Raw genomic sequence first — 53,285 nt, 5'->3', positions numbered from 1 at the left:
ACGAGATCAGATCTGGTGACTGGAGTTCAGACGTGTGCTCTTCCGATCTTGGAATGACCACAGCTTCGCCCACCTGCCCAAGCACCCCGGCAGCCTGAAGACCCTTGAGGAGGCCAGGCGTTTCCTGAATTCCTACGACGACGGCATCCGGTACACCGACGACAATATCGGGAAGATCATGGACTGGATGAAGGAGAACGGACTGTACGACGACGACCTGGCAATCATCATCACCGCGGATCACGGGGAAGATCTGGGGGAATTCGGCGTGTATGCCGAGCATGGCATGGCGGACGATCCCGTGTGCCGCATCCCTCTGATCGTGCGCTGGCCGGGGATGCGCAAGGGAGCGGTGGTGAAGGGCTTCCATGACAATACGGACCTGGCCCCTACCGTGCAGGAGCTCCTGGGCACCTCCATGGCTACCTGGGACGGCTTCCGCTATGACGGTGTCTCCTTTGCGAAAGCCTTAAAGGACGGCACGGACTGCTCCAAGCCCTATGCGGTGCTGACTCAGTGTGCCCATGTGTGCCAGAGGAGCGTGCGCTTTGACGATTACATCTATATCCGCACCATCCATGGCGGCTACCACCTGCTGCCGGAGGAGATGCTGTTCCATGTGAAGGACGATCCCCATGAGCTCCACAATCTGGCGCCGGAAAGGCCCGACCTTTGCGCCAGGGGGGCGAAGATGATCCTGGACTGGACGGAGCAGATGATGAAATCTTCCAGGTCGGATACGGATCCCATGTGGACGGTGATGCGGGAAGGCGGGCCGGAGCACTGCAGGGGAGAGCTGCGCAGGTACATGGAACGCATCGACGGCACGCCCCGGGCCTACGGCATCCCGCTCCTGGAGGAGCAGTACGGGACTCCCGGCCCTAAGAATGGCTTTCAATCGTATCTTTGATATCCTGCATATGGGTGTCCAGGACGGAGCTCAGCTTTGCGCATTCGTAGAGCTGGGCTTCTGTCTTTGCGATGACTTCCGGCGGCAGGTCCTTTTTATAGCGCAGCTGGTGTTCCAGGTTCGCCCAGAATTCCATGGCGATGGTGCGCAGCTGCACCTCCACCTTCATGAGCCGCTTTTCGTCCTGCAGGAAGATGGGGACCTCCACGATGAGATGGAGGCTGCGGTAGCCGTTGGGCTTGGGATTCTCGATATAATCCTTGCGCCGGATCAGCCGGATGTCGTCCTGCTGCAGGAGACAGTCCGCCAGCATATAGATGTCGTCTATGAAGGAACAGATCACCCGGACGCCGGCGATGTCGAAGATATTCTCCGCGATGGCTTCCAGCGTAAAGGGCAGGTTCTTCCGCACCATCTTGTCCAGGATGCTCTCGGGGGACTTCAGGCGGTTCTGGATGGCATCGATGGGGTTGCGGTCATGGTGCAGGGAGAAGCGCTCGTTCAGGACGCGGAACTTCGTCTCGATCTCCATGATGGCGCAGCGGTAGCAGGACATCAGGTCCCTGGAGCTGGCGTTGAGTCGCTGGAAGGCCTGGATAGTCTCCTGGTCCAGGGCTTCTATCAGCTTTTCTGGGAAGAGCTGCCTTGGTTCTTTTGTATCCATAAGAGTTCATTCCTTTCTGAGTCGATTTTACGCCGCTTAATTGCGCCCTGCCCTAAGCCTTTTTATCTGTTCTTCCGCATCTGTCCTTGGCGTATTATAATAAAGCAATTTCTCCTCCATTGTCATGTACTTTGTAACTTCGTAATTATGCTCACGGATCTTGTGTATATCCTCAATCGTAAAATCCGGGCTGATTTCCAATGTATACGCCATTATTCGCCACCTCCCAACAGTACAGACGGGTTCATGATATCAATGTCTTTATAGCTTTCAAGATGCGTAATTGCCCTGACACCCTTGATAGTCTTTATATTTACAATATGCTTAAAATTCCACGATATTATACAATCACACCCATGCACTACAGCAGTTGCTATATGCTGACAATCGTCGAAGCTTTTCGGCGTCAGTATGCTCATGGCTATAATCTGGTTTGCGACTTTGAGAACTTCGTCTGTAATTTCCAGTTTCGTATAAGAAATCTTGCTCAAATATTCATACAGCACCGTTCTTTTTGGCTCACGGCATTCACCTACCTCGTCAAGTGTTACCTGCGACAGGCATATATCATACTTTTCAGCTTCAAATTGCTTCCAAAGCGCCAATGTGTCTTTCATCCGCTCTGGAGTGTCTTCCTGCTGCAGATAACTTATGACCGATGTATCCAGATACACTTTTAATTTTCTGCCCATAGCACATCACCTCCCTTTCCAGATATTTTAGCATAGTTTCCCCGCCTTAACAATCCGTGGCCGCACATTTTATGGAGGAGAGGCCAGCCACCTCTTTTTTTGGAAAAAAGGTTGAGGTGGATGCGGCGGGGATTTTCTGGTATGGTAGAAAGGAAGTGCGCGGGAAGGCAGCGCATGGAAGAGAGGATGCACGGAAGGAGGGAACCTTATGACCACACCCAAGCGTTTTGCGTAGCAGAGGCTATTGCAAATATAAGAGAATGAGGTAATAGCCTTTGCAGATCCGGAGGAACAGGATGCGCGGCAAAACTGCGCGCCTGTCTGTAAGAGGAGACGCAAAATGTGCTATTTGAATACAACTGAATATAGAATCATCCCCACATCAGGCTATCAGGTTCTGCGGAACTGCTCAGGCTGCGGCTGTAGGGCGGCCTATGAGAGCACCGGGAGCTTCCGCGTCAATGCAAACGGGAAGCGTATCGATGTCTGGCTGATCTACCGGTGCGGGAGCTGCGGACACACCTACAACCTGGCCATCTACGACAGGGTGAAGCCGGAGGACATCCCCAGGGAGGAGTACCGCCGCTTCCTGGAAAACGATGGGGAGACGGCTCTGCGGTACGGCATGGACAAAGGGATTTTCACGAAGAACAGGGCCGAGATAGATTGGGAGCATGTGGCCTATGGAATCCTGCCGATGGAGGTGCGGGAGAACCCGGAGAGCCGGGAACGCCCACAGAGCCAGGAAAATTCAGAGGGCCGGATAGGCCAAGGGCGGCAGGACGCTCTCCGGCAGGACCGGACGGGAAGCAGCCTGCTGACAATCCATAACCCCTGGGGCCTGAAAATCAGGACGGACAAGGCGGTGGCGGAAATCTGCCAGGTCTCCCGGAGCAAGGTCAGACAGCTTATAAAGGAAGGAAAGCTGGAGCTGCCGCAGGATTACGTGGGTAGTCGGATTGTGCTGGAGCTGGGCGGATGCACCATCCCGCAAACAGGGATTCCGAAAGCCACGGCATCCATGGACAGACTTTTGAAAGAGGAAGATGAGGAAAAATGAGCGAATTTGAAGACATTAAAAAATGGCTGGCCGACACCGCAGAGGAGCCTCTGGAGGAGATGGGGAGCTTCTTTGCGAAGCGCGTCAGCGGATACGAGGAGCACATGGCTGTCTGGCGGGACAGCTATCAGTGGATGGCCCGGCTGATTCCCGGGGAGGCGCGAAACCTCCTGGACATAGGCTGCGGCACCGGGCTGGAGCTGGACGCGATATTCCGGCTCCGCCCGGACATCAGTGTCACGGGCATCGACCTGGAGCCCGCTATGCTGGAGCGTCTGAAAGCCAAGCACAGGGACAGGGACATCCGATTGATTCAGGGGGACTATTTTCAGGTGCCCTTCGGGGAAAGCTGCTTCGACGCGGCGGTATCCTTTGAGACCCTGCACCACTTCAAGATGGAAGACAAAATAATCTTATTCCGGAAGCTGTATCAGGCCCTGAGGCCCGGCGGCTGTTACCTGGAGGCGGATTACATAGCGGAGTCGGAGGAGATGGAGACATGCCTTTTCGCGGAATACGCCCGCAGGCGGGAGAAGAGCGGAATCGGGGCGGATGTGTTCGTCCATTTCGACACGCCCCTGACATTAGAGCATGAGATGGGCCTTCTGCAGGAGGCAGGCTTCGCCGGCGTGGAATGCCTGGGGTATTCCAGCGACAGCCATACGCCCATGATCCGGGCGGTGAAATGAGCCGGGAGAGGAAAGGGACCGCGCGATTTGCGGAGAAAGGAAAAGTGCAGTTATGATAGAATATCGCAGACTGGAAGAAAAGGAAATCTGCCGGGAACTGTTCGGGCAGTTCATCCGCCGCCAGGAGGTAGGAAAATGCTGGCGGCGGGTAGACGGGGAGTGGGTCATAAGGGACGATCCCTTCGTGGACGACTGGACGGAGGAGGATTACCGGAAGCTGGTGGCATGCCTGCAAAATACTCTGGCCACTGGCGGCTTCGTGTACGCTGCTTTCCGGGACGGCGCCTTGAAGGGCTTTGCCTCCGTGGAGGCGGCGCTGTTCGGGGGAGAGCAGGGCTATCTGGATCTGTCCAGCATCCATGTGTCCCAGGACATGCGGGGCCAGGGAGTGGGCCGGGCGCTGTTCCTGGCGGCGAAGGGCTGGGCCAGGGAGAGGGGCGGGCGCAAGCTCTACATCTCCGCCCACTCCGCCGTGGAGAGCCAGGCCTTCTACAAGGCCATGGGCTGCGTGGAGGCGGAAGTGTACCACCAGGGGCATGTGGAAGAGGAGCCTTACGACTGCCAGTTGGAGTGCGGGCTGTAGTTATGGCTGGAAACTCCATCACCCCGATACGGAGGGCAGGCTCCCCAGATTGTTGCCCTCGGAGCTGTCGGGAACCGATTTCAGGTATTCCGTGTCGCCCCTGTGGGCCACGCCCACGCCCTTGATATGGCCGGATTTCGCCATCTGCACGCCTTCCTCCTTGCTGACGGTAGAGCCGTCGGAGAGCTGATAGCCGTCGATCCTGCCGCTGTGCTTTACGAGGCCCACGATTTCCTTGGCATCGGATTTGGGCTGAGGAATCTCGTCCAGGGTGTTCTTCGCCAGAGCGGCGGTGAATTTCGTATCGTTTGCTCTATCTTCCATAAATATATGACCATTCCTTTCTGTTCTGTGGCCTGCGAATCTGAGTCGCAGATTCTATGGCTTCAGGAATAGTATTGCCCGCCTGGCGGGGAAAATCCCTGCCAGCTTTCGCCAGATAATATTACAATGATATAGTCATCCTTTTACGGAGCCAAGTGTCATCCCGGTGACGAAATATTTCTGCAGGAAAGGGTAGAGGGCAAGGATCGGCAGCATGGCGATGACTACCTTGGCGGAATTCAGAGTCAGGTCCGACAGCTTCGATGCCTCCCGGAGCTGCTCCGGCGTCATGGTCTGGGGATCCAGCACTGCAGAAATCTGATAAATATAAGTCTGAAGCGGCTGCCTGTTCAGATCGTTGATATACAACAGGCCGTCGAAGTAGGCGTTCCAGTGCCCCACGAAAGCGAAGAGCAGCAGACAGGCCAGGGAGGGCATGCTCACCGGGATATAGACCCGGAACAGAATCTGCAGGGGATTCGCTCCGTCGATGGTGGCCGCCTCATTCAGCTCATAAGGCACATTGCGGAAGAAATTGATCAGGAGTACCATATTATAAATCGGAAGCGCACCCGGGAGGATCAGCGCCCAGATGGAATTCAGCAGCTTGAGGTTGCGGATCACCACGTACATCGGTATCATGCCGCCGGAAAAGAGCATGTTGGCCACGAAGAACCAGATGTAGGCCTTGCCCCGGCGGAACCGGTTCTCCGGCAGGCACAGCGGGTAGGCGGTAAGAACCAGCAGAAGCATGTTCAGGCTGCAGCCCAGCGCTGTCCTGATGACGGAGACGCCGAACGAAGTGAAAAAGCGGGTGTCGGCCAACAGCTTTTTGTAGGACTCCGTATTCAGGCCCGAGGGCAGCAGCCAGACTTTTCCTGCGGAGACAGCGGCATTGTTGCTGAAAGAAACGATTAGGGTATACCAAAGGGGATAAAAGCAGAACAGTGCGAAAAGAACCAAAATAAAAATGATAATAATACGTGATATAGTCAATCTGCTTCGCATGGCGGAGTTTCCTTTCTTTGTCCTTCTCTAAAAAATACGATAATCTGCAAATTTGGAGGCCAGCCAATAGGCGATTGCCATCAGAGTGATTCCGATGACGGACTTGAACAGTCCCACTGCCGAGCCGAGGCCGTAGTTGAAGCTGACCAGGCCTACCCGATAGACATAGGTATCGATGATGTCGCCTGTAGAATATACGAGTGCATTGTACATATTGAAGATCTGGTCGAAGCCGGCATCCAGCACACTGCCCAGGCTCAGGGTGGCCATCAGGACGATGATGGTGCGCAGACCCGGAAGGGTGACATGTATGGCCTGCTTCCAGCGTCCGGCACCGTCAATCGCGGCAGCCTCGTACAAGGCGGGGTCGATGGCCGTGATGGCTGACAGATATACGATGGCTCCGAAGCCGAACTCCTTGAGGGTCTCCGTGGCGATCATGACGATTGGGAACAGGGAGGGCGTGCCCAGGAACATGACGGATTCCTGCGCTCCGGACAGACGGAGGATTTGGTTGATCAGTCCGTCGGTGCCGAGCATGGAGCGCATGATCGTGGCGAAGATGACCCAGGAGATGAAATGGGGAAGATAGACTGCCGTCTGGATACATTTCTTCAGGCGTCTGCCTTTCAGCTCATTGAGGAGCAGGGCGAAAAGGATGGAGACCAAAGTACCGGCTGTTATCTTTCCCGCTGCGATCACCACTGTGTTGCGCAGGATGGCGAAGCTGTCCGGCAGGCTGAAGAACAGTTCAAAGTTTTCAAATCCCACCCAGGGGGAACCGAACCACCCTCTGCTGGGAATGAAATCCTGAAAGGCCAGGGCGATTCCCAGCCAGGTGCTGGTATTGAACAACAGGACAAATACGACTCCCGGCAGCAGCATCAGATGATAGGGAAGCTGGGAAAAACGGGTTTTCTTTTTCATAGACGGACTCCTTTCCAAAGAAGAAAAGGGATGACGCAAGCCGTATCCCTTTTCTGTGGTCTTTGCCGCGTCAGACGGCATGAAACGCATCTTTTATGAGGCATCGACAGCCTGCTGTACTTCTTCCGTGATATCCTGGCCGCCCTGTTCCAGATATTGGGTGACGAATTCATCAAAGTATTCGGAGATGCTCTTTCCGTCGGTGTCGCCCATCACCATTTTGGTATATGCCTCCAGTTCCAGCTTGTCCAGGAAGGTCTTGCGCTTTTCCATGGTGGAGGTGGTGCCGGAGTAGACGGAACGGACATACTCTACATTGGCATTATAGAGCGCCATCATGCCTACCGTATATCCCACGGAATTGGACCAGTCGGCCATGCTGTCGTAGGGATCTGCACTGTCGGCCACTACCTTGGCGGCCTGGGCCATGGCCTGGTTATAGACGGCTTCGGAGGGACAGCTCAGCTCCCCTACTTCTTCCAGAGTGATCTCCCCGGCTGCGTATCGGGTCGCCAGGAGGCCTGTCATGATGATAGCGTCTGCCGGAAGAGGATAGACAGACATGGGGATATAGATATTTTCGATAGGTGCGGTTTCCAGCTCTGTCTTGTAAGAGTCCAGGGTCATGCCGTGAATCAAATTGTTGAGCGCATAGAAGAAAATGGAAGGATCTTCGCAATTCTTGCTGACCACACCGATGCTGTAGCCCGCCGCATTGGGGGCGCCGCCGATGTAATTCTTGCCGCTTTCCCTGGGCAGGCGTAGGCGGCCCATTCCGCGGCGGGGTCATTGAGCACCGTATCTGTCAGGTAGGACCAGCTCAGCCACCAGGGGCCGAAGAACATGCCCGCCTTGCTGCCTGTCACGGCCTGCTTGTACATATCACCCGTCCAACTGCCGAAATCCTTGGGGATGATGCCTTCCTGATACCAGGCGTTGAGCAGCTCCAGGGTCTCTTCGGCTTCGGGCATGAGGGATCCATAGACTATGCTCCCGTCCTGCTCCACCCATTGTCCCGGGGCAGCGCCATAATTGGTGAAGATATCGCCCACGCTGCCTGTGCCCCCGTAAGCGGCATTGAAGGAAGTGAGGATGGGTAGGCCGTAAGTGTCGTCCTGGCCGTTGGCATCGGGGTCCTGTGTCATGAAGGCTTTGGCTATCTCCGCGATGTCGCCGATGCAGGCGGGTTCTTCCAGATTGAGCTTATCCAGCCAGTCTTTCCGCACCCAGAGCAGAGGATTGGAGTCTCCCAGGCCGTTTGCCTTAGGGATGCCATAGATCCTCCCGTTTTTGGTGACGGCCTTTAAGTCTGCGTCATCGGCGCTGGCCCACAGCTCTCTCCACCGGGGATCCAGCACGGTGTCGTAATATTCCGTCAGGTCAGCCAGCAGGTCTGCCTTGACCAACGCTTCATATTGGGAGTAGGATACCTCAAAGTAATCGGGGATGTCTCCCGAGGCGATCATCATATTCATTTTCTGCCCATAGGCGCTGCCTGAGGCGGACCATATCACTTCGGGCACCAGGCCGGTCAGGTTCGTGAACCATCTGGTCCAGTAATTGTCTTCCACAGTCTGGCCTTCCGGCATCACGTCTCCGGAGGACGTACCGACTATGGTAGTATAAGTGATTCCGTCGAATACCTTGAGATAGCCGCCGTCCTCTGCGGCAGGGCTGGCTGTGGCGTCGCTCTGGGAATCCGCAGCGCTGCCGCCGGATTCCGGGGCGGCATCAGGCGTTCCGGAAGAGGGGCCGGACTCTTTGGAACCCGGATTGGAAGTATCGGCATTGCCGCAGGCAGACGTGGTGAGGACCAGGGCTGCGGCCAATAACAGAGCAAGTGTCTTTCGCTTCATAGAGTGGAACCTCCTTTTTATGATGTCGTTATTATTGCACAATAACTTTCCCGTTTCCATAGATTTTTATATTCAGAATATTGAAAAAATCTCACACAGGCATAACAGATGGGAATAAAATAAGACAAAAAAGGCGATAGTTTTTTCCATAACAGTTTTTCGGAATCCAATGAAATGTTCCGGAGAATGCGATATAATGAAAGCGGACAGCACAGGGACGGCTCGCGTGGAAGGAGGGGGACTGTGAAGCCTTTTCGATTCAGATCCATAAAAGGAAAGATCATCGTGATGGTGATCCTCAGTGCATGCACCTCCATTCTGCTCTTCTCCGTATTCACGTTCCGCAATATCGCCAGGCGCTTCGACAGCACCATTGAGGAGAGCTATCAGATGGGCCTGAACGGGGTGGGAGAGAAGTTCGGCCAGGCCCTGGAGGAAATGCACAGGGTGGCTTCCGGGCTGACCTATAAGGGAGGCATCATCGTGCAGGTGGAGGATTATCTTATGACATCGGAGGTGCTGCGGCGGAGAGAACTGGCGAACCGGATTATGGAGCAGCTATGCCTGTATGATTTCCAGAGCCAGGTGGTGGGGAATATCTGTTTCTGCTTTCCGGGAGAGGGGAAGGGCGTCATTCTCTCCAATGCCAGCTTCATGCTGCCTGCACCGGACAGGCCGATTTTTTTCAGGAGACAGCCCTACACGGAGTTCCTGATTCCGGCAGACGCTTCAGGGAAAGGGGATTTCGTGCTGTCCCTTGCGCGCTGGGCGGGAAATGTGGATGGCCGCGATTTCTATGTCTATATGGAGAGCGATTCCGATTTCCTGAAGGACCTGTTTTCCCAGCTACAGGATAGCAACGGGGAACAGCTTCCTGTCTGCCTGGTGGATGCTGCGGGGAAGGTGCTCTACGCTGCCGGGGAATCTCCGGCGGTTGTGGGGGAGGGCTTTCCGGAGGAGGAAATGCAGAAGTCCTTTGTGCCTTTTCTATATTCCGGTGAGGAGTGGGGGCTGTACCTGTGCGTGCCCAGAGGGGATTATCAGAGACTCTACGCTTCCGTCTTTCTGGAAGTGGTCATGATCATTCTGGTCTACGCCTTTTTCTCCGCTCTGATGGCATTTGCCATCTACCGCGCCGCATACAGGCCCCTGGATGCCTTCACGAAGGAGCTGTCTAAGGGGGAGAGGGCGGGGCTTCATGGACACGGCGCGTCCCAGAGCAGGGAATTCGGGGAATACTGGGACAAGATAGAGGAGATGAGGATAGAAATCTGCCGTCTGGTCTCCCGGGTGGAGCAGGAGGGCAGGCAGAAAACATATCTGGAGAACCAGTTGCTTCTGAGCAGGATCAATCCTCATTTCATCCACAATACGCTGAACAGCATCGGGCTGCAGGCAGCCGGGCAGGGCGAAGAGGATTTGGCGGAGACGCTGCGTGCGTTGAACAATCTTCTGTACCATAATCTCGGAAAGAACAGGGTGACTCTGCTGCGGGATGAGCTTCGGGCCGCGGAGGATTATGTTTACCTGCAGCACAGGATACAGAAATTTGTATTTGAAAAGGAAATCGATCTGCCGGAGCGCCTGATGGACATGCAGATGCCCGGATTCGTGCTGCAGCCTGTCATCGAGAACTGCTTTCAACATGGAGGGACGCTGGACCTGAAGATAAGCCTGGAGGCTTTTTGGCGCAGGAATCAGCTTTGGCTGGTGGTCGAAGACAATGGACAGGGCATCAGCAAAGAAAAGGAGGAACAGTTGAACCGGCAGTTCCTGGCAGTGTCGGCAGGCGGCGGAATAGGGCTTGGCTATGTCAGCCTGGCGCTGAAGATGTTCTTCGGGGACAGCGTCACCCTGACTGCGGGTACAGGAAGGGAGGGCTGCGGCACCAGGATTGCTATCTGTATCCAGACAGGACAGGCGCAGGAGAAAAAGGAGGGTGGGCATGCTGAGGGTTTTGATTGTGGACGATGAGCCGTTGGTGCGCACGGGGATCCGATACCGCATTCCCTGGGGGGAATACCGGATGCAGGTGGTGGCCGAGGCTGGCAGCGTGCAGGAGGCGATTGCCGTGCTGCAGGGGCAGGAGATAGATGTAGTCTTCACAGACATTGTGATGCCTGGGGGGAACGGCCTGGAACTGCTGCAGTGGCTGCGGGAGAACCATCCCTTCATCACCTCTGTGGTGCTCAGCTATTATGATGAGTTCAGCTATATCCAGGATGCGCTGCGGCTTGGCACGGCGGACTATATCGTGAAGACGGAGCTGGATTCCCCCTATTCCATTCAATTCATGAAGGGGATTGAGGAGAAGGCCCTGCGCAATCGGCAGAACCACCAAAAGCTCCAGGAGCCTCAGAGCAGCAGGGAGGCGCTCAGCGCCGTGGCGGTGGTGGGACTGGAGCAGAAGACGCTTGCCCTGCGCCAGGAGGATATGCTGGCGGCGAAGGCCCATTACCCTGTCAGCCGCAATTCCTGGCTGCTGCTGTATGAGGGCGAACTGGGGGAGGACAGGCTTCTGGATATGGAACAGCAATATGGAAGGGAGGGGATACTGCTGACCTTCGACAGGACGGATATCTCCACAGTGGATTTGATACTGGCGGTGAATCTGTTCCTCTCCCGGGACTTCTTCTATGAAAGGCTGCCCAATTTGAGCGTCTATTCGGCGGACGCCTACAGCATTTTAGGGCATTCGGAGAGTCTCAGCGGCCCCAGATACGTCAGGGTGGAGGAAGAGCTTTCTTCCATGCAGTGGATCTGGGATGCCGGGCGCATGGAGGAGATGCTGGAAACAATCCGCCGCTCCAGGCTGCTGCCTCCGGTTATCTACAATCTGTTTTACTGCGTACAGATTCAGTGGAACCATTTCTTTCCGCAGAAGGATATCCCGGCCATGTTCCCGCTGACGGGGATCCACTGGTGGTATCAGTGGGTGGAATGGCTGAACAATTTCCGGGTATTTGCCACCACTCAGAGCAGGCTGAGCTCCTATTCCCCGGAGGTGGTTTCCGCCATACAGAACCTGATGCTGTGGATAGACCAGCATTTTACGGAAGAAATCACGCTGACTGATGCTTCGAAGCAGGTCAGCGTCAGCCCGAATTATCTGAGCCGCTGCTTTAAGGATATCACTGGCAAGCGCTTTAACCAGTATGTGCGGGACCAGAGGATTGCCTGTTCCAAGAAGATGCTCTTACAGAGCAGGCTGCCCATCCGGAAGATTGCGGAATTGTGCGGATTCCAGGACCAGTTTTATTTCAATAAGGTGTTCAAGAAGGCGGTGGGGGAGACTCCCACAAGCTTCCGGCAGAGCCACCGGAGAGATATGCAATAGCACTGCTTTTCCGCTGTTCTGGGCGCATATGCCCGTTATTGAGGGAAAGGCATCTCTTCGGAGGCGCTTTTTACGGAGTCGGTTAAATTAGTTAATTTCGTAAAAGCTATGGAAAATTTGCTGGAAAACAGTTATAATTTAAGGACAAGCAAATATGACTATGAAAAGGAGGATCATTCCCATGAACAATTTGCCTGAAGTAAAAATCGGCATCGTGGCCGTGAGCCGCGACTGCTTCCCCGAGAGCCTGTCCGTGAACAGGAGGAAAGCCCTGATAGAGGCCTACACCGCCAAGTACGGCACAGACGCCATCTACGAGTGCCCCGTGTGCATCGTGGAGAGCGAGATCCACATGGTGCAGGCCCTGGAGGACATCCAGAAGAACGGCTGCAACGCCCTGTGCGTGTACCTGGGCAACTTTGGCCCTGAAATCTCCGAGACCCTTCTGGCCAAGCATTTCGACGGCCCCGCCATGTACATCGCGGCTGCCGAGGAGAGCCAGAACAACCTGGTGGGCGGCAGGGGCGATGCCTACTGCGGCATGCTCAACGCCAGCTATAACCTGAAGCTGCGCAACGTGAAGGCATACATACCCGAGAACCCCGTGGGCACCGCGGCGGAGTGCGCCGACAGGATCCACGAGTTCATCCCCATCGCAAGGGCCATCGTGGGACTGAGCAGCCTGAAGATCATCTCCTTCGGCCCCAGGCCCCTGAACTTCCTGGCCTGCAACGCGCCCATCAAGCAGCTCTACAACCTGGGCGTGGAAATCGAGGAGAATTCCGAGCTGGATCTCTTCGAGGCCTTCAAGAAGCATGAGGGAGACGAGAGGATTCCCGCCAAGGTGAAGGAGATGGAGGAGGAGCTGGGCGCGGGCAACAAGAAGCCCGAAATCCTGCCCAAGCTGGCCCAGTACGAGCTGACGCTGCTTGACTGGATCGAGGCCCACAAGGGCTATCGCAAGTATGTGGCCATCGCCGGAAAATGCTGGCCAGCTTTCCAGACCCAGTTCGGTTTCGTGCCCTGCTATGTCAACAGCCGTCTCACTGGCATGGGTATTCCGGTATCCTGTGAAGTGGATATCTACGGGTGTCTGAGCGAGTTCATCGGCACCTGCGTCAGCGAGGACGCGGTCACGCTGCTGGATATCAACAATACCGTGCCCGACGACATGTACGAGGATGCCATTAACGGTAAATTCAGCTACACCCACAACGACACCTTCATGGGCTTCCACTGCGGCAACACCAATACCAAGAAGCTGTCCTCCTGCAGCATGAAGTACCAGATGATCATGGCCAGGACCCTTCCCGAGGAAGTGACGCAGGGGACCCTGGAGGGAGACATCATCCCCGGCGACATCACCTTCTACCGCCTGCAGTCCACCGCGGACAACAAGCTGCGCGCGTACATCGCCCAGGGCGAGGTGCTGCCCGTGGCCACCAAGTCCTTCGGCGGCATCGGCGTGTTCGCTATCCCTGAGATGGGGCGCTTCTACCGCCATGTATTGATTGAAAAGAACTACCCTCATCACGGCGCGGTGGCCTTCGGCCATTTCGGAAAGGCCCTGTACGAGGTGTTCAAGTACATCGGCGTGCCGGTGGAGGATCTGAACTACAACCAGCCCAAGGGCGTGCTGTATCCCACGGAGAATCCCTTCGCGTAAAATGCCGCTAAGGCGGGACAGCGTATTTGGGAGATGGCTGACACAGACAATTGAAAAGCAGTTCCCGCAGCTTCCGCTGACTGGCGTAGTCCGTCAGCGGAAGCTGTTCATTTTCTGTGGTTCCTGCCAGGCGGGCACCCGAAGGCTTTCTTTAGCATTTGCTGAAATGGTTTTCATCATAGAACCCATAGGCTGCCGCCACCTCTTTCAGGGTCAGGGAAGGGTCGTAGACCATCAGTTCATGGGCCATCTGGCATTTGACTTTCGGCTGCCAGGCATGCAGGCTCTGATCGGTATGCTCCATGAATCAAAAATATTTTGAGAAGGGCGTGATGATAGGAGCCGTAAAAGGTTGAAGAGGAAATAGGAATGTGTTATGCTATGAAAAATACATGGCAGCAGCGCGGAAAGGGGTAGCATATGTTGGAGTTTTTTGAGGTAAGGGAAGGCAGCTTGATTTACAGGGAGAACGGAGAGACGCTCATGGTGACGCCCTGGGGGAAGGACAGCCTGCGGGTGCGCTCCGTCTTTGCGGGGGAGGTAGAGGAGGGCGGCGTGGCGCTGCTGGAACCGGAGCCTGTGGAAGCGGACATTGTCATCGGGGAATGGGAAGCATCGATTACAAACGGGAATATCAAGGCCAGGCTGTGGGTGAACGGCTGGGGCCATGCTCTGCAGATCGGTTTCTACAACCAGAGGGGCGAGCTTTTGTTGCGGGAGATTTCCAACGGAGGTGCGCTGCAGAAGAAGGCCAGGCATTTCAGGCCCCTGCCGGGCGGGGAGTATGAGCTGAAGGTGAGCTTCGAGGCATCGCCGGAGGAGAAGATATACGGCATGGGGCAGTACCAGCAGGAGATCATGAACCTGAAGGGCTGCAACCTGGAGCTGGCACACCGCAATTCCCAGGCCAGCATCCCCTTCTGTCTGTCGGACAAGGGATACGGCTTCCTGTGGCATAACGCGGCAGTGGGGGAGGTGCACTTCGGCACCAATACCACGGAGTGGCTGGCCCGGTCTGCCATGCAGATGGACTACTGGATCACGGCGGGGGACACCCCGGCCCAGATAGAGGAAGCTTACGCCCTGGCCACGGGGAAGAGCCCCATGATGCCGGAGTACGGCCTGGGCTTCTGGCAGTGCAAGCTGCGCTATTACAACCAGGAGCAGGTGCTCCGGATCGCCAGGGAGTACAAGGAGCGGGGGATCACCCCGGACGTGCTGACCATCGACTACTACCACTGGCCCCGCTGCGGGGACTGGCGCTTTGACCCGGAATACTTCCCCGACCCGGGGGCCATGGTAAAGGAGCTCCGCGAGATGGGGATAGAGACGATGGTCTCTGTCTGGCCCCAGGTGGATGTGCGCAGCGAGAACTTTGAGGAGATGAAGCAGAAGGGGCTGCTGCTGAAGAGCAATATGGGAGTGGACGTGCAGATGATCTTCCATGGCAATAACCTGTTCCTGGATGCTACCAATCCCCGGACAAGGAAGTACGTCTGGGAGAAGCTTAAGAAGAACTATGCGGACATGGGCATCCGGACCTTCTGGCTGGACGAGGCGGAGCCGGAGTTCGGCACATACGACTTCGACCTGTACACTTCCTCTGCGGGCCCCATGGCCCGGACCGGGAACATCTATCCCCGGGAATATGCCAGGCTGGTCTACGAGGGGCAGCAGGAGATGGGCCAGAGGGACGTGGTGAACCTGATCCGATGCGCCTGGGCAGGCAGCCAGCGCTACGGCGCTTTGGTGTGGTCAGGGGACATCATGTCCACCTACGAAGACTTCCGCAGGCAGATATGCGCGGGACTGCACATGGGGATTTGCGGGATTCCCTGGTGGACTACGGACATCGGCGGCTTCCATGGGGGCAACATCGAGGATTCCGGGTTCCGGGAGCTTTTGGTGCGCTGGTTCCAGTTCGGGACATTCTGCCCGGTGATGCGGCTCCACGGAAGCAGACAGCCCCACCAGCCCATCGTGAACCGGGCGGGGGAGGAGCGTGAATGTACAGGGGCGGACAATGAAATCTGGAGCTTCGGGGAGGAGGCCTACCCCATCCTGGTGAAGTTCATCGGCATCCGGGAGAGGATGCGGGATTACACCAGAGAGGTGATGCGCCAGGCCCATGAAAAGGGTTCCCCTGTGATGCGGACGCTGTTCTATGAGTTCCCGGAGGACAAGGAATGCTGGGATATCACGGATGCCTACCTGTACGGGCCGGACATTCTGGTGGCGCCGGTGTGCCATGAGGGCGCGGAAGGCCGCAGGGTCTATCTGCCCCAGGGCGCTTCCTGGACCCATGCGGGGACCGGGGAGGTCTATGAGGGCGGCGTGTGGCTGGACGTGGAAGCGCCGTTGGAGACAGTGCCGTTGTTCCTGCGTGATGGAAGACAGGGGTATCTTGTGGGAATGCTGTAGAGCAGAGGGATGAACCCGGCGCGGTGTAAAACAGTGAAAGATTTGCATACAGCGTTGCTGAGGACAAGGCATATACGAGACAGATGATGTACAAAAGCAAAAGGCCTGTGACGCCCCGCGCCTCTGCGCAGGATAGTCACAGGCCTTGTCTGTGCGATGCCGGTTTCCGGACTGTGCCGGAAGGGACAGCGGAATCAATCCTCCGAGTCGTCCACATCCGCCGCCACAGCCGATACCACGCTGGATACCACCGATATGACCACCGCGATGATGATGATCAGCAAACCTCCGCCTAATACAATGAACATGATGAAATCCTCCTGTCAGAACCCATTCTACCATATCCGGCGGGAAATCTCAACAGATTTTGCCGAAATTATCCTGTTGTTTGGCGAATAATGGTTGTGCCTGGGCGTTCTTTTTGGTATTATGGACATGGTTCATACAGGAGGAGCGACTTTTGCGCTTTGAGCGGAGCGAAAGGAATGTGGAAGATGGTTACGATTTCCCTGTGCATGATTGTGAAAAATGAGGAAAAGATTCTGGAGAGGTGCCTGGACAGTGTGGCTGACCTGGTAGACGAGATTGTCATCGCGGACACGGGCTCCACGGATGCCACCAGGGAGATAGCAAGGCGCTATACGGAGAAGGTCTACGACTTCCCCTGGACAGATGATTTCAGCGCCGCCAGGAATTTTGTGTTCTCCAGGGCCACTCAGGAATATATATATTCTGCGGACGCGGATGAAGTATTGTCCCCGGAGAACCGGGAGCGGTTCCGGCTGCTGAAGGAGACGCTGCTCCCCGAGGTGGAGATTGTACAGATGAAGTACGCCAATCAGCTGCAGTTCAACACGGTGTACAATTACGATGAGGAGTATCGGCCCAAACTGTTCAAAAGAAAACGGGATTTCGTCTGGGAGGCCCCTATCCATGAGACGGTGCGCCTGGAGCCGGTGATATACGACAGCGATATCGTCATCACCCATCTGCCGGGGGAGAGCCATGCCAAGCGGGATCTGGCCAATTTCCAGAAACATTGGCGGCAGGGATACCGGCTCCCCAAGCGGCTTTTGGGCATGTATGCCAGGGAGCTGCTGATAGCGGGGGACGAGGAGGATTTCGCCCAGGCGGCACCGGTCTTCCTGGAGGCAGCGGCGGACAATGAGCGGGACGGCGAGGAGATGGCACAGTCCTGCTGCGTGGCGGCCAGGGCGGCCAGGCTGGCCGGGGATACTGTGAGCTTCTTTAAATACACATCCAAAGTAATAGCGGAGGAGGCCTGCTCGGAAATCTGCTGCGAGATGGGACATTTCTACGAGGGGCTTTCCGACTGGGAGGAGGCCGCCATATGGTACTACAATGCCGTCTACGAGACCAGGCCCATACTGGCCCTGCAGTCTGGCGGGAAGGAGAGCCTGGAGGGGCTCATTCGCTGCTATGAGGCATTGGGTTGCCCGGAGCAGGCTGATATCTACCGGGAGGAGCTGCGCGGCAGAGAGGGCTGCCAGTGAGGAACTGCCGGATGCCCGAAAAGCGGAAGGCTGCGGGAAATTTCCCGTAAACCGGGCGAATGGCTTCGACTCGGGCAGTGCCCGTTCGAGGTCGCTGAGGGGAAGCATTGCGGGGCGGCATGGCCTGGAAGCGCGAAAGTCAGGAAACGGAATAGAAAGAAGGATAAAAGATGAGCTGGGAACAAAATGTACGGAGAGTAGTGCCATATGTGGCGGGAGAGCAGCCAAACAAGCCGGGCATGATCAAGCTGAACACCAATGAATGCCCCTATCCCCCCGCGCCGGGGGTGGAGCGGCTGCTGAAGCGGATGGACTATGGCGCGCTGCGCCTGTACCCGGATCCGGATACAGGGGTTTTGGTGGACGCGCTGGCGGAATATTACCATGTGAGCCCCGGGCAGGTGTTCGTGGGCGTGGGCTCGGACGATGTGATTTCCATGGCGTTCATGACCTTTTTCAACGGCAGGCGGCCCATCCTGTTCCCGGACGTGACCTATTCCTTCTACGACGTATGGGCGAAGCTGCACGGGATTCCGTATAGGACATGTCCGCTGGACGAAGACTGGCACATCTGCCCGGAAGATTACAGGCAGCCGAACGGCGGCATAATCTTCCCCAATCCCAACGCCCCCACGGGGCTTTTCGAGAGCCTGGAGACCGTGGAGAGGATCGTCCGGGCCAACCGGGACGTGGTGGTGATGGTGGACGAGGCCTATGTGGACTTCGGGGGCAGGAGCGCGCTTCCCCTGGTGGAGAAGTACGATAACCTGCTGGTGGTGCAGACCTTCTCCAAATCCCGCTCCATGGCAGGGCTGCGCATCGGCTTCTGCATCGGCAGCGAGAAGCTGATCGGGTATCTGAATGACGTGAAGTTCTCCTTCAATTCCTATACCATGAACCTGCCGTCCCAGCTGCTGGGGGCGGAGGCGGTGCGGGACGATGTCTATTTCAAGGCGATTACGGCCAGGATCGTGGCCACCAGGGAGCGGGTCAAGAGGGAGCTTAGGACCCTGGGATTCACCTTTCCGGACTCGAAGGCGAACTTCATCTTTGCCTCCCATGAGACGATTCCGGCCCAGCAGATTTTCCAGGCCCTGCGGGAGGCGGACATCTACGTGCGCTACTGGAACAAGCCGCGGATATCCGATTCCCTGCGCATCACTATCGGAACGGAGGAGGAGATGGACACGCTCCTGGCTTTCCTGAAGGACTATGTGTCAAAAAGACGTTTTTGATGAAATGTAGAATCAATAAGGAACTGTCGGAAAATAACTGCTACAACTTCTGTAGGAAAAAGCCCTGAAACACAAGGAAAACGGCTTTCAACTCGTAGCAGTTATTTGTAGACAATTCCTAAATAGAAAAGAATGGAGAATGTCATGCTGAAGAAATATCTGTTTGTGTTTTTTGTTTCCATGGTGCCGCTGATCGAACTGAGGGCGGCTGTGCCGATTGCGCTGGGCATGGATCTGCCGGTGATCCCCAGCTACATCGTCTGTATCCTGGGGAACATGCTCCCGGTGCCCATCATTTACCTCTTCGCCCGAAAGGTCCTGGAGTGGGGAGCAGACAAGCCTGTCGTCGGAAAGTTCTTCACCTTCTGCCTGGAAAAAGGGCATAAGGGAGGGGAGAAGCTGAAGGAAAAGGCGGGCAGGGGCCTGTTCGTGGCGCTGCTGCTCTTCGTGGGGATCCCGCTGCCCGGGACCGGGGCCTGGACAGGGACTCTGGCGGCCAGTCTGCTGGATATGGATTTCAAGTCCAGCGTGATCGCGGTGCTGTTCGGCGTAGTGCTGGCAGGCATCATCATGGGGCTGGCCAGCGCAGGGCTGCTGGGGGCGCTGGGGGTGCTGTTCTAGAACCGGGCGATGTCAGGAGGGATGCGGAAGCCCTCTGGCAGCCATGGAGCGGAACGGGCGCAGGAAACAGCGGTAAGCCAGGCTTGTTCCGGTATCAGAGAACTACAGAAGACGAAAGGGGAGGCAAGGATGGATATCTATCAGGACTTTGCAAGTGTTTACGACCGGTTCATGGACAATGTCCCCTATGAAGAATGGGCGGAGCGTATAGACGGCCTGATCCGGAAATACGGCGTGTCGAAGCCGGAGCGGGACGTGGAGGGGCTTTTGGAGTCCGAGCGCAACCTGGTGGTGGACTTAGGCTGCGGCACCGGGACGCTGACGGAGCTGATGTACGCGAAAGGCTACGACATGATAGGGGTGGACGCCTCCGGGAGCATGCTGAACGCCGCCATGGAGAAGAAGGAGAGGAGCGGCTCCGAAATCCTCTATCTGCAGCAGGACATGCGGGAGCTGGATCTCTACAGTACTGTGGGCACCGTCCTGTGTGTCTGCGATTCCGTGAACTATATTCTGGAGGAAGAGGAACTGCTTGGCGTATTTTCCCTGGTGAAAAAGTTCCTCTACCCCGGCGGCGTGTTCCTCTTTGACTTCAATACGGACTACAAGTACAGGGAAGTCATCGGCGATGCCACCATCACGGAAACCAAAGAGGACTGCAGCTTCATCTGGGACAATTTCTATGACGTGGAAGAGGGGATCAACGAATACGACCTGACTGTCTTCGTCCGGGAGGAGGGGGAGCTGTTCAGGCGCTTCCAGGAGACCCATTACCAGAGGGGCTATACCCTGGAGCAGATGCGGAACCTGATAGAGCAGGCGGGCATGGACGTGGTGGAGGTCAGGGACGTGGACACCGGGGAGGCTGTCAGCCCGGAGAGCCAGCGGATCTGCCTGGTGGCCAAAGCGCCGGAAAGATAAACTCCCTGTGCCGGAAAGGGCCGCTTTCGGCAGCGCCGGGAGATGCACAGGCCCTGGACGGCCCGGAGAGACCGGATACGATAGTATAGAAGGGAAACAAGGGAATTCAGATAGAAAACGAGGTGCGAAATGTCAGATTATTTGGTACGGGCCACCGCCGCGGGGGCGCAGATCCGGGCCTTCGCCTGCACCACGAAAGGCGTGGTGGAGGCGGCAAGACAGGCTCATGATACAAGCCCGGTGGTGACGGCGGCCCTGGGGCGGCTCCTGAGCGCAGGGGCCATGATGGGCAGCATGCAGAAGGGGGAAGAGGACCTGCTGACTTTGCAGATCAAGGGGGACGGCCCCATGCAGGGCCTTTTGGTGACGGCGGATTCCAAGGGCGGCGTGAAGGGCTATGCCAATGTGCCCGACGTGATTCTCCCCGCCAATGCCCTGGGCAAGCTGGACGTGGCGGGGGCTGTGGGACATGGGACGCTTTCCGTCATCAGGGACATGGGTTTAAAGGAGCCCTATGTTGGGCAGACTTTACTGCAGACCGGTGAGATAGCGGAGGATCTGACCTATTATTTCGCCTCCTCCGAGCAGGTGCCCTCCTCCGTGGGCCTGGGAGTGCTCATGGAGCGGGACAACACCGTCAGGCAGGCGGGGGGCTTCATCGTGCAGCTGATGCCCTTTGCGGAGGACGCGGCGATTGACAGGCTGGAGCGCAACCTTTCGGGAATCACCTCCGTCACAGCCATGCTGGACGCGGGGGACACCCCGGAGCAGATGCTGGGGCGGATCCTGGAGGGGCTGGACTGCCAGGTGACGGACACCTGTCCTGTGGCCTTCTCCTGCAACTGCAGCAAGGAGCGGATAAAGAAGGTACTGATCAGCCTGGGAAAGAAGGAGATTCAGGACATGATCCATGAAGGCCGGGAGGTGGAGGTGAACTGCCACTTCTGCAATACCCATTACAGGTTCAGCGTGGAAGAGCTGAAGGGAATCTATCGGAAGAGCAGGCTGCCGTAAGGCAGTGGGCGCGGCAGGCAGTGAAAGCAGTCAGGGGAAGACTGTGGTTAGAGAAGGCTAACAAAAACCTGCCGGAAAACGGACGGGAAAGAGAGGATGGCATGGAGCAGGGATTCATCAAGGTGGCGGCAGTGACGCCCAAAATCAGGGTGGCCGACCCGGCCTACAATGCGGGGGTCATCTGCGAGAGGCTGGAGGAAGCCTGTAAAAATGGCGCGAAGATCATCGTGTTCCCGGAGCTGTGCATCACGGGATATACCTGCGGGGACCTGTTTTTGCAGGAAATCCTGTTGCGGGAGGCCTCCGCACAGCTGCTGTGCATCGCGGAACGCACCCGGGGGAAGGATGCTTTGGTGATGGTGGGGCTGCCCCTGGAGCGGGAGGGCAGGCTCTACAATGTGGCCGCCGTGCTCCGGGACGGGGAGATTCTGGGCATGGTTCCCAAGGCCAATATCCCCTCCTACGCGGAATTCTACGAGGGGCGGCACTTCGCGGAGGGCAATGCGGAGCCTGTGCCTTTTTCTTTCATGGGAAAATCGGTTCCTTTCGGCACTAATATCCTCTTTACCTGCGAGACCCTCCACGGCCTTACCGTGGGCTGCGAGATATGCGAGGATCTGTGGGTGGCGGACGCACCGGCGGTGAACCATGCCCTGCAGGGCGCCACTGTCATCGCCAATCTCTCCGCCTCCAATGAGACCATCGGCAAGGACGAGTACCGGGAGCTTTTGGTGAAATCCGTAAGCGCCAGGCTGCTGTGCGGCTATGTGTACGCCTCCGCCGGGGAGGGGGAGTCCACCCAGGATCTGGTGTTCGGCGGGCACAATCTGATAGCGGAGAACGGCACGATCCTGGCCCAGGTGAAGAGGTTCACCTGCGAGACCCTCTACGGCGACATCGACGTCTGGAAGCTCCTGGCGGACAGGCGGCGCATGGGAACCTTCGGCAAGGAGCCGGAGGCCGCTTATGTGAAGGTGCCTTTCCGGCTGGAGGTGGCGGAGACGGATCTGCAGCGCAGTTTCCCTGCCCTGCCTTTCGTGCCGGGGGATGCGGAGAAGAGAAGGAAGCGCTGCGAGGAGATCCTGTCCATCCAGTCCTACGGCCTGAAAAAGAGATACGAGCATACGGGGGCGAAGACGGCGGTGCTGGGTATCTCCGGCGGGCTGGATTCCACTCTGGCGCTGCTTGTCACCGTGCGCACATTCGACATGCTGGGGCTGGACAGGGGGGCAATCGTGGCGGTGACCATGCCCTGCTTCGGCACCACGGACAGGACCTATGAGAACGCCTGCCTGCTGGCCCGGACGCTGGGGGCCACGCTGGAGGAGGTGGACATCAAAGAGGCAGTGACGGTGCATTTCGGGGACATCGGCCAGGACATGGATTGCCATGACGTGACCTATGAGAACGGCCAGGCCAGGGAGCGGACCCAGGTGCTGATGGACATCGCGAACCGTGTGGGAGGCCTTGTGATCGGAACCGGGGACATGTCCGAGCTGGCCCTGGGCTGGGCTACCTACAATGGGGACCACATGTCCATGTACGGGGTGAACGCGGGGGTGCCGAAGACACTGGTGCGCCATCTGGTGCAGTATTACGCGGATACATGTGACGATAAAGCGTTGGCCGATGTGCTGCTGGACGTGCTCGACACGCCGGTGAGCCCGGAGCTTCTGCCGCCTGTGGACGGGACGATCTCCCAGCGGACGGAGGATCTGGTGGGGCCCTATGAGCTGCATGATTTCTTCCTGTACTATATGCTGCGCTGCGGGTATTCTCCGGCCAAGGTGTACCGGGTGGCGAAGCTGGCGTTCCAGGGGCTGTATGAGGACGGAACCATCCTGAAGTGGCTGAAGACCTTTTACCGGAGGTTCTTCGCCCAGCAGTTCAAGCGCTCCTGCCTGCCGGACGGGCCGAAAGTGGGAAGCGTGGCCCTGTCTCCCAGAGGGGACCTGCGCATGCCCTCGGACGCCAGCGGGAGGCTCTGGCTGGACGAGGCGGAGAGGCTGGGCCAGGGCTGAGATGATTCCCGGAAAGGAGTATCGATTTCTGAACTATGTATATCCGGCTGTTTTCTACGAAGAAGAGGGTAAAATATCAGGTATTTTTCCTGATTTGGGAAACCTTGTGACTTTTGGGGATGATATGGGGATGCCTGCGGCACAAGGCAGCCCCGCCGGAAGACCATGAGCCTAATTTTTCAGGCAGTCCAGGATTGGCTGGATATATTTCCTGTCCGATATGTCGTAGGAAGCGGAAATTATTCTCAGCATTTCCCGCTGGTCCTCTGTCTTGTCCTTTTTGGCCTCCAGGGTCTTTCGGAACATCTTCATCATGAGCCTGGAGGAGAGGGACATCTTCTCATAGTTCAGGCCGCCGGGGCAGTAGAACGCCTTTACCTTCGCCCATTCCGAGTCCGCGAAGGCGCGCCTGAGGGCCGGGGCTATATCCGGGCTGTCCATGGGGCTTGCGCCCACGCAGAACACGATCAGTTTCCTGCCTGCCCATCTGTCCAGGTTTCCTTTGAACCAGCTCAGCTTGCTGATGCCTCCCGCGCAGACCCAGCCGCCGAAGACGATGGCTTCGTATGTACTCAGGTCCCTCTTCTTTGCCTCCGATAAGGCCATGCAGTCGGCGCCCGCCGCCTCCGCTATCCACTTTGCGTACCTTTCCGTAAATCCTGTCCGGGAATTGTAGATTACGATTGTCTTCATCTGCCCGAACCTCCTTTTTTAATCGTTTTCCATTGCAGGCTTTTTCGTTTCCTCATGGCATGTCCTCCGCTCCAGGTTCTCTATCCCGGCGTACAGCCTGGACAGCAGCCGGAAAAGGGTCTCCACTTCCCCGTCCGTATACACCTCAAAGAGATACCGCAGCTCTTCCCGATACCGGGAAAAATCTTTCCGGAAATAGTCGTCCGCTTTTTCGGTGGGGCAGATGCACATGGCCCTGGTGTCGCAGGGGCTCTGGCGGAGGGTGATGAAGCCCTTTTTCTCCAGGACATCCGCCAGCTTCTTGATGTTCTGCCTGGAACAGCCCAGGAGGTTCCCCGACTGGGTAAAAGTCAGAGGCTCCTGTGACTGCCTGACTATGGACAGCAGCATGAACTGTTTCAGGGACAGCTCCTGTATATGGCTGTCGAACAGGGTCTGCAGCCTGTTCCCCGCGATGAACAGGGTGCTGAAGATCGCCTTGCCCTGGTCTTCCCTGGTGCCTGAGAATTTTCTGGTCAAATCATTTAAATGCATATGGGCGCTCCTCATAGGTAACTAGTTGCATATTGCATGATTGGATTATAGCAACTAGTTGCCAATCTGTCAAGAGAAAGCTTTGCGCCTTGTAGGGCCGCCTTCGATGTTTCCCGTGGGAAAGAATAAAATAGATCAATATCGGAAAATACTGTTTTTTGGTATACTATATAAAACGGAACGGATGAGGTGAAACAGTGAAGGACAAAGTGTATGAATACGAATCCCTGCTTTACGCGGCAGGGGAGTCAGGGGGCGCGTATGTGGTCTTCCCCTACGACATCCGGAAGGAGTTCGGCCGGGGCAGGGTGAAGGTGCACGCCACCTTCGACGGGGAGGCCTATGACGGCAGCATCGTGAACATGGGCGTAAAGAATGAGGACGGAAGCGTCTGCTATATCATCGGCGTGCTGAAAAGCATCCGGGCGCGGATCGGGAAACAGCCGGGGGACAGCGTCCGGGTGACGGTCCGGGAACGGGAATGAAGCGGGAGAGGACAGGAACGATTTAGGAGATTCGGCTGAATGGAAGGAGGAATCAGAAATGTGGAAATGCCCCAAGTGCGGCCGCACTTTTCAGAGACAGGAACAGAGTCATTACTGCGGGAAAGCCCCGGATACCATTGACGAATATATCGCTGCCCAGCCGGAGGAGGCGAGACCGTATCTGAACCAGGTGAGGGATGCCATACGCGCCGCCCTGCCGGATGCCCAGGAGCGGCTTTCCTGGAGCATGCCGACTTTCTGGAAGAAGCACAATATCATCCATTTTGCGGGATTCAAGAAGCATGTGGGCCTGTATCCGGGATCGGAGGCCGTCCAGGCGTTCGCAGCGCGGCTGGAGGGATACAAGACCAGCAAAGGGACCATACAGATTCCCTACGGCAAGCCCCTTCCGGCGGAGCTCATCGCCGATATCGCCAGGTGGTGCTATGAGACGGGGAATCATCCATAAAATGTCATGCAGCATATACTATTTTGTGCTGGTATAATGGGAACTGCAATGTGGTTTCAAAAAAATAAAAAAATTTATTTTTTGAAAGCGGGCGATTATATGAAGACAATAACAAGAACAAAGTATCTGAATAGGATAATTGACTTGAACCAGACTCCTGATATTAAAATCATCACAGGCATTCGTCGTTCGGGAAAGTCAAAATTGATGCAGGCATATATTGAGTACCTGAAAAATCATTATGAAAACATCAATATTATCTTTATTGACTTTATGGATCTGATACATGAAGAAATCAGAGAGTATCATGCACTTCATGCTTACGTAGAGGAACATTTTCAAGAGGAAAAAGCAAATTACCTTTTTGTGGATGAAGTTCAAATGTGTCCCAAATTTGAATTGGCAATCAACAGTCTTTATTCCAAAGGAAAATATGATATTTATATTACGGGTTCCAATGCTTTTTTATTAAGTGCCGATCTGGCAACTCTTTTTACCGGACGTTATATCGGGATTCATGTGTTTCCATTCAGTTTTCAGGAATACTGTCAGTATTATGAGGAGACCGGCGATAAGGAAAAACTTTTTGACGAGTATTCCATAAAGGGAGGACTGGCAGGTTCTTATGCTTACAGAACGGAAAAGGATAGAGTAAATTACATTAAGGAAGTTTATGAAACAATCGTCACGAGAGACCTTGTGCAGAAATATTCTTTGCCGGATACGTTGGTCCTGCAGAGACTGAGCGAATTCCTCATGGATAACATCAGCAACCTTACCTCTCCAAACAAGGTCAGTCAGCTGCTGACAACGGATAAGACAACAACGAATCATGTAACAGTCGGCAGATATATTAAATATTTGTGCAATGCCTTTGTTTTTTATGACATAAAGCGTTATGATATCCGCGGAAAGAAGTATTTGGAGAGTTCTGAAAAATTCTATTTGTGCGATACAGGTATCCGATATGCGATTTTAGGAAGCAGGAATATGGACTACGGCAGGGTATATGAGAATATGGTCTGTATTGAACTGCTCCGCCGGGGATATGATGTGTATGTCGGAAAATTGTATCAGAAGGAAATTGATTTTGTAGCGCAAAAAGGGAGCGAGAAAATCTACATCCAGGTCAGTGACAATATTTCGGATCAGAATACTCTTGAAAGAGAATGTTTTCCATTGCTGCAAATCCGGGATGCTTATCCCAAAAAGGTCATTGCCAGGACCAGGCACCCGAAATATGATTATGAGGGTATTGAGATTTACAATATAGTTGATTGGCTATTGCAGGAAGCGGAAAATGGTGCGCAATAAACATAACATCCCGGGTAATGTCCGGCAATACCGCAAGAGCCAGAAGCGAGAAATCAGGAAAAAAACCGCAGTCCCGATGCCGGGAAGGAGGAGGGGCCGCGGTCTGCTCCCCACAGACGAAGCCAACTGGTATGCACCCGCCTGGCTGATCTGACGGACAGATTTGGCGCATGGCAAAAAGCGCAGGGCAGTCCCGCCCGCCCTGCGCTTCTCAATCCCTTGCCGCGGGGAGCACAGCCCCCGTGATTACTGGGCGGCCTCTTCGTCCGGCTGCGCCGCGGCCTTATCCAGGGAAGCCTGAATGGCCTCCAGCAGCACCAGGGAGGTGTACTTGCTCTCGGCAGTATAGGTGACGGATTCCAGGGACTGCTGCGCGTAGACCTGCTCGCAGATGGAATCCAGCGTGGGCTGCAGCAGCGGATACATGGTGGCCACGGAATCGCTCACTTCCACCAGGCGGATGGAGGTGATGGAATCCTTATCCACGATGACTTCCACGTCCAGGGACTCGTTGCCCAGCAGGAGCTGCGTTGTGTAGACACCCGGTATGTAGAGGGAGGAGATTTCCGCCATGACAGGCTCCGAGCCGGAGGCGTCCGCCATGTCAGGCTCCCTGTCCCGTTCCTTGTCCTTGCCCGGCAGGAACATCATGGCCAGCAGCACGATGAACAGGATGCCCAGCACGGCGAAGATAGCGGTGTAAATCAGCTCTTTCATGTGAAGTACGACGATTTTTGTTTTAGCACTCATCCCTATTTCCCCTTGCATTTTATCTTGTCAGATTTTCTTTATAATAGATATGCCGGAAAACGGGGGATTATGCGCCGTGAGGGGACTGATATGAAAAATCATTGACAAGCGGAAGATTGGTTGCTATGATAGAACATGGGTCAAGGGTGTTCTCGGGGTAGGAGGAATGCCCTTTTTGACTGTGTTTGGAAAAAGGGCGCGGATCGGAGGCGTTTGGCCGCGGAGGGAAAGGAGACAAAAATACATGAAATTCACGAAGATGCAGGGCTGCGGGAATGACTACATATATATAAACGGATTTGAGGAGAAGATTCCGTCCCTGGAGAAGCCGGAGCTGGCGAGGCGGCTCAGCGACAGGCATTTCGGCATCGGGAGCGACGGGCTGATTTTCATCAATCCGGCTGCGGAGGCGGATTTCGAGATGGAGATGTACAATGCGGACGGCTCCCGGTCGGAGATGTGCGGAAACGGCATCCGCTGCGTGGGGAAGTTCGTCTATGACAAGGGGCTGACAGACAGAAGGCAAATCAGCGTGGTCAGCGCGGGAAAAGTGAAATATCTGGATTTGGCCGTGGAGGAAAACGGCGGCCATGGCGGCAGGGGAGAGGTGTCAAGGGTGCGGGTCAACATGGGCAGCCCCATCCTGGAACCGGCCCTGATTCCCGTGGAGGCTGCCGGGGACAGGGCGGTGGACGAGCCTATCTATGTGGATGGCAGGGAATACCGTATGACCTGCGTGTCCATGGGAAACCCCCACGCGGTGGTCTTCGCCCGGGATGTGGCGGGGATGGCCCTGGAACAGGTGGGCCCGCTGTTCGAGAACCACAGGAGGTTCCCCAAGCGGATCAACACGGAATTCGTGGAAATCATAGACAGAAGGAACTGCTTCATGCGGGTCTGGGAGCGGGGCAGCGGGGAGACCTTCGCCTGCGGCACAGGGTGCTGCGCCGTGGCCGTAGCAGGGGTGTTGAATGACCTGACGGACAGTGCCGTAACGGTCAGGCTGCTGGGAGGCGAGCTGTTCATCGAATGGGACAGGGAGGCGGACCTGGTCTACATGACAGGGCCTGCCGTAACCGTCTTCGAAGGCGAGATATAGGGAGCGGATAAAAGCCTTATAAAAAAAGCTTGCCAACCGCAGGAAAGTGTGGTAGCATAACGTCATATCAAAAAATGCCATGAAGGAGACTCTTTTCGGGAAAGGCAACAGGAAGGCGGCGTCACCGACTGAAAGCGCTGCCGGCGGGAACCGTTACAGGGAACACTCCGGAGCAGGCTGTCTGAACGTCAGGGCGTTGATTTCCCTACGCTAGGGCAGCACGTTGTCGCACGCGTTAAGTGTAAGAGTGGAATGGCCGGGTACGCCTTTGATGGAAGGCGCGGCTGTTCAAAGCGGGTGGTACCGCGGATAATCGATCGTACACGGATTATTCGTCCCGGATGCAGGAAACTGTGTCCGGGGCTTTTTTTCGTCCCGAAAACGGACCATGGGGCAAAAGCAGGATGCCGCGGTCCGGGAGAGCCGGGCAGGGGAAAGCGGCTCGGGAATCGGTCGGAGACGGGGAGGGGCCCCGGGCAGCCCACGAGACGCCCAAAGAGGCGTCCGGAGAGTCAGGGAAAGGAGCCATTATGACAGACAGGAACTGTTACAGAGACATTACGGTGGGGGAGATAGGAGAGCGGCACATCGGACAGGAGATCCGGGTAGCCGGATGGATCGAGAACATCCGCGACCACGGCGGCGTGTCCTTCATCGATCTGCGGGACATGTACGGCGTGCTCCAGGTGGTGATTCGCAGGCCGGGCCTTCTGAAGGGCCTGATCAAGGAGACCTGCGTCAGCATCCTGGGGCCCGTGGAGAAGCGGGACCAGGACACCTACAACCCCAAGCTTCCCACCGGCACTATCGAGCTGGAGGCAAGGGAGATCACGGTGCTGGGCAAGGTCTACCGCCAGCTCCCCTTTGAGGTCATGACCTCCAGGGAGACCAGGGAGGAAGTGCGGCTGACCTACCGTTATCTTGACCTGCGCAACGCGAAAGTCCGGGATAACATTTTATTCCGTTCGGAAGTAATCGCTTTCCTGAGACAGAAGATGACGCAGATGGGCTTTGTGGAGATACAGACCCCCATCCTCTGCGCCTCCTCGCCGGAGGGGGCCAGGGACTATATCGTCCCCTCCCGGAAATTCAAGGGGAAGTTCTACGCCCTGCCCCAGGCGCCCCAGCAGTACAAGCAGCTGCTGATGGTGTCGGGCATCGACAAATATTTCCAGATAGCCCCCTGCTTCCGGGACGAGGATGCCCGGGCGGACCGCTCCCCCGGAGAGTTCTACCAGTTGGACTTCGAGATGAGCTTCGCCACCCAGGAGGACGTGTTCCGGGCCGGGGAGGAAGTGCTCTCGGCCGTCTTTGAGAGATTCGCCCCGGAGGGCGCGGCGGTGACCCCGGCCCCCTACCCTGTGATCGGCTACAGGCAGGCCATGGTGGAGTTCGGCACGGACAAACCGGATCTGCGCAACCCCCTGCGGATTCTGGACGTCACCGACTTTTTCCAGGAATGCACCTTCAAGCCCTTCCTGGGCAGGACGGTGCGGGCCATCAGGGTGCACGCCGACATGAGCAAGGGCTTCCACGAAAAGCTCCTGCAGTTCGCAGTCTCCTTAGGCATGGCGGGGCTGGGCTATCTGGAGGTGGCGGAGGACCTCTCCTATAAGGGGCCTATCGATAAGTTCATACCGGCAGAGCGTAAAGACATGCTGCGGCAGACGGCGGGGCTCGGGGCCGGGGACACCATCTTCTTCATAGCGGACAAGGAGGAGCGGGCCAACTACTATGCCGGGAAGATCCGCCTGGAGCTGGGGGAGAAGCTGGGGCTCACGGAAGAAAATGCCTTCCGGTTCTGCTATGTGAACGATTTCCCCATGTACGAGATGGATCCGGAGACGAGAGAGATCGGCTTCACCCACAACCCCTTCTCCATGCCCCAGGGCGGGCTGGAGGCCCTGGAGACCAAGGACCCGCTGGAGGTGCTGGCCTATCAGTACGACATCGTCTGCAACGGCGTGGAGCTCTCCTCCGGGGCCGTGCGCAACCACGACAGGAACCTGATGGTGAAGGCCTTCCAGATAGCGGGGTATGACGAGAAGACCCTGAAGCGGAAGTTCGGGGCCCTGTACCGGGCCTTCCAGTTCGGCGCGCCGCCCCACGCGGGCATGGCGCCGGGCATCGACCGGATGCTGATGCTGCTGCGGGGAGAGGAGAACCTCCGGGAGGTGATCGCCTTCCCCATGAGCGGCTCCGCCCAGGATTTGATGAGCGGCGCCCCCGGGGAGGTCACCGAGCAGCAGCTGAGGGAAGCGCATATCAAGGTCAGGGCCTAGTGTGTAAAGAACTTCTAAGCGGATAAAATACATCCGCTAAGAAGTTCTATGTTACACACGGAAGAATGCCCGAGGGCATTCTTCCGGACTTGCACCGGATTGTTATAGGCTCTCGGAATTTCGGAAAGCAGAATCAGGCATTGGGGCAGGGAGGCACCTGGAAAAGTGGGGGAACCGCTTCAAAGGAGCTCCAGAAAGCCGCGTGATATGTGGCCTGGAGATTCCGAGAGGATATTGTTCAGAAAGGGAAGTTTTATGGCGAATATCATCAGCGATGAGACGATAGAATACGTGGGGATCCTGGCGAAGCTCTCGCTCTCGAAGGAGGAGCGGGAACAGGCCAGGAAGGACATGGGCAGGATGCTGGACTATATCGACAAGCTCAACGAACTGGACACCACAGGGGTGGAGCCCATGTCCCATGCCTTCCCGGTGGAGAACGTGTTCCGGGAGGACGAGGTCACAGGAGGCGACGGCAGCAAAGACATGCTGCGCAATGCCCCCGCCAGGAAGGGCGACATGTTCGCGGTGCCCAATGTCATGTCCCATTGACGGAAAACCGGGAAAGCGAGGTGGAATATGGAACTTTTATCTCTTTCAGCAGTGGAGCTGGGAGCCGCCATCCGGGCGGGAAGAGCCACGGCCCCGGAGGCCATGGAGGCGGTCCTTTGCCGGATAGAGGAGAAGGAGGACGCGCTGCACTGCTACATTACGATCGATAAGGAAAAGGCCCTGGAGCGGGCCGGGGAAGTCCAGAGGCGCATCCAGGCGGGAGAGCTGACAGGCCCTCTGGCGGGAGTCCCCGTGGCCGTCAAGGACAATCTGTGCACGGCGGGGATGCGGACCACCTGCGCCTCCCGGATGCTGGGGAATTTCGTCCCCACCTATACGGCGGAGGCGCTCCGGAACCTGGAGCGGGCCGGGGCGGTGGTCATCGGCAAGACCAACATGGACGAATTCGCCATGGGCTCCACCACGGAGACCTCGGCCTACGGCGCCACACGCAACCCACGGAATACGGAGCATGTGCCCGGAGGCTCCTCCGGCGGTTCCGCGGCGGCGGTGGCGGCGGGAGAGTGCTTCTTCGCACTGGGCTCCGACACAGGCGGCTCCATCAGGCAGCCCGCCTCCCACTGCGGCGTGGTGGGCATGAAGCCCACCTACGGCACCGTGTCCCGTTTTGGCCTGGTGGCCTACGGCTCCTCCCTGGATCAGATAGGGCCACTGGGCCGGACGGTGGAGGACTGCGCTGCCGCGCTGGAGATACTTGCCAGGGCGGAACCGCGCGCGGCGCAAGGGGAAGCCGCTTCCCGGGATATGTCCGGGGAGGGCGGAGGGAGCCCCGAAGGCATCGTGCCGGACAGAAGGGACTCCACCTATCTCTATAGAAAGGACACCGACTTCACCTCCGCCCTGAAAAAGGATGTGGCGGGCATGCGGATCGGCATCCCCAGGGACTATTTCGGCCCCGGGCTTTCGGAGGATGTGCGGCACAGCGTCATGGCGGCGGCGGAGCTTCTTCGCGGGAAGGGCGCTCTGGTGGAGGAGTTCGACTTAAGCCTGGTGGAATACGCCATCCCCGCCTATTACACCATCGCCGCGGCGGAGGCCAGCTCCAACCTGGAGCGCTTCGACGGCATCAAGTACGGCTACCGGGCCAACGATGCGCAGGAGCTGCACCGGATGTACAAGCAGACCCGTTCCGAAGGCTTCGGCCCGGAGGTGAAGCGCCGCATCATGCTGGGCAGCTTTGTATTAAGCGCCGGCTATTATGATGCCTATTACCTGAAAGCCCTGCGGGTGAAGGCTATGATAAAAAAGGCCTTCGACAGAGCCTACGCCCGATATGACTGCATCCTGGGGCCTGTAGCGCCCACCACCGCGCCCAGACTGGGTGAGAGCCTGGACGACCCGTTGAAGATGTACCTGGGGGATATCTACACCGTATCCGTGAACCTGGCGGGGCTGCCCGCCATCAGCGTCCCCTGCGGCGAGGATGGGAATGGCCTGCCGATCGGCCTGCAGCTGATCGGCGACTGCTTCCAGGAGAAGAAGATACTGCGGGCGGCGTACAGCTATGAGCAGTTCAGAAAGGACGGACAGGGGTGAGGCGCCAGACGGACGGCTGCTGAACCGGAAGAAGGAGGGACGGCAATGGCGAAAGATTACGAAACTGTCATCGGTCTGGAGGTACATGTGGAGCTTGCCACCAAGACCAAGATTTTCTGCGGATGCTCCACGGCCTTCGGCGGCAAGCCCAATTCCCACACCTGCCCGGTGTGCACGGGCATGCCGGGCTCCCTGCCCGTGCTGAACAGGAAGGTGCTGGAGCACGCGGTGGCGGTGGGGCTGGCCACCAACTGCCGGATTACAAGATACTGCAAGTTCGACAGGAAGAACTACTTTTACCCCGACAACCCCCAGAACTACCAGATTTCCCAGCTCTATCTCCCCATCTGCCGGGACGGCTATGTGGAGATAGACTTGGAGGAGGGATTGGAGGGCGAAAAAGCCTCTACGCCCGGGAAGAAGCGCATAGGCATCCATGAGATCCACATGGAGGAGGACGCCGGGAAGCTGATTCATGACGAGTGGGAGGACTGCACTTTGGTGGACTACAACCGCTCCGGCGTTCCCCTGATTGAAATCGTGTCCGAGCCGGACATGAGGAGCGCGGAAGAGGTCATCTCCTACCTGGAAAAGCTGCGCCTCATCATCCAATACCTGGGAGCCAGCGACTGCAAGCTCCAGGAGGGCTCCATGCGGGCGGATGTGAACCTGTCCGTCCGGGAGCTGGGTTCAGCCCATTACGGCACCCGCACCGAGATGAAGAACCTGAACTCCTTCCACGCCATCTCCAGGGCCATCGAGGGGGAGCGGGAACGCCAGATAGATCTGCTGGAATCCGGGAAAGCCGTGGTGCAGGAGACCAGGCGCTGGGACGATTTGAAAGGTACATCCTACGCCATGCGCTCCAAGGAGGACGCCCAGGACTACCGCTACTTCCCGGATCCCGACCTGGTGCCCGTGAGCATCGATGATGCGTTTTTGGAGGAAATCCGCGCCAGACAGCCGGAATTCCGCACGGAAAAGATGGAACGGTACAGGTCTGAGTACCATATCCCTGACTACGATATTGAAATCATCACCGGTTCCAAATCTATGGCAGATATCTTCGAGGCCACCGTGGCCTTGGGGGCCCAGCCCAAGAAGGTGTCCAACTGGCTCATGGGGGAGACCATCCGGCTGCTGAAGGAGAGGGGGCTGGATCCGGAGGACATCCGCTTCTCCCCGGAGCACCTGGCGAAGCTCATCGCCCTGGCCGAGAGCAAGGCCGTCAACTCCACCGTGGCCAAAGAGGTCTTTGAGCTGATGTTCGAACAGGACATGGATCCGGAGGCGTATGTGGAGGAGAAGGGGCTGAAGATGGTCAGCGACACGGATGCGCTGCGCAGGGTGGTGGAGGAGGTCATCGCGGCCAACCCCAAGTCCGTGGAGGACTACCGGGGCGGCAAGGACAGGGCCATAGGCTTCCTGGTGGGCCAGACCATGAAGGCCATGAAGGGCAAGGCGGATCCTGTCACTGTGGACAGGCTGTTGCGGGAGATGCTGTGAGGATAAACGGAAAAAGGACAGCTTTTAGGCTGTCCTGATCTGTCTTCGGGGGGTGGCCGCATGGCCGAAGGGCTATTGTCAAAGGGCTACAATAGAATCTAAGGGCTACAATAGAATCCAAGGGAGGATTCTATTGTCAAAGGGCTATTGTCTAAGGGCTATTGTAGGAGGAAGTCCACATACTGGGACACTGTCTCCAGATGGGGGCTGGTGGCGGGCACTGCCAGGATGCCCTCCCCGCCCAGGAAGATATAGGTCTCATTCAGGGCCTTTGCCTCTCCCAGGCAGATGCCCACGGGAACGGGCTGCTCCATGGCTTCCGGCTTTCTGGGATCCGGGCGCTCCGGCATGGCATTGGAGTCATAATCCGGATCCATCTGGGCTTCGCTGATAGCCTCCGCCACGGCCTGATCCATGTAGAAGAAATAGGGCTCATATGCCTCCAGCTGCTGGGCTGTGAGCACATCCCTGAGGTCGTAGAAGGTTTCGCTGTAGGCGTACTGCTCTATGACGGCCTCGTCCGACAGGAGGGCATCGATCTCCCCCGCCGCCACCAGCACCATCAGCTTCTGGAGGGAGGCAGCGGTGTTCTGGTCCGTGGAGGTGTAATCTATCTGCATGCTGGAATCGGCCATGACATCGAACTCCTCTGTGTCGATGCCCGCGTATTCGGCGAAGGAGGCCAGCTGCTCCTCCCCGGTGCCGATGTCGAAGGCATTGACCAGGGAGACGGAGAAAGCCATCTCCTTCCTGGTCGCCATATTGTAGATCATGGAGGCGGCGAAGACGATGATCGCCACCGCTGCCACCACATGCCATTTATAGTAGTCGAGGAAATATCGGAACTTCTGTTTCGGGGTACCGTGCTTCAGCGCTTCCCGTTCTTCTCTGAATTCATCCATTACCGGCATGGCTTGTCCACCTTTCCTGTGTGTAGGCATCATCTTGCCGCCTGTATTTTATACTGCGCACCGGTTAAATTTGCAGTGCGACCCGACTGCAGACCGCCAGCCAGGTACTTTCCCGGGGACACCACTGTAAATCCTGGCGGTCTACAGTATACCCTTCAAATCATAATACTTTCCAGGCGGGATTGTCAATGCATCTATTGTTACAAGATTCTAAAAAAAGGATAAAAAAGCATCGGGATGAAAAACTGCCGTGAAACTGTCTTGCAAGTTAGCGGAAGATAGTTTATTATGATAAATAGGAACTGGCACCAGAAAATGAAGACAAAGGAAGGACGATGTAAAATGAGTGACGCTTATGTGGAATGTTTGGTAAAGGCGAAGCCCTCCGTATTGGGCAAGATAGGCGGGTTCCTGCTGACCGCGCTGTCAGTGCTCTGTGTGCTGACCATATTCGTGCTGCCGCCCCTGATGCTGTTCGCCTTCATCGGCGCGATCCTGTTCGGGGTGGGGGCCTATTTCGTGAAGATGTTCACAGACCTGGAATACGAGTACCTCTACCTGGACAAGGAGCTGGTGGTGGACAAGATCATGAACAAGACCAGGCGCAAGAGGGTGGCCACGTACCAGCTGGACAGGATCGAGATCCTGGCGCCCATCAAGAGCTACCACCTGGACAATTTCAGGAACCGCAACGTGAACAAGCAGAAGGACTACAGCATCGGGGAGGAGCTGCAGCCGGACAAGCGCTACCTGATGTTCTACGAGGGCGGCGAGAAGATTGTGCTGAGCCCTTCCGAGGAGCTGATCAAGCTGATGAAAAATGTGGCCCCCAGAAAGGTTTTTTCGGATTGAGCTTATTGACAGAAATGTAAAATTTTGGTAAACTCATGAAAATCATAACTGTAGGGTACTGGAGATGGCATGAGCCCATGCCGGCCCCGGGGGAAGCAAGGACGGGAACGCGCCCGGCATTCTCAGAGGGCGTATCGGCATGGGGCTTTTGCGCAAACGTGAACAGGAGGAGAGTATGGGACAGATTATCGGAGAGGGCATAACCTTTGACGACGTGCTGCTGGTGCCTGCGTATTCGCAGGTGGTGCCGAACCAGGTGGAGCTGGACACATGGCTGACGAAGAAGATCAGGCTGAACATCCCCATGATGAGCGCGGGGATGGACACGGTGACCGAGCACCGCATGGCCATCGCCATGGCAAGGCAGGGCGGCATAGGCATCATCCACAAGAACATGTCCATCGAGGCCCAGGCCGAGGAGGTGGACAAGGTAAAGCGTTCTGAGAACGGCGTCATCACGGATCCGTTTTCCCTGACTCCCGAACATACGCTGGGGGATGCCGACGCACTCATGGCAAAATTCCGCATCTCCGGCGTACCCGTCACAGAGGGGCGCAAGCTGGTGGGCATCATCACCAACCGCGACCTGAAATTCGAGACAGACTTCACGAAGAAAATCAAGGAATCCATGACCAGCGAGGGGCTGATCACCGCCCATGAGGACATCACGCTGGAGGAGGCGAAGCAGATCCTGGCGAAGGCCAGGAAGGAGAAGCTTCCCATCGTGGACAAGGACTTCAATCTGAAAGGCCTCATCACCATCAAAGACATCGAGAAAGCCATAAAATACCCCCTGGCGGCAAAGGACGCCCAGGGAAGGCTCCTGTGCGGCGCAGGCGTAGGCATCACCGCCAATGTGCTGGAGCGTGTGGCCGCTCTGGTGGACGCCAAGGTGGACGTGATCGTGCTGGACAGCGCCCACGGACATTCCGCCAATGTGCTGAACTGCCTGAAGATGATCAAGGAGAAATATCCCGAGCTTCAGGTCATCGCCGGGAACGTGGCCACGGCGGAGGGGGCGAAGGACCTGATCGAGAGCGGAGCGGATGCCGTCAAGGTGGGCATCGGCCCGGGCTCCATCTGTACGACCAGGGTAGTGGCCGGAATCGGCGTGCCCCAGATCACGGCCATCATGAACTGCTATGAGGTGGCCAGGCAGTACGGCGTGCCCATCATCGCGGACGGCGGCATCAAGTATTCCGGGGACATCACCAAGGCCATCGCCGCAGGCGGAAGCGTGTGCATGATGGGCAGCATGTTCGCGGGCTGCGAGGAGAGCCCCGGGGACTACGAGCTGTTCCAGGGCAGGAAGTACAAGGTCTACCGCGGCATGGGCTCCATCGCGGCCATGGAGAACGGCAGCAAGGACAGATATTTCCAGGAGAACGCCAAGAAGCTGGTGCCCGAAGGCGTGGAGGGCCGGGTGGCCTACAAGGGGGCGGTGGAGGACACCGTGTTCCAGCTGCTGGGAGGCCTGCGCTCCGGCATGGGCTACTGCGGGGCCCACAGCATCGAGGAGCTCCAGGAGAGCGGCAGGTTCGTGAAGATATCCGCGGCTTCCCTGAAGGAGAGCCATCCTCACGACATCCATATCACGAAGGAAGCGCCCAATTACAGCGTGGACCAGTAGGGGCCGCGAAGGGAAGGGCGGGGATTGTACAGAAACAGGGAATGTCCGGTGGACATTCCCTGTTTTGGCATGGCTCTTTTCGCTCAGACCCCCTGGCGTCCGGGGCTACATGAATTTATCCAGCTCCGCCTCCACCTGGGGCATCTTTTTTATTTTAGGGTCCCGGATGACCGTTCCCCTGGCCACCACCATGCTGAGATTCCTTAAGACAGTCAGGTCTTCCAGAGGGTTCCTGGCGCACACGATGAAGTCGGCGCATCTGCCGGCCTGGATGCTACCCGTCACGTCCCCGATGCCGGCAAGCTCGGCATTGCGCTTCGTGGCCGTATACAGGGCGAAGGAGTTGGGCACCCCGCAGCATTTATGGAAATACTGCAGCTCCCGCCACATATCGTAGTGGGTCACATAGGGGCATCCGGTATCGGTGCCCAGGCCTACGGGGATGTCGTTTGCCAGGCACTGCTTGGCGCAGTCCACGATGCCCCGGAAGACCACCTCCCCGTTGAAGCGTTCCGTTTCCGACACATGGCTGACCTCCGGGTCGAAGAGGGCGTAGGGCAGCGCAGGGGAGAGGGTGGCCACATGGACCGCGCCCGTCTCCCGGAACAGGCGTATGATCTCCGCGTCCGGCTTCGCGCCGTGCTCGATGGTGTCCACGCCGTTCTCCAGGGCCACCCGCATCCCCTGGGGGCTCTCCACATGGGCGGCCACCTGGAACCCCAGCCTGTGGGCCTCGTCGCAGGCGCTCTTCACCAGAGCGGGCTCCATCTTCAGGACGCCCGGCTCCCCCTTTACCGTGGCATCCAGCACGCCGCCTGTGACCATGAGCTTTATCAGGTCAGGCTTGTCCGCGGCGATTTTCCGGACATACGCCGCGGCCTCCGCCGGGGTGGTGGCCTCATAGGCCAGAGACCCTGCCATATGGCCCCCGGGCACGGACACCGCCATGTTGCCCGCCAGGATGCGGGGGCCCACAGCCTTTCCCGCGGCAATCCTGTCCCGGATCCATGTGTCGTAATTCTCTATCCCGCCCACGGAGCGGAAGGTGGTGACGCCGCTGAGAAGCTCTGTGCGGCAGTAGGACTTGTACATATATTCTATGTATTTGCGGGTCAGGGCGTTGGATGTGGCCAGCTTCACGCTCTTTTTCGCGTCCATGGGCTTCTTGCTGGGCTTTCCGCCCGCCGGGATGTGGACGTGCAGATTGATCAGCCCCGGCATCAGGTACTGGCCGCCCAGGTCGATTACCTCGAAGCCCTCCAGGCTGCAGTCCTGTTCCGGCAGCACTGCGGCAATCCTGTCGTCATCCACCAGCACCGCCTGGCCCCGTCTTGGGGTCATGTGCTCGCTGCCGTCCAGGAGCATCAGATTCGTAAAAGCTCTCTTCATATTGAGGGATACCTCCTGTTCATCTGCCATCTACAGGGCCTACGGGAAAGCCTGCAAGCTTCATGGCTGGAAGCGTGTAAAAAAGCCGGACCCATGACTGCAATCATAAGTCCGGTGTGTCTTCAGTTCAATTAAACCAGTCCGCCGGGGACGGTGCGCCCCATCCTACTGGAACAGCTTCAGCATCATGGAATCCTGGTTCATCTGCTTCTTCAGCATCAAGTTCCTGTACTCGCTGAGCAGGTCTTCCTTCTTCTTCTCGGAAATCGCCTTTGGCATATCCAAATCCTCGATACGGCTCCTGGAGCTGAGCTGCTCCAGGCTTGCGCCTGTGTTGTAATTATAGGCATGCTCCAGACGGTTGGTGGATGCGCCCAGGTTGCTGCGCTGATCGGCTACTTTGCTGATCGCGGCATCGATATCGTCCAGATTGAACTTCTTGGTCACATCGAAATCGGCGATGCCCAGGGCCTCCAGGGTGGAGTTCGCCATGCCGATGCGCATGCCGCTGCCGTCCGGATTGGTGGCGATGTGCATGTCGGCCATGCTGCCGTCCAGGAGCTTCTGCTCGTTCAGCGAAGTGGTCTTGGACATGGACTGGATGCCTTCCTTCAGTTGATTGATTTCGTTCTGGTAATACTTCTTGTCCGAAGCGGAAGAAAGGCCGTTCATGGAGCGCAGGGCCAGATCCCGGATCCTCTGCAGATAATCCATCACGCCGCCCAGAGCGCCGTCGGCCACGTTCAGGGCACCCATGCCCTCTTGCGCGTTCTGCGCGCCTACATTGAGCCCTGTCTCCTGGGCCTGCATCTTCTTGCCAATGGCAAGCCCTGCCGCATCGTCCGCGGCGGTATTGATCCTCTTGCCGCTGGAGAGATGGGAATATGAATTATAAATTCCATTTGTTACAGTCATGCTGCTCATAACGGAACCTCCTTTTTGTCAGATTTTACATCATAATGAAAGCACATAACCTTCCTCTTGCATCTGCTTTTCTTTATTATATAATCTTTTGCCATATTTTTCAACTGTATTTTCGTTTTTTTCTGTCCTGAAAATATATTGAAAATATATTCCTGCCAGGACATGCCGGACGGCCCGGGGGCAGGGAGGGGGGCAGGAGGGAGCAAAAAGGGGCTTCCTTTTTCGGGCCGGCCATGGTATACTAAAACGGAAGTCTCCCAGTTTTTTCCAGGAGGATGCATCGGCATCCCGCGGCATGGCTGGAGGGCTTTTCCTATGTCTCAAGAGCAAAACAAAAAGGAGTGAGAGGAAAGTGAGCGGGAACAAAGCGGACTCCCGTGGCCGGGAGATGAAAAGAAGCCTGAACGGCAGGATATTGAGGAACACCCTGCTGAACATTTTCGTGCTGGTGCTGGTATGCTGCGGAATCATGTGGGCGGCCATGCAGTCTTTGGCCAACAACATTCTGCTGGACAGCCTGCAGCCCATGGCCCGCCAGTCGGCCAAGACAGTGGAGGCCAATATCCACATGCTGGCGGACCGGATGATGAACATAGCCGGAGATCCCCGGATGGCGGGGGAAGCCGGCGGCGGGGCAGGGGGAGAGGAGGCGCTCCGGGCAGACCGGGAGCAGCTGCTCATGGAGGCGGCCAAGATTTATGAGCTGTATGCCATCGGCCTCTATGATCTGGAGGGGCAGCTGGTACAGGGGACCGACACCGCGCCGCAGCGCCTGGACGGCGAATTCTTCTCCCTGCTGCAGGAGACCGACAATATGACTACGGATTCGTCTACAAAATTCCAGGAGGGACTGGGCATCACCATGGGCATGCCGGTGAAGGAGGAGGGGGAGACCACCCTGTATGTGGTGGGCGTCTATAAATACGACACCCTGAATGATGTCATCAGCAGCATCAACCTGGGCAGGCACGGCATCGCTTACATGGTGAACCATGGGGGCGCCATCACCGGCCATCCGGACCAGACGCTGGTTCTGGAGGGAGAGACCATGGAGGGTCTGTGCGGAGGGGACCGGGAGGTTGCGGATCGGGTGGTCACCGACGAGACCGGCGCCACGGAGTTCTCCGTGGAGGGCGGGATCATGCTGGCCGCCTTTTCCCCCATCCGGGGGACACAGTGGTCCCTGGTGATTCAGGTGCCGAAGGCGGACTACGGCTCCTACATCAACGGCGCCATTCTGGTGGCGGTGTCGGCCACATTTGTGGTACTGCTGTTCTCCATACTGGCAGTGCTGCGCCTGGCCAGGTCCATCTCCCGCCCGGTGAAGAAGGTGACGGACCGGATGGTGGCTTTGTCTGACGGCGACCTCCATACGGAGGTGGCCCGGATCCGGACCAGGGACGAACTGGAGCTGCTGACCCGGACATTGGGGGATACCGTGGAGAGCGTCAACCGCTACATATCGGATATCCAGCAGGTACTGACCCAGGTGGCGGAGGGGAATCTGCAGGTGGAGCCCCAAATGGACTACAGAGGAGACTTCGTGCAGATCCGGGGGAGCCTCGGCACCATCCTCCGCTCCATGAACGAAACCATTCTGGGCTTCCGCTCTGCCGCCGACCGGCTGGCAGGGATGGCAGAGGAGCTCAACGGCCAGTCCGGCCAGCTCCATCAGGCCTCCATGGAGCAGACCCGGTCCACGGAGGAACTGGTGGACGAGGTGTCCCATGTGAAAGAGAGCCTGGCCAGCGTCACGAAGAGCAGCAGCCAGACCAGGGTGAAGACGGAAGAAATCTCCCAGTGCATCCGGGAGGCGAACATGCGCATGGACGATCTCTCCCAGGCCATGGACGATATCAGCGTCAATGCCCAGAAGATCACCAAGATTGCGGAGGACATCGAAGACATCGCGTTCCAGACAGGCATCCTGGCGCTGAATGCGTCCGTGGAGGCGGCCCGGGCCGGAAGCGCGGGCAAGGGTTTCGCCGTGGTGGCGGAGGAAGTCAGGCAGCTTGCCTCCAAGAGCAGCGAGTCCGCCAAAAGCGCGGCGCAGATGGTGGGCAGCACCAAGACCATCATCGAGAGCGGCGTGAAGCTCACCGGAGCCGCCGCCAGCTCTTTCCGGGAGATATCGGCCGTCTCCGAGCAGATCAGCGGAATCACCGACGAACTGGTGACGGCGGTCCGGGGACAGGAGAGCGCTCTGGTGATCATGGAGGAGCGGATCGGGACGATTTCGGCCATTGCGGAGAGAAACCTGCAGAATGCCGCCGGAACGGAGCAGTCCAGCTCCGGCCTGGCAAGAGAGGCGGAGGCCCTTCAGGACCAGGTGAAGAGATTTGTGGTGAAGGAGGGAAGGGGCAGATGAAAAGGATAGCAAGCATCGTATTGGCCCTGTTGGTGACGGGATTCCTGACAGCCTGCGGCAGCGGCCAGGCAGGGCTCCAGGACGGCTACTACACCGCCCAGGCCGCCGAGTACAGCCATGGCTGGAGGGAATATATCACCATCATGGTGAAGGACGGGAGCATCGTCTCCGTGGAGTACAATGCGGAGAACGCCAGCGGATTCATCAAGAGCTGGGACACTGCCTACATGCAGTCCATGCTGGACGTGACGGGCACCTACCCGAACCAGTACACCCGCTTTTACGCCGGGCAGCTTCTGGAGAAGCAGGGGGAAGGGGAGATCGACGCCCTCACCGGGGCCACTTCTTCCTACGGCTCCTTCCAGAAACTGATGGCCGCGGTCCTGGAGCAGGCCGGGAAAGGGGACTCCAGCATCGTGTATGTGGATACCGGGCACTGAGGCGCAGGGATGGAGGCCAGGCATCCCAGGGGGTTGGTGATTTGTGGATTGCGTGTGCGGATGTTATTCCCGCGAGCAATGAGCCAAGCGGCCGTGCTTGCACGGCCAGTTGGCGAATGCCGCGAGGGTCAAATACCCCGCTGCTCTGCAGCGTTGCAAGCTTGATACCCCGTTGCTTGCAGCGGGGTATTTGATTTGTTTTTTGATAAAAAGTTCGCCTTACATGCCAGTTAGGCGAACTATTCGATATCTACGTCAGGTGCCATAAGCCGTTTGCAGGGACTGACGTGATGATTTGGCTGCCTTGCCCGGGAACAGGGCGAGGCGGCGGATATGGAGTGTGAAATGCCTAGTCCTTAATTACACCATCGTCATGTACGACAAGTCCAGATTCGAAGTGAAGATTGTGCAGGAGGTCAGCAAACTTGCGATTCATATATGGAAGGCGGATGCCGATGTCAGCCTCGTGACCATTGGCAATCAGAGCTATTATGTCTATCGGTATGAAGGAAGCTTCAATGGCATTGATGATGCAGCAGTACTGATCAGCTATCCAAAGGATGCGTTCCATGCTCCAGGGGCCCTGCGGGCTTTTATCAGCACGGATGCCTCTCTGGGCACCCAGGAGATTCTGGACAGATATACGGAAAGGTGGCCGTCTTCCGTCAGTCTAAGGACAAACTGGCATTTGACAGATACCAGGTTCGTTCCTCGAAAGGAATTCAGAGGTACTGGCTGTTGATGCCGCTGGCACATTTGATTGCGAGTGCTGGTAACGCGAACTCTCCATTGACTTTTCCAAAGAATCCCTTAGAATAGAACCATAGAATCAAGTCTTATAGGTTCTGCGGTAGCTCCCTGCAGGGCAGCGCAGACAGGGCAAATATTTTCCAGGAGGGTGTCGCCATGGCAAGGACGGTAGGTATCGGACATCAGGACTTCGGGCAGTTGATTCGGTCAGGTTGTTTCTACATCGACAAGACTCAATTTATAAAGGAGTGGTGGGAGAACAATGACATAGTCACCCTGATTACCCGGCCAAGACGTTTCGGCAAGACCCTTAACATGAGCATGGTGGAGCATTTTTTCTCTGTGGAACATTCAGGCGGCGGGGAACTTTTCGAAAGGTTCTCCATCTGGCAGTCTAAGACTGGCAAGGATGGTTCCCCTGGAGGGGAGAAGCCTACGGAAGAGGATTATAAGTACAGGCAGCTGCAGGGGACCTATCCCGTCATCAGCCTGTCCTTTGCCAAGGTGAAGGAGACGGACTTCATCAACGCGAGGAAGAAGATATGCCTGATTATCAAAAATCTGTATAATAAATATGCCTTCCTGGCCGACAGCGGCTGTCTGAACCAGGACGAGAAGGGCACATGGCGGGAGATATCGGTGGATATGGAAGACTATATGGCCACAGATTCCTTGAATGCCTTATCCAATTACCTGTCGCGCTACTATGGGAAGAAAGTCATCATCCTGCTGGACGAGTATGATACTCCTATGCAGGAGGCCTATCTGAACGGCTATTGGACAGAGCTGTCAGACTTCATGAAAGGAGTGTTCAATGCCGCATTCAAGACGAACCCTTACCTGGAGAGGGCAATCCTGACCGGGATTACGCGAATCAGCAAGGAATCGCTGTTCTCGGATCTGAACAATCTGGAGGTAGTGACTGCCACGTCCAATAAATATACAGATTCCTTTGGCTTTACGGAGGAAGAGGTATTCGCCGCATTGGAGGAATATGGCTTGGGCGGGAAGAAGCAGGACGTGAAGAGCTGGTATGATGGCTTTGCCTTTGGGGACAAGCGGGGCATCTACAATCCCTGGTCCATCCTGAACTTCCTGGACAAGGGCAGGCTGGATGCCTACTGGGCGAACACCAGCTCCAACAGCCTGGCAGGGAAGCTGATCCGCGGGAGCGGCCCGGAGGTGAAGATGGTGATGGAGAGCCTTCTGAAGGGAGATGCCTATCATACGGCATTGGACGAGCAGATTGTCTTCAATCAATTGGATTATAAGGGCAGCGCCGTCTGGAGCCTGCTCCTTGCCAGCGGCTATCTGCGCGTGGATTCGGTCGTCTTTGATATGGAAAGGGGAAGGCCGGAATATGACCTGGCCCTGACGAACAGGGAAGTCCAATCCATGTTCGAAGGGATGGTCGACGAGTGGTTTAAGGAATACACCCCCGCCTACAATGGGTTCGTGAAAGCCCTGCTGAAAGGCGACCTCCGCGAGATGAACCTTTACATGAACCGGGTTGCCCTGGATACTTTCAGCTTCTTTGACAGCGGGAACAGGCCATCCGAAGCGAATGAGCCGGAGCGGTTCTACCATGGCTTCGTCCTGGGGCTGCTGGTGGATCTGCGCGGGCAATATGTAGTCAATTCCAACAGGGAGAGCGGTTTCGGCAGGTACGACGTGATGCTGGAGCCGCAGGACCAGGAGGAAGATGCGATAACAAATAATCGCTTTAAAGACGCGATTATTATGGAATTCAAGGTACATGACCCGGAAGGGGGAGAGCGGACGCTGGAAGACACGGTACAGTCTGCATTGAAGCAGATTGAAGACATGAAATATGCGGCGGCTCTGGAAGCGAAAGGCATTCCAACGGACAGGATTCGGAAGTATGGTCTTGCGTTTCGGGGGAAGGAAGTGCTGATTGGGTGAAGGGTATTTCGGCAGGCTTCCACACAATATTTTGAAAAATTGTAATTTTGTCTTCTAATTTTGTGCAAAAAGCAGTTGGAATGCCTGGCGAATTTTGGTATAATAAAAAACAGTCGGGCAATAAGGCCGATTCATTGAGTTTTGCCTTAAAATAGATTGAGAGTGTGAAAGGAGAAAGAAGTGAAGAAGACGAACACGACGGAAGCAAAGACGCAGACGGACATGCCGGAAGCCTCTGAGAAGAAGCCCACGTTCGACAAGGAGCTTTTCAAGAGGAGTGTCCTGTATAATGTCATGAACATGTACCGCAAGACATTGGAGGAGGCCACTCCCCAGCAGATTTTCCAGGCGGCTTCCTATTCTATCAAGGACAGGGTCATCGGCAACTGGATGAACACCCAGAAAGCCTATGACAGGGAAGACCCCAAGATGGTGTACTATATGTCCATGGAATTCCTCATGGGCCGCGCGCTGGGCAACAACATGGTAAACCTCCAGGCCTACGAGGGGGCGAAGGAAGTCCTTGAGGAGCTGGGCGTGGACATCAATGTGCTGGAAGACCAGGAGCCCGACGCGGCGCTGGGCAACGGCGGATTGGGACGGCTGGCGGCATGTTTCCTGGATTCCCTGGCCACCCTTGGATATCCCGCTTATGGCTGCGGCATCCGCTACCGCTACGGCCTGTTCAAGCAGAAGATCGAGAACGGTTTCCAGATAGAGATTCCGGACGACTGGCTGGCGGAGGGCAATCCCTTCGAGCTGCGCAGGCCGGAGTATGCCAAGAAGGTGAAATTCGGCGGCTATGTCACCGTGCGCACCGATGAGAACGGCAGGAACCATTATGTGCAGGAGGACTACCAGTCGGTGAAGGCCATCCCCTACGACATGCCTATCGTGGGATATGGCAATGGCATCGTCAACACCCTGCGGGTGTGGGATGCGGAGTCCATGGGCGGCTTCCAGCTGGATTCCTTCGACAAGGGCGACTACAGCAAGGCAGTAGAGCAGGAGAACCTGGCCAGGAACCTGGTGAATGTCCTCTATCCCAACGACAACCATTACGCGGGCAAGGAGCTTCGCTTGAAGCAGCAGTATTTCTTCATCTCCGCTTCCGTCCAGGAGGCCGTGGACAAGTATATGAGGAAGCATAACGACATCCGCCGCTTCCATGAGAAGGTGACCTTCCAGCTCAACGATACCCATCCTACCGTGGCCATCCCGGAGCTGATGCGCATCCTGCTGGACGACTATGACCTGACCTGGGAGGAGGCCTGGGAAGTCACCACAAAGACCTGCGCCTACACCAACCATACCATCATGGCGGAGGCCCTGGAGAAATGGCCCATCGACCTGTTCTCCAGGCTGCTTCCCAGGGTGTACCAGATTGTGGACGAGATCAACCGCAGGTTCATCCGCCAGATCGAGCAGAAATACAGGGGCGTACACGGCGTGGATGTCCAGGAGAAGATACGCAAGATGGCCATCCTGTACGATGGACAGGTGAAGATGGCCCATATGGCTATCGTGGCCGGGTATTCCGTCAACGGCGTGGCAAGGCTGCATACGGAAATCTTGAAGCACCAGGAGCTGAAGGATTTCTACGAGATGTTCCCGGAGCGCTTCAACAACAAGACCAACGGCATCACCCAGCGCCGTTTCCTGCTCCACGGCAATCCCCTGCTGGCCGATTGGGTCACCTCCAAGGTGGGCGACGGCTGGATCACGGATCTGCCCCAGATCGCGGGCATCAAGGCCCTGGCGGAGGACAAGAAGGCTCAGAAGGAGTTCATGGAGATCAAGTACCAGAACAAGCTGCGCCTGGCGAAATATATCAAAGAGCACAACGGCATCGATGTGGATCCCAACTCCATCTTCGACGTACAGGTAAAGCGTCTCCATGAGTACAAGAGGCAGCTGATGAACATCCTCCATGTGATGTATCTGTACAATGAGCTGAAGGCCCATCCGGAGATGGAGTTCTTCCCCAGGACATTCATCTTCGGGGCCAAGGCCGCGGCGGGCTATAAGAACGCCAAGCTCACCATCAAGCTGATCAACGCGGTGGCGGAAGTGGTGAACAACGATGCTTCCATCGGCGGCAAGATCAAGGTGGTATTCATCGAGAACTACAATGTGTCCAACGCAGAGATCATCTTTGCCGCGGCGGATGTGTCCGAGCAGATTTCCACCGCCAGCAAGGAGGCCTCCGGCACGGGCAACATGAAGTTCATGCTCAACGGCGCCCTGACTTTGGGCACCATGGACGGCGCAAATGTGGAGATCGTGGAAGAGGTGGGAGAGGAGAACGCGTTCATCTTCGGCCTGTCCTCCGATGAGGTCATCAATTACGAAAACAACGGCGGCTACGATCCCATGCAGATCTTTAACAGCGACAAGGACATCCATAAGGTGCTGACCCAGCTGATCGACGGAACCTATGACAAGGACAAGGAGCTGTTCCGCACCCTGTACAACTCCCTGCTGAACACCCTGTCCACCTCCAGGGCGGATACCTACTTCATCCTGAAGGACTTCAAGCCCTATGCGGAGGCTCAGAGGAAAGTGGAGGCTGCCTACAGAGACAGCGAGGGCTGGGCGAAGAGCGCCATCCTGAATGTGGCATGCTCCGGCAAGTTCACCTCCGACAGGACCATCCAGCAGTATGTGGATGAAATCTGGCATCTGGACAAGGTGACTCTGTAAACTGGAGAAATAGAAGTGTCTTATTTGAATAAAAAGGATAAAATGTTGCAAAGGCGTGCGATTGGGCACGCCTTTGCGGTAATATGCCTGCTGGGCCTGGCCGCTCTCACGGGCTGCGGTAATGCCGGCGAGGGAGGCCAAAAGGAAGGGACGGGTGGTGGAGCCTGGGAGAAGCATATCACGGAGGAGACTGTCCAGCTGAAGGGAATCGAGGGGGAGTATACCCTGCTGTTTTTGACGGATACCCATGCGATCGTCCAAAGCCAGGGGGCTTCGGAGCAGGAGGCGGCCAACGAGGAGGCCCGGTATCCCACCTTTTTCAATGAGGAAGGGGTGCCGTCAGCGGAGCAGTTCCCGGAGTGGATTCGGTATGCCAATGAGAACGGGGTGGATGCCGTCCTGCTGGGCGGAGACATCATCGACACGCCCTCGGAAGCCAATCTCAGGTGGCTGGAAGAGCAGCTGGGGCAGCTGGACATGCCCTATCTGTATGTCAATGGCAACCACGACTGGACCTATCCCTGGGAGTATATGACGGAGGCGGGGAAGGAGGCCTATCTGCCTTTGCTGGAGCCGTTCATGCAGGATAATACAGTGATTCACTCACTGGATTTCGGAGAATTTACGGTGGTGGGCATTGACGACAGCCCGGGCCAGGTGGAGGTTGGCGTGTTCCCGGCATATGAGGAGATTCTGGCAGAGGGCAGGCCTGTGATCGTCCTGGCCCATGTGCCCTTCATGACCCAGTCGGTGCTGGGGAAGGCCAGGGAAGCCTGGAGCAGCCCTGTAGTGATTGGGGCGGGTAATTACGGCGGGATTTATCCCAATGAGGATTCGGAGCGGTTCGTGAGCCGTACCACCGCTGCTTCCAGCCCGGTGGAGCTGGTGCTGGCGGGCCATGTCCATTTTTATGACAGAGATGTCATAGAAGGGGAAAAGCAGGTGCTGCAATTGGTAGGCGGTGCCGGATTCCGGGGGGAGGCAATCCTGATTCATATCACCGGCGGAGAATGAACCGGAGGAAGTGCTGCGGAAATAGCGATTCGGGGAGGAGCTTATTTGGAGATTGTAAAAATAAATCGGCAGAACCTTGCGGATATAAACAAGGCGAATCAGCCCTTTCGGATTATCGGGAAAATAAAACCTGCATTAGCAGACGGAATATGGACATATACAGAAGAAATCTACGGACAATCCTATGTAAAGGCATATCTGGACGATGACTTGGATTACGCTGCTTATATAGATGATCCGGACAAAACCATTTATCTGGCCTATTCCGGCAGCGAATGCATCGGACAGATCGTCCTGAGAAAAGACTGGAACAGATATGCGTTTATAGAGGACATTTGCGTCGCACAATCCGCCAGAGGACAGGGCGTGGGCACCGGTCTGATACAAAAGGCGGTTCAATGGGCGGAAGATTCCGGTATGAAGGGGCTGGCACTGGAGACACAGGACAATAACCTGCTGGCCTGCCGTTTCTATGCCAAGTGCGGCTTTGTGATCGGTGCGGTGAATACCATGCTTTACAGGAACTTTGATAATGAGGAATCTGCAGTTTTCTGGTATCTGCGGAACACCAAACAACAATAAGAAAGGAACCCAACATTATGGTAGAATTAATGCAAGGCGGCGCCTACCTGGTAAACGGCAGGGAGATCATCGCCGATACGCCCGAGGCGCAGCAGGCGCTTCGCAGCAGAACCGGAAAGGAAATCACCAGAGAGGAAGCGAAAAAACAGACAATCTGTTATGAAATCCTGGAGAGCCACAACACCTCCGGCAATATGGACAAGCTGAAGATTAGATTCGACAAGCTCACCAGCCACGACATTACCTTTGTAGGCATCATCCAGACTGCCAGGGCCTCAGGGCTTGAGAAATTCCCCATGCCCTATGTACTCACCAACTGCCACAATTCCCTGTGCGCCGTAGGCGGCACCATCAATGAGGACGACCACATGTTCGGTCTGTCCTGCGCCAAGAAATACGGCGGCGTCTATGTGCCCCCCCACCAGGCAGTGATCCATCAGTATGCCAGAGAGATGCTGGCGGGCGGCGGCCAGATGATTTTAGGCTCCGACTCCCACACCCGCTATGGCGCACTGGGCACCATGGCAGTGGGCGAGGGCGGCCCGGAGCTGGTGAAGCAGTTGCTGAACCAGACCTATGACATAGGTAGGCCCCAGGTGGTGGGCGTGTACCTGACGGGAGAGCCTGTGAAGGGCGTGGGCCCTCAGGACGTGGCCCTGGCTATCATCGGCGCCGTGTTCAAGAACGGCTATGTGAAAAATAAAGTGATGGAGTTCGTAGGCCCCGGCGTGGCCTCCCTGAGCGCGGACTTCCGCATCGGCATCGATGTGATGACCACGGAGACTACATGCCTGTCGTCCATCTGGGAGACAGACGGGGAGATTGAGGAATTCTATGAAATCCACGGGCGGAAAGAGGATTACAGGAAGCTGGCTCCCGGGGAAGTGGCCTATTATGACGGCATGATCCAGGTGGATCTGTCCAAAGTGCGCCCCATGATCGCCATGCCTTTCCATCCCAGCAATACCTACACCATCGAGGAGCTGAACGCCAATCTCATGGACATCCTGGAGGAGACGGAGAAACGCGCTTTGGTGAGCCTGGACGGCGCAAAGGGCCCGGACGGGTCGCCTCTGCGGTTTTCTCTGAAGGACAAGGTGAGGGACGGGAAGTTCACGGTGGAGCAGGGCATTATCGCAGGCTGCGCGGGCGGCGGCTTCGAGAACATCTGCGCCGCGGCGGACATCCTGAAGGGCAGCTCCATCGGCACTGACAGCTTTACCTTAAGCGTGTACCCGGCCTCCATGCCTGTCTACCTGGAGCTGGTGCGCAACGGTTGCGCGGCGGCCATCCTGGAGACGGGCGCTGTGATGAAGACGGCTTTCTGCGGCCCCTGCTTCGGCGCGGGGGACACCCCGGCCAACAATGCTTTCAGCATCCGCCATTCCACCCGGAACTTCCCCAACAGAGAGGGAAGCAAGCTCCAGAACGGCCAGATTTCTTCAGTGGCCCTGATGGATGCCCGTTCCATCGCCGCCACCGCGGCCAACAAGGGCGTGCTGACCCCGGCCACGGAATTTGACGGGGAACTGTCCAAATATAAGTATCATTTCGACAGCAAGATATACCGGAACCGGGTCTTTGATTCCAGGGGCGTGGCGGATCCCGGCGTGGAGATCCAGCTGGGGCCCAACATCAAGGACTGGCCCGAGATGGGGGCGCTGCCGGAGAACCTCCTGCTGCAGGTGGTCAGCGAGATCCACGATCCTGTCACCACCACGGACGAGCTGATTCCTTCCGGGGAGACCTCCTCCTACCGCTCCAATCCCCTGGGGCTGGCGGAGTTCACCTTAAGCCGCAAGGATCCGGATTACGTGGCCCGGGCCAAGGAGATCCAGAAGGCGGAGAAGGCCCGCATGGCCGGGGGGCATCCATGCCATGAGCTGCCCGTATTGAAGGAGCTGATGGGCGTGATCAGGGGGCAGTACCCTGAGGCGGACCACTCCAACACGGGCTTCGGCTCCACCATCTTCGCCGTGAAGCCCGGCGACGGCTCCGCCAGGGAGCAGGCCGCCTCCTGCCAGAAGGTGCTGGGGGGCTGGGCAAATATCGCCAATGAATATGCCACGAAGCGTTACCGCTCCAACCTGATCAACTGGGGCATGCTGCCCTTCCTGATCGAAGAGGGAGAGCTGCCCTTTCAGAACCTGGACTATCTCTTCTTCCCCGGCATCCGGAAGACCGTGGAGGAGAAAGCGGAGACGATTGTGGCCTACCGGGTGGACAAGGACGGCCTGAAAGCTTTCACCCTTCGCCTGGGCGAACTGACCGACGAGGAGCGTCAGATTATCCTGAAAGGCTGCCTGATCAATTACAACCGGGTGGGATGACGGAGAGCGGAGGGCAGGGCCTTGCGTGGCTTCTGCCCTTTTGGCGTATCCGGGGATTCGACATAGTTGGAAAGTCCTGAAAGGCTGCCTGATCAATTACAACCGGGTGGGATGACGGAGAGCGGAGGGCAGGGCCTTGCGTGGCTTCTGCCCTTTTGGCGTATCCGGGGATCCGACATGGAAGGAAAGCAGATGAGGCAAGAGGAAGCGGAGGAAAGGGACCGGTGTCATGACGGATGCCGGGAAAGGCGGTGGATATCATGTTGATTGAACCAAGGGAGATGACATTCCCATCAGGAGAGCATGTCACCATCCGGAGCGCGGCGGCAGAGGACGCGGAGTCCCTGTGCGCCCACCGGACGATCACATCGGCGGAGACTTATTTCATGTCCAGGTATCCGGAGGAGTGTATTTATGACATAGATGTCATGAGAGCCAGCCTGACGGAGATTGCGGAGAGCCCGAAATGCTTTATGGTGACGGCCTTTCTGGAAGGGCGCGTCATCGCGGACCTGGGGGTATCTTATGTCCGAAGCTATCTGAAATACTGCCACAGGGCTTATCTGGGGGTTTCCATCCAGCAGAGTTACTGCAACTTAGGGCTGGGCGGCATCATGCTGGAAATCGCCATAGAGCAGTGCCGCAAAAACGGCTTCGAGCAGCTCGAGCTTGGCACCTTCGAGGACAATGCAAGGGCGCTCCACCTGTACGAAAAGCACGGCTTCCAAAGATACGGCGTCCAGCCCAGGGCCTTCAAGCTGAAGG

At 56.9% G+C, this 53,285-nt stretch carries 50 protein-coding genes; 34 read left to right on the top strand and 16 right to left on the bottom strand.

Annotated features, from left to right (window positions below; all coding sequences use genetic code 11):
* Positions 1 to 881 precede the first annotated feature (881 nt).
* Genes Q2B33_RS03355 through Q2B33_RS03345 form a run of 3 tightly spaced genes read right to left on the bottom strand, consistent with a single transcriptional unit; the run spans position 882 to position 2,266 of the window.
* On the bottom strand, positions 882 to 1,574 hold the full coding sequence (locus Q2B33_RS03355) for a GTP pyrophosphokinase family protein (RefSeq protein ID WP_296473394.1): 693 nt from the start codon (positions 1,572 to 1,574) through the stop codon (positions 882 to 884).
* Between the two features lie 36 nt (positions 1,575 to 1,610).
* Positions 1,611 to 1,787 (bottom strand): hypothetical protein, encoded by a 177-nt coding sequence (locus Q2B33_RS03350; protein ID WP_296455773.1) that lies wholly within the window; start codon positions 1,785 to 1,787, stop codon positions 1,611 to 1,613.
* Entirely contained in the window at positions 1,787 to 2,266 is a 480-nt protein-coding gene (locus tag Q2B33_RS03345; RefSeq protein WP_296473393.1) for a type II toxin-antitoxin system VapC family toxin, read from the bottom strand. The genes Q2B33_RS03350 and Q2B33_RS03345 overlap by 1 nt, the downstream gene beginning before the upstream one ends.
* Positions 2,267 to 2,407: 141 nt before the next feature.
* Here Q2B33_RS03345 and Q2B33_RS03340 point away from each other — a divergent pair, with 141 nt between their 5' ends.
* From Q2B33_RS03340 to Q2B33_RS03325, 4 genes are all read left to right on the top strand, one after another.
* Complete coding sequence (locus Q2B33_RS03340; RefSeq protein WP_300898390.1) at positions 2,408 to 2,530, top strand: hypothetical protein; 123 nt, start codon at positions 2,408 to 2,410, stop codon at positions 2,528 to 2,530.
* A gap of 76 nt (positions 2,531 to 2,606) precedes the next feature.
* Positions 2,607 to 3,326 (top strand): DUF1062 domain-containing protein, encoded by a 720-nt coding sequence (locus Q2B33_RS03335; RefSeq protein WP_300791899.1) that lies wholly within the window; start codon positions 2,607 to 2,609, stop codon positions 3,324 to 3,326.
* On the top strand, positions 3,323 to 4,015 hold the full coding sequence (locus tag Q2B33_RS03330) for a class I SAM-dependent methyltransferase (RefSeq protein WP_300783979.1): 693 nt from the start codon (positions 3,323 to 3,325) through the stop codon (positions 4,013 to 4,015). The genes Q2B33_RS03335 and Q2B33_RS03330 overlap by 4 nt, the downstream gene beginning before the upstream one ends.
* 52 nt (positions 4,016 to 4,067) lie before the next feature.
* A complete protein-coding gene (locus Q2B33_RS03325; RefSeq protein WP_296473388.1) occupies positions 4,068 to 4,598 on the top strand; it encodes a GNAT family N-acetyltransferase in 531 nt (176 codons plus the stop codon).
* Positions 4,599 to 4,616: 18 nt separating this feature from the next.
* Here Q2B33_RS03325 and Q2B33_RS03320 read toward each other — a convergent pair whose 3' ends face one another.
* The 5 genes from Q2B33_RS03320 to Q2B33_RS03300 all read right to left on the bottom strand — a co-directional run bounded on the left by Q2B33_RS03320 (position 4,617) and on the right by Q2B33_RS03300 (position 8,713).
* Positions 4,617 to 4,922 carry a DUF3892 domain-containing protein gene (locus Q2B33_RS03320; RefSeq protein ID WP_300566385.1) on the bottom strand — a complete coding sequence of 102 codons (306 nt, stop codon included), beginning with the start codon at positions 4,920 to 4,922 and terminating at the stop codon, positions 4,617 to 4,619.
* Positions 4,923 to 5,057: 135 nt separating this feature from the next.
* A complete protein-coding gene (locus Q2B33_RS03315; RefSeq protein ID WP_296455796.1) occupies positions 5,058 to 5,885 on the bottom strand; it encodes a carbohydrate ABC transporter permease in 828 nt (275 codons plus the stop codon).
* 72 nt (positions 5,886 to 5,957) lie between these two features.
* The gene (locus Q2B33_RS03310; protein ID WP_296455798.1) at positions 5,958 to 6,857 is read right to left on the bottom strand and encodes a sugar ABC transporter permease; all 900 of its coding nucleotides are present in this window, start codon (positions 6,855 to 6,857) and stop codon (positions 5,958 to 5,960) included.
* Between the two features lie 93 nt (positions 6,858 to 6,950).
* Positions 6,951 to 7,496, bottom strand: a complete 546-nt coding sequence (locus tag Q2B33_RS03305; protein WP_300822745.1) for a hypothetical protein — start codon at positions 7,494 to 7,496, stop codon at positions 6,951 to 6,953.
* A complete protein-coding gene (locus Q2B33_RS03300) occupies positions 7,493 to 8,713 on the bottom strand; it encodes an extracellular solute-binding protein (RefSeq protein WP_300822743.1) in 1,221 nt (406 codons plus the stop codon). Before Q2B33_RS03300 ends, Q2B33_RS03305 begins: the two co-directional genes overlap by 4 nt.
* Before the next feature lie 243 nt (positions 8,714 to 8,956).
* On the opposite strand from Q2B33_RS03300, the gene Q2B33_RS03295 reads away from it, so the two are divergent.
* The 3 genes from Q2B33_RS03295 to Q2B33_RS03285 all read left to right on the top strand — a co-directional run bounded on the left by Q2B33_RS03295 (position 8,957) and on the right by Q2B33_RS03285 (position 13,716).
* Positions 8,957 to 10,687 (top strand): sensor histidine kinase, encoded by a 1,731-nt coding sequence (locus Q2B33_RS03295; protein WP_300566395.1) that lies wholly within the window; start codon positions 8,957 to 8,959, stop codon positions 10,685 to 10,687.
* Positions 10,659 to 12,050 (top strand): response regulator, encoded by a 1,392-nt coding sequence (locus tag Q2B33_RS03290; protein ID WP_300566398.1) that lies wholly within the window; start codon positions 10,659 to 10,661, stop codon positions 12,048 to 12,050. Before Q2B33_RS03295 ends, Q2B33_RS03290 begins: the two co-directional genes overlap by 29 nt.
* A 181-nt stretch (positions 12,051 to 12,231) precedes the next feature.
* Complete coding sequence (locus tag Q2B33_RS03285) at positions 12,232 to 13,716, top strand: L-fucose/L-arabinose isomerase family protein (RefSeq protein WP_300566401.1); 1,485 nt, start codon at positions 12,232 to 12,234, stop codon at positions 13,714 to 13,716.
* Between the two features lie 151 nt (positions 13,717 to 13,867).
* Here Q2B33_RS03285 and Q2B33_RS03280 read toward each other — a convergent pair whose 3' ends face one another.
* On the bottom strand, positions 13,868 to 14,020 hold the full coding sequence (locus tag Q2B33_RS03280; protein ID WP_300771785.1) for a helix-turn-helix domain-containing protein: 153 nt from the start codon (positions 14,018 to 14,020) through the stop codon (positions 13,868 to 13,870).
* Between the two features lie 116 nt (positions 14,021 to 14,136).
* Between Q2B33_RS03280 and Q2B33_RS03275 the strand changes: the two genes are divergently transcribed.
* The 8 genes from Q2B33_RS03275 to Q2B33_RS03240 all read left to right on the top strand — a co-directional run bounded on the left by Q2B33_RS03275 (position 14,137) and on the right by Q2B33_RS03240 (position 23,632).
* The gene (locus tag Q2B33_RS03275; RefSeq protein WP_300783975.1) at positions 14,137 to 16,137 is read left to right on the top strand and encodes a glycoside hydrolase family 31 protein; all 2,001 of its coding nucleotides are present in this window, start codon (positions 14,137 to 14,139) and stop codon (positions 16,135 to 16,137) included.
* A gap of 485 nt (positions 16,138 to 16,622) precedes the next feature.
* A complete protein-coding gene (locus Q2B33_RS03270) occupies positions 16,623 to 17,651 on the top strand; it encodes a glycosyltransferase family 2 protein (protein ID WP_296472118.1) in 1,029 nt (342 codons plus the stop codon).
* Positions 17,652 to 17,821: 170 nt separating this feature from the next.
* Positions 17,822 to 18,886 carry a histidinol-phosphate transaminase gene (hisC, locus tag Q2B33_RS03265; protein ID WP_300771788.1) on the top strand — a complete coding sequence of 355 codons (1,065 nt, stop codon included), beginning with the start codon at positions 17,822 to 17,824 and terminating at the stop codon, positions 18,884 to 18,886.
* Positions 18,887 to 19,030: 144 nt separating this feature from the next.
* Positions 19,031 to 19,507, top strand: coding sequence for a small multi-drug export protein (locus tag Q2B33_RS03260; protein WP_300566412.1), 477 nt, complete (start codon positions 19,031 to 19,033; stop codon positions 19,505 to 19,507).
* Between the two features lie 129 nt (positions 19,508 to 19,636).
* Positions 19,637 to 20,428 carry a class I SAM-dependent methyltransferase gene (locus tag Q2B33_RS03255; RefSeq protein ID WP_300768931.1) on the top strand — a complete coding sequence of 264 codons (792 nt, stop codon included), beginning with the start codon at positions 19,637 to 19,639 and terminating at the stop codon, positions 20,426 to 20,428.
* Between the two features lie 129 nt (positions 20,429 to 20,557).
* Entirely contained in the window at positions 20,558 to 21,442 is an 885-nt protein-coding gene (gene hslO, locus Q2B33_RS03250) for an Hsp33 family molecular chaperone HslO (protein ID WP_300785500.1), read from the top strand.
* Positions 21,443 to 21,543: 101 nt separating this feature from the next.
* Positions 21,544 to 23,463: an NAD(+) synthase gene (locus Q2B33_RS03245; protein WP_300791901.1), complete on the top strand. Its 1,920-nt coding sequence runs from the start codon at positions 21,544 to 21,546 to the stop codon at positions 23,461 to 23,463.
* Between the two features lies 1 nt (position 23,464).
* Positions 23,465 to 23,632, top strand: coding sequence for a hypothetical protein (locus Q2B33_RS03240; RefSeq protein WP_300898389.1), 168 nt, complete (start codon positions 23,465 to 23,467; stop codon positions 23,630 to 23,632).
* Between the two features lie 2 nt (positions 23,633 to 23,634).
* On the opposite strand, the gene Q2B33_RS03235 is transcribed toward Q2B33_RS03240, so the two are convergent.
* Both Q2B33_RS03235 and Q2B33_RS03230 read right to left on the bottom strand, forming a co-directional pair.
* Entirely contained in the window at positions 23,635 to 24,156 is a 522-nt protein-coding gene (locus tag Q2B33_RS03235; RefSeq protein WP_300783688.1) for a flavodoxin domain-containing protein, read from the bottom strand.
* Positions 24,157 to 24,174: 18 nt separating this feature from the next.
* Entirely contained in the window at positions 24,175 to 24,690 is a 516-nt protein-coding gene (locus Q2B33_RS03230) for a MarR family winged helix-turn-helix transcriptional regulator (RefSeq protein ID WP_300783686.1), read from the bottom strand.
* Between the two features lie 197 nt (positions 24,691 to 24,887).
* Between Q2B33_RS03230 and Q2B33_RS03225 the strand changes: the two genes are divergently transcribed.
* The 3 genes from Q2B33_RS03225 to Q2B33_RS03215 all read left to right on the top strand — a co-directional run bounded on the left by Q2B33_RS03225 (position 24,888) and on the right by Q2B33_RS03215 (position 26,958).
* On the top strand, positions 24,888 to 25,175 hold the full coding sequence (locus Q2B33_RS03225) for a DUF1905 domain-containing protein (protein ID WP_296455855.1): 288 nt from the start codon (positions 24,888 to 24,890) through the stop codon (positions 25,173 to 25,175).
* A gap of 58 nt (positions 25,176 to 25,233) precedes the next feature.
* Positions 25,234 to 25,644, top strand: a complete 411-nt coding sequence (locus Q2B33_RS03220; protein ID WP_300783684.1) for an iron chaperone — start codon at positions 25,234 to 25,236, stop codon at positions 25,642 to 25,644.
* A gap of 99 nt (positions 25,645 to 25,743) precedes the next feature.
* Positions 25,744 to 26,958 (top strand): ATP-binding protein, encoded by a 1,215-nt coding sequence (locus Q2B33_RS03215; protein ID WP_300783682.1) that lies wholly within the window; start codon positions 25,744 to 25,746, stop codon positions 26,956 to 26,958.
* 246 nt (positions 26,959 to 27,204) lie between these two features.
* Here Q2B33_RS03215 and Q2B33_RS03210 read toward each other — a convergent pair whose 3' ends face one another.
* Entirely contained in the window at positions 27,205 to 27,708 is a 504-nt protein-coding gene (locus Q2B33_RS03210; RefSeq protein ID WP_300566440.1) for a hypothetical protein, read from the bottom strand.
* A 244-nt stretch (positions 27,709 to 27,952) separates the two neighbouring features.
* Here Q2B33_RS03210 and dapF point away from each other — a divergent pair, with 244 nt between their 5' ends.
* The 5 genes from dapF to gatB all read left to right on the top strand — a co-directional run bounded on the left by dapF (position 27,953) and on the right by gatB (position 34,704).
* A complete protein-coding gene (gene dapF / locus Q2B33_RS03205; RefSeq protein WP_300783680.1) occupies positions 27,953 to 28,807 on the top strand; it encodes a diaminopimelate epimerase in 855 nt (284 codons plus the stop codon).
* 530 nt (positions 28,808 to 29,337) lie between these two features.
* Positions 29,338 to 31,089 (top strand): aspartate--tRNA ligase, encoded by a 1,752-nt coding sequence (aspS, locus tag Q2B33_RS03200; RefSeq protein WP_300783678.1) that lies wholly within the window; start codon positions 29,338 to 29,340, stop codon positions 31,087 to 31,089.
* 255 nt (positions 31,090 to 31,344) lie between these two features.
* Positions 31,345 to 31,641 (top strand): Asp-tRNA(Asn)/Glu-tRNA(Gln) amidotransferase subunit GatC, encoded by a 297-nt coding sequence (gene gatC / locus Q2B33_RS03195; protein ID WP_300769142.1) that lies wholly within the window; start codon positions 31,345 to 31,347, stop codon positions 31,639 to 31,641.
* A 27-nt stretch (positions 31,642 to 31,668) separates the two neighbouring features.
* The gene (locus Q2B33_RS03190) at positions 31,669 to 33,198 is read left to right on the top strand and encodes an amidase family protein (protein WP_300783676.1); all 1,530 of its coding nucleotides are present in this window, start codon (positions 31,669 to 31,671) and stop codon (positions 33,196 to 33,198) included.
* Positions 33,199 to 33,243: 45 nt separating this feature from the next.
* Positions 33,244 to 34,704: an Asp-tRNA(Asn)/Glu-tRNA(Gln) amidotransferase subunit GatB gene (gene gatB / locus Q2B33_RS03185; protein WP_300783674.1), complete on the top strand. Its 1,461-nt coding sequence runs from the start codon at positions 33,244 to 33,246 to the stop codon at positions 34,702 to 34,704.
* A gap of 158 nt (positions 34,705 to 34,862) precedes the next feature.
* On the opposite strand, the gene Q2B33_RS03180 is transcribed toward gatB, so the two are convergent.
* Positions 34,863 to 35,606, bottom strand: coding sequence for a hypothetical protein (locus tag Q2B33_RS03180; RefSeq protein WP_300789249.1), 744 nt, complete (start codon positions 35,604 to 35,606; stop codon positions 34,863 to 34,865).
* A 351-nt stretch (positions 35,607 to 35,957) separates the two neighbouring features.
* Here Q2B33_RS03180 and Q2B33_RS03175 point away from each other — a divergent pair, with 351 nt between their 5' ends.
* On the top strand, positions 35,958 to 36,467 hold the full coding sequence (locus Q2B33_RS03175; RefSeq protein ID WP_296455887.1) for a hypothetical protein: 510 nt from the start codon (positions 35,958 to 35,960) through the stop codon (positions 36,465 to 36,467).
* Between the two features lie 175 nt (positions 36,468 to 36,642).
* Entirely contained in the window at positions 36,643 to 38,097 is a 1,455-nt protein-coding gene (gene guaB, locus Q2B33_RS03170) for an IMP dehydrogenase (RefSeq protein WP_300566462.1), read from the top strand.
* A gap of 105 nt (positions 38,098 to 38,202) precedes the next feature.
* Here the strand turns inward: guaB and Q2B33_RS03165 are convergent, their stop codons facing one another.
* The 3 genes from Q2B33_RS03165 to Q2B33_RS03155 all read right to left on the bottom strand — a co-directional run bounded on the left by Q2B33_RS03165 (position 38,203) and on the right by Q2B33_RS03155 (position 40,697).
* Positions 38,203 to 39,486, bottom strand: a complete 1,284-nt coding sequence (locus tag Q2B33_RS03165; RefSeq protein ID WP_300566465.1) for an amidohydrolase family protein — start codon at positions 39,484 to 39,486, stop codon at positions 38,203 to 38,205.
* Between the two features lie 165 nt (positions 39,487 to 39,651).
* On the bottom strand, positions 39,652 to 40,410 hold the full coding sequence (locus Q2B33_RS03160) for a flagellin (protein WP_300566467.1): 759 nt from the start codon (positions 40,408 to 40,410) through the stop codon (positions 39,652 to 39,654).
* Positions 40,407 to 40,697, bottom strand: coding sequence for a hypothetical protein (locus tag Q2B33_RS03155; RefSeq protein ID WP_300816021.1), 291 nt, complete (start codon positions 40,695 to 40,697; stop codon positions 40,407 to 40,409). Before Q2B33_RS03155 ends, Q2B33_RS03160 begins: the two co-directional genes overlap by 4 nt.
* Before the next feature lie 65 nt (positions 40,698 to 40,762).
* On the opposite strand from Q2B33_RS03155, the gene Q2B33_RS03150 reads away from it, so the two are divergent.
* The 9 genes from Q2B33_RS03150 to Q2B33_RS03110 all read left to right on the top strand — a co-directional run.
* Positions 40,763 to 42,778 carry a methyl-accepting chemotaxis protein gene (locus Q2B33_RS03150; RefSeq protein ID WP_300566470.1) on the top strand — a complete coding sequence of 672 codons (2,016 nt, stop codon included), beginning with the start codon at positions 40,763 to 40,765 and terminating at the stop codon, positions 42,776 to 42,778.
* Positions 42,775 to 43,218, top strand: a complete 444-nt coding sequence (locus Q2B33_RS03145) for an FMN-binding protein (protein WP_300566473.1) — start codon at positions 42,775 to 42,777, stop codon at positions 43,216 to 43,218. The genes Q2B33_RS03150 and Q2B33_RS03145 overlap by 4 nt, the downstream gene beginning before the upstream one ends.
* Before the next feature lie 340 nt (positions 43,219 to 43,558).
* Positions 43,559 to 43,960 (top strand): hypothetical protein, encoded by a 402-nt coding sequence (locus tag Q2B33_RS03140; RefSeq protein ID WP_300566476.1) that lies wholly within the window; start codon positions 43,559 to 43,561, stop codon positions 43,958 to 43,960.
* Positions 43,961 to 44,124: 164 nt separating this feature from the next.
* Positions 44,125 to 45,891: an AAA family ATPase gene (locus Q2B33_RS03135; protein WP_300566479.1), complete on the top strand. Its 1,767-nt coding sequence runs from the start codon at positions 44,125 to 44,127 to the stop codon at positions 45,889 to 45,891.
* A 222-nt stretch (positions 45,892 to 46,113) separates the two neighbouring features.
* On the top strand, positions 46,114 to 48,594 hold the full coding sequence (locus tag Q2B33_RS03130) for a glycogen/starch/alpha-glucan phosphorylase (RefSeq protein ID WP_300566515.1): 2,481 nt from the start codon (positions 46,114 to 46,116) through the stop codon (positions 48,592 to 48,594).
* A gap of 42 nt (positions 48,595 to 48,636) precedes the next feature.
* On the top strand, positions 48,637 to 49,608 hold the full coding sequence (locus Q2B33_RS03125) for a metallophosphoesterase (protein ID WP_300566482.1): 972 nt from the start codon (positions 48,637 to 48,639) through the stop codon (positions 49,606 to 49,608).
* A gap of 51 nt (positions 49,609 to 49,659) precedes the next feature.
* Entirely contained in the window at positions 49,660 to 50,190 is a 531-nt protein-coding gene (locus Q2B33_RS03120; protein WP_300566518.1) for a GNAT family N-acetyltransferase, read from the top strand.
* Positions 50,191 to 50,207: 17 nt separating this feature from the next.
* Entirely contained in the window at positions 50,208 to 52,520 is a 2,313-nt protein-coding gene (locus Q2B33_RS03115; protein WP_300566485.1) for a hydratase, read from the top strand.
* A gap of 236 nt (positions 52,521 to 52,756) precedes the next feature.
* A partial coding sequence (locus tag Q2B33_RS03110) for a GNAT family N-acetyltransferase (RefSeq protein ID WP_300913857.1) occupies positions 52,757 to 53,285 on the top strand: 529 nt, incomplete at its 3' end.

Source organism: uncultured Acetatifactor sp., assembly GCF_948601915.1.
Classification (GTDB): Bacteria; Bacillota; Clostridia; order Lachnospirales; family Lachnospiraceae; genus Acetatifactor.
Note: the sequence above shows the minus strand (reverse complement) of the source record. Positions and strands in the feature narration are given on the sequence as shown.

Bases quoted from the DNA above. Each gene is read 5' to 3' on its own strand.
- Q2B33_RS03355 (WP_296473394.1), bottom strand. From the start codon at position 1,574: ATGGATACAAAAGAACCAAGGCAGCTCTTCCCAGAAAAGCTGATAGAA.
- Q2B33_RS03350 (WP_296455773.1), bottom strand. From the start codon at position 1,787: ATGGCGTATACATTGGAAATCAGCCCGGATTTTACGATTGAGGATATA.
- Q2B33_RS03345 (WP_296473393.1), bottom strand. From the start codon at position 2,266: ATGGGCAGAAAATTAAAAGTGTATCTGGATACATCGGTCATAAGTTAT.
- Q2B33_RS03340 (WP_300898390.1), top strand. From the start codon at position 2,408: ATGGTAGAAAGGAAGTGCGCGGGAAGGCAGCGCATGGAAGAGAGGATG.
- Q2B33_RS03335 (WP_300791899.1), top strand. From the start codon at position 2,607: ATGTGCTATTTGAATACAACTGAATATAGAATCATCCCCACATCAGGC.
- Q2B33_RS03330 (WP_300783979.1), top strand. From the start codon at position 3,323: ATGAGCGAATTTGAAGACATTAAAAAATGGCTGGCCGACACCGCAGAG.
- Q2B33_RS03325 (WP_296473388.1), top strand. From the start codon at position 4,068: ATGATAGAATATCGCAGACTGGAAGAAAAGGAAATCTGCCGGGAACTG.
- Q2B33_RS03320 (WP_300566385.1), bottom strand. From the start codon at position 4,922: ATGGAAGATAGAGCAAACGATACGAAATTCACCGCCGCTCTGGCGAAG.
- Q2B33_RS03310 (WP_296455798.1), bottom strand. From the start codon at position 6,857: ATGAAAAAGAAAACCCGTTTTTCCCAGCTTCCCTATCATCTGATGCTG.
- Q2B33_RS03300 (WP_300822743.1), bottom strand. From the start codon at position 8,713: ATGAAGCGAAAGACACTTGCTCTGTTATTGGCCGCAGCCCTGGTCCTC.
- Q2B33_RS03290 (WP_300566398.1), top strand. From the start codon at position 10,659: ATGCTGAGGGTTTTGATTGTGGACGATGAGCCGTTGGTGCGCACGGGG.
- Q2B33_RS03285 (WP_300566401.1), top strand. From the start codon at position 12,232: ATGAACAATTTGCCTGAAGTAAAAATCGGCATCGTGGCCGTGAGCCGC.
- Q2B33_RS03280 (WP_300771785.1), bottom strand. From the start codon at position 14,020: ATGGAGCATACCGATCAGAGCCTGCATGCCTGGCAGCCGAAAGTCAAA.
- Q2B33_RS03275 (WP_300783975.1), top strand. From the start codon at position 14,137: ATGTTGGAGTTTTTTGAGGTAAGGGAAGGCAGCTTGATTTACAGGGAG.
- Q2B33_RS03270 (WP_296472118.1), top strand. From the start codon at position 16,623: ATGTGGAAGATGGTTACGATTTCCCTGTGCATGATTGTGAAAAATGAG.
- hisC (WP_300771788.1), top strand. From the start codon at position 17,822: ATGAGCTGGGAACAAAATGTACGGAGAGTAGTGCCATATGTGGCGGGA.
- Q2B33_RS03260 (WP_300566412.1), top strand. From the start codon at position 19,031: ATGCTGAAGAAATATCTGTTTGTGTTTTTTGTTTCCATGGTGCCGCTG.
- Q2B33_RS03255 (WP_300768931.1), top strand. From the start codon at position 19,637: ATGGATATCTATCAGGACTTTGCAAGTGTTTACGACCGGTTCATGGAC.
- hslO (WP_300785500.1), top strand. From the start codon at position 20,558: ATGTCAGATTATTTGGTACGGGCCACCGCCGCGGGGGCGCAGATCCGG.
- Q2B33_RS03245 (WP_300791901.1), top strand. From the start codon at position 21,544: ATGGAGCAGGGATTCATCAAGGTGGCGGCAGTGACGCCCAAAATCAGG.
- Q2B33_RS03240 (WP_300898389.1), top strand. From the start codon at position 23,465: ATGATTCCCGGAAAGGAGTATCGATTTCTGAACTATGTATATCCGGCT.
- Q2B33_RS03235 (WP_300783688.1), bottom strand. From the start codon at position 24,156: ATGAAGACAATCGTAATCTACAATTCCCGGACAGGATTTACGGAAAGG.
- Q2B33_RS03230 (WP_300783686.1), bottom strand. From the start codon at position 24,690: ATGCATTTAAATGATTTGACCAGAAAATTCTCAGGCACCAGGGAAGAC.
- Q2B33_RS03220 (WP_300783684.1), top strand. From the start codon at position 25,234: ATGTGGAAATGCCCCAAGTGCGGCCGCACTTTTCAGAGACAGGAACAG.
- Q2B33_RS03215 (WP_300783682.1), top strand. From the start codon at position 25,744: ATGAAGACAATAACAAGAACAAAGTATCTGAATAGGATAATTGACTTG.
- Q2B33_RS03210 (WP_300566440.1), bottom strand. From the start codon at position 27,708: ATGAGTGCTAAAACAAAAATCGTCGTACTTCACATGAAAGAGCTGATT.
- dapF (WP_300783680.1), top strand. From the start codon at position 27,953: ATGAAATTCACGAAGATGCAGGGCTGCGGGAATGACTACATATATATA.
- aspS (WP_300783678.1), top strand. From the start codon at position 29,338: ATGACAGACAGGAACTGTTACAGAGACATTACGGTGGGGGAGATAGGA.
- gatC (WP_300769142.1), top strand. From the start codon at position 31,345: ATGGCGAATATCATCAGCGATGAGACGATAGAATACGTGGGGATCCTG.
- Q2B33_RS03190 (WP_300783676.1), top strand. From the start codon at position 31,669: ATGGAACTTTTATCTCTTTCAGCAGTGGAGCTGGGAGCCGCCATCCGG.
- gatB (WP_300783674.1), top strand. From the start codon at position 33,244: ATGGCGAAAGATTACGAAACTGTCATCGGTCTGGAGGTACATGTGGAG.
- Q2B33_RS03180 (WP_300789249.1), bottom strand. From the start codon at position 35,606: ATGGATGAATTCAGAGAAGAACGGGAAGCGCTGAAGCACGGTACCCCG.
- Q2B33_RS03175 (WP_296455887.1), top strand. From the start codon at position 35,958: ATGAGTGACGCTTATGTGGAATGTTTGGTAAAGGCGAAGCCCTCCGTA.
- guaB (WP_300566462.1), top strand. From the start codon at position 36,643: ATGGGACAGATTATCGGAGAGGGCATAACCTTTGACGACGTGCTGCTG.
- Q2B33_RS03165 (WP_300566465.1), bottom strand. From the start codon at position 39,486: ATGAAGAGAGCTTTTACGAATCTGATGCTCCTGGACGGCAGCGAGCAC.
- Q2B33_RS03160 (WP_300566467.1), bottom strand. From the start codon at position 40,410: ATGAGCAGCATGACTGTAACAAATGGAATTTATAATTCATATTCCCAT.
- Q2B33_RS03155 (WP_300816021.1), bottom strand. From the start codon at position 40,697: ATGCCGATGCATCCTCCTGGAAAAAACTGGGAGACTTCCGTTTTAGTA.
- Q2B33_RS03145 (WP_300566473.1), top strand. From the start codon at position 42,775: ATGAAAAGGATAGCAAGCATCGTATTGGCCCTGTTGGTGACGGGATTC.
- Q2B33_RS03135 (WP_300566479.1), top strand. From the start codon at position 44,125: ATGGCAAGGACGGTAGGTATCGGACATCAGGACTTCGGGCAGTTGATT.
- Q2B33_RS03130 (WP_300566515.1), top strand. From the start codon at position 46,114: ATGCCGGAAGCCTCTGAGAAGAAGCCCACGTTCGACAAGGAGCTTTTC.
- Q2B33_RS03125 (WP_300566482.1), top strand. From the start codon at position 48,637: ATGTTGCAAAGGCGTGCGATTGGGCACGCCTTTGCGGTAATATGCCTG.
- Q2B33_RS03115 (WP_300566485.1), top strand. From the start codon at position 50,208: ATGGTAGAATTAATGCAAGGCGGCGCCTACCTGGTAAACGGCAGGGAG.